This is a genomic window from Streptomyces sp. NPDC058632 (assembly GCF_042717095.1).
Lineage (GTDB): Bacteria > Actinomycetota > Actinomycetes > Streptomycetales > Streptomycetaceae > Streptomyces.
In genome coordinates, this window is the sequence record NZ_JBHXQZ010000025.1 from 14564 (window position 1) to 72234 (window position 57671).

General features: G+C 68.5%; 37 protein-coding genes (1 of these 37 cut by a window edge). 15 read left to right on the top strand and 22 right to left on the bottom strand.

Features of this window, described 5'->3' with window-relative positions:
- Positions 1-56 precede the first annotated feature (56 nt).
- Positions 57-992 carry a DUF5655 domain-containing protein gene (locus ACFWVE_RS12230; protein ID WP_384011590.1) on the bottom strand — a complete coding sequence of 312 codons (936 nt, stop codon included), beginning with the start codon at positions 990-992 and terminating at the stop codon, positions 57-59.
- Between the two features lie 407 nt (positions 993-1399).
- Here ACFWVE_RS12230 and dcm point away from each other — a divergent pair, with 407 nt between their 5' ends.
- Complete coding sequence (gene dcm / locus ACFWVE_RS12235) at positions 1400-3382, top strand: DNA (cytosine-5-)-methyltransferase (RefSeq protein ID WP_384011596.1); 1983 nt, start codon at positions 1400-1402, stop codon at positions 3380-3382.
- On the opposite strand, the gene ACFWVE_RS12240 is transcribed toward dcm, so the two are convergent.
- Complete coding sequence (locus ACFWVE_RS12240; RefSeq protein ID WP_384011603.1) at positions 3297-3791, bottom strand: very short patch repair endonuclease; 495 nt, start codon at positions 3789-3791, stop codon at positions 3297-3299. The two genes, dcm and ACFWVE_RS12240, sit on opposite strands and share 86 nt — an antisense overlap.
- A 56-nt stretch (positions 3792-3847) precedes the next feature.
- Here ACFWVE_RS12240 and ACFWVE_RS12245 point away from each other — a divergent pair, with 56 nt between their 5' ends.
- Positions 3848-4036: a hypothetical protein gene (locus ACFWVE_RS12245; protein WP_384011609.1), complete on the top strand. Its 189-nt coding sequence runs from the start codon at positions 3848-3850 to the stop codon at positions 4034-4036.
- Positions 4037-4055: 19 nt separating this feature from the next.
- Here the strand turns inward: ACFWVE_RS12245 and ACFWVE_RS12250 are convergent, their stop codons facing one another.
- From ACFWVE_RS12250 to ACFWVE_RS12280, 7 genes are all read right to left on the bottom strand, one after another.
- On the bottom strand, positions 4056-6065 hold the full coding sequence (locus ACFWVE_RS12250; RefSeq protein ID WP_384011614.1) for an AIPR family protein: 2010 nt from the start codon (positions 6063-6065) through the stop codon (positions 4056-4058).
- Positions 6058-7068: a PD-(D/E)XK motif protein gene (locus tag ACFWVE_RS12255; RefSeq protein WP_384011619.1), complete on the bottom strand. Its 1011-nt coding sequence runs from the start codon at positions 7066-7068 to the stop codon at positions 6058-6060. Before ACFWVE_RS12255 ends, ACFWVE_RS12250 begins: the two co-directional genes overlap by 8 nt.
- Positions 7065-9845 carry a Z1 domain-containing protein gene (locus ACFWVE_RS12260; protein WP_384011623.1) on the bottom strand — a complete coding sequence of 927 codons (2781 nt, stop codon included), beginning with the start codon at positions 9843-9845 and terminating at the stop codon, positions 7065-7067. The genes ACFWVE_RS12255 and ACFWVE_RS12260 overlap by 4 nt, the downstream gene beginning before the upstream one ends.
- Before the next feature lie 63 nt (positions 9846-9908).
- Positions 9909-11384, bottom strand: coding sequence for an ATP-binding protein (locus ACFWVE_RS12265; RefSeq protein WP_384011627.1), 1476 nt, complete (start codon positions 11382-11384; stop codon positions 9909-9911).
- A gap of 182 nt (positions 11385-11566) precedes the next feature.
- Entirely contained in the window at positions 11567-13111 is a 1545-nt protein-coding gene (locus ACFWVE_RS12270) for a hypothetical protein (RefSeq protein ID WP_384011633.1), read from the bottom strand.
- A gap of 76 nt (positions 13112-13187) precedes the next feature.
- Entirely contained in the window at positions 13188-15059 is a 1872-nt protein-coding gene (locus ACFWVE_RS12275; protein ID WP_384011637.1) for a hypothetical protein, read from the bottom strand.
- Positions 15060-15085: 26 nt separating this feature from the next.
- A complete protein-coding gene (locus ACFWVE_RS12280) occupies positions 15086-18538 on the bottom strand; it encodes a helicase-related protein (RefSeq protein WP_384011641.1) in 3453 nt (1150 codons plus the stop codon).
- Positions 18539-19274: 736 nt separating this feature from the next.
- Between ACFWVE_RS12280 and ACFWVE_RS12285 the strand changes: the two genes are divergently transcribed.
- Complete coding sequence (locus tag ACFWVE_RS12285; RefSeq protein WP_384011646.1) at positions 19275-20228, top strand: hypothetical protein; 954 nt, start codon at positions 19275-19277, stop codon at positions 20226-20228.
- A gap of 828 nt (positions 20229-21056) precedes the next feature.
- On the opposite strand, the gene ACFWVE_RS12290 is transcribed toward ACFWVE_RS12285, so the two are convergent.
- Positions 21057-22586 (bottom strand): UDP-N-acetylglucosamine 1-carboxyvinyltransferase, encoded by a 1530-nt coding sequence (locus ACFWVE_RS12290; RefSeq protein ID WP_384011650.1) that lies wholly within the window; start codon positions 22584-22586, stop codon positions 21057-21059.
- 76 nt (positions 22587-22662) lie between these two features.
- Positions 22663-22869: a DUF4236 domain-containing protein gene (locus tag ACFWVE_RS12295; RefSeq protein WP_384011657.1), complete on the bottom strand. Its 207-nt coding sequence runs from the start codon at positions 22867-22869 to the stop codon at positions 22663-22665.
- A 488-nt stretch (positions 22870-23357) separates the two neighbouring features.
- On the opposite strand from ACFWVE_RS12295, the gene ACFWVE_RS12300 reads away from it, so the two are divergent.
- On the top strand, positions 23358-24248 hold the full coding sequence (locus ACFWVE_RS12300; protein WP_384011762.1) for an aminoglycoside phosphotransferase family protein: 891 nt from the start codon (positions 23358-23360) through the stop codon (positions 24246-24248).
- Between the two features lie 317 nt (positions 24249-24565).
- Here the strand turns inward: ACFWVE_RS12300 and ACFWVE_RS12305 are convergent, their stop codons facing one another.
- The 6 genes from ACFWVE_RS12305 to ACFWVE_RS12330 all read right to left on the bottom strand — a co-directional run bounded on the left by ACFWVE_RS12305 (position 24566) and on the right by ACFWVE_RS12330 (position 30734).
- Positions 24566-25765 (bottom strand): ISAs1 family transposase, encoded by a 1200-nt coding sequence (locus ACFWVE_RS12305; RefSeq protein ID WP_384011661.1) that lies wholly within the window; start codon positions 25763-25765, stop codon positions 24566-24568.
- A gap of 145 nt (positions 25766-25910) precedes the next feature.
- Positions 25911-26294, bottom strand: coding sequence for a DUF3592 domain-containing protein (locus tag ACFWVE_RS12310; protein WP_384011666.1), 384 nt, complete (start codon positions 26292-26294; stop codon positions 25911-25913).
- A gap of 260 nt (positions 26295-26554) precedes the next feature.
- Complete coding sequence (locus tag ACFWVE_RS12315; RefSeq protein ID WP_384011670.1) at positions 26555-27073, bottom strand: hypothetical protein; 519 nt, start codon at positions 27071-27073, stop codon at positions 26555-26557.
- Positions 27070-28071, bottom strand: a complete 1002-nt coding sequence (locus ACFWVE_RS12320) for a TniB family NTP-binding protein (protein WP_384011765.1) — start codon at positions 28069-28071, stop codon at positions 27070-27072. The genes ACFWVE_RS12315 and ACFWVE_RS12320 overlap by 4 nt, the downstream gene beginning before the upstream one ends.
- Positions 28072-28134: 63 nt before the next feature.
- Positions 28135-29877: a Mu transposase C-terminal domain-containing protein gene (locus ACFWVE_RS12325; protein WP_384011673.1), complete on the bottom strand. Its 1743-nt coding sequence runs from the start codon at positions 29875-29877 to the stop codon at positions 28135-28137.
- A gap of 104 nt (positions 29878-29981) precedes the next feature.
- Positions 29982-30734, bottom strand: a complete 753-nt coding sequence (locus ACFWVE_RS12330) for a TnsA-like heteromeric transposase endonuclease subunit (RefSeq protein ID WP_384011680.1) — start codon at positions 30732-30734, stop codon at positions 29982-29984.
- A gap of 320 nt (positions 30735-31054) precedes the next feature.
- Here ACFWVE_RS12330 and acnA point away from each other — a divergent pair, with 320 nt between their 5' ends.
- Positions 31055-33787 (top strand): aconitate hydratase AcnA, encoded by a 2733-nt coding sequence (acnA, locus tag ACFWVE_RS12335; protein ID WP_384011684.1) that lies wholly within the window; start codon positions 31055-31057, stop codon positions 33785-33787.
- Positions 33788-34151: 364 nt separating this feature from the next.
- A complete protein-coding gene (locus ACFWVE_RS12340; RefSeq protein ID WP_384011688.1) occupies positions 34152-35243 on the top strand; it encodes a lytic polysaccharide monooxygenase in 1092 nt (363 codons plus the stop codon).
- 107 nt (positions 35244-35350) lie between these two features.
- On the opposite strand, the gene ACFWVE_RS12345 is transcribed toward ACFWVE_RS12340, so the two are convergent.
- The gene (locus tag ACFWVE_RS12345; RefSeq protein WP_384011692.1) at positions 35351-39148 is read right to left on the bottom strand and encodes a GH92 family glycosyl hydrolase; all 3798 of its coding nucleotides are present in this window, start codon (positions 39146-39148) and stop codon (positions 35351-35353) included.
- An 815-nt stretch (positions 39149-39963) separates the two neighbouring features.
- Here ACFWVE_RS12345 and ngcE point away from each other — a divergent pair.
- The 9 genes from ngcE to ACFWVE_RS12390 all read left to right on the top strand — a co-directional run bounded on the left by ngcE (position 39964) and on the right by ACFWVE_RS12390 (position 52272).
- Entirely contained in the window at positions 39964-41460 is a 1497-nt protein-coding gene (gene ngcE / locus ACFWVE_RS12350; protein ID WP_384011697.1) for an N-acetylglucosamine/diacetylchitobiose ABC transporter substrate-binding protein, read from the top strand.
- A gap of 112 nt (positions 41461-41572) precedes the next feature.
- Positions 41573-42499 (top strand): carbohydrate ABC transporter permease, encoded by a 927-nt coding sequence (locus ACFWVE_RS12355; RefSeq protein WP_384011700.1) that lies wholly within the window; start codon positions 41573-41575, stop codon positions 42497-42499.
- 3 nt (positions 42500-42502) lie between these two features.
- Positions 42503-43435, top strand: coding sequence for a carbohydrate ABC transporter permease (locus ACFWVE_RS12360; protein WP_384011703.1), 933 nt, complete (start codon positions 42503-42505; stop codon positions 43433-43435).
- Between the two features lie 264 nt (positions 43436-43699).
- Positions 43700-44911 (top strand): ROK family protein, encoded by a 1212-nt coding sequence (locus ACFWVE_RS12365; RefSeq protein ID WP_384011705.1) that lies wholly within the window; start codon positions 43700-43702, stop codon positions 44909-44911.
- Positions 44912-45044: 133 nt separating this feature from the next.
- The gene (locus ACFWVE_RS12370; protein WP_384011768.1) at positions 45045-46145 is read left to right on the top strand and encodes a substrate-binding domain-containing protein; all 1101 of its coding nucleotides are present in this window, start codon (positions 45045-45047) and stop codon (positions 46143-46145) included.
- A 191-nt stretch (positions 46146-46336) separates the two neighbouring features.
- A complete protein-coding gene (locus ACFWVE_RS12375) occupies positions 46337-47128 on the top strand; it encodes an ATP-binding cassette domain-containing protein (RefSeq protein WP_384011708.1) in 792 nt (263 codons plus the stop codon).
- Positions 47125-48414 (top strand): sugar ABC transporter permease, encoded by a 1290-nt coding sequence (locus ACFWVE_RS12380; RefSeq protein WP_384011711.1) that lies wholly within the window; start codon positions 47125-47127, stop codon positions 48412-48414. The genes ACFWVE_RS12375 and ACFWVE_RS12380 overlap by 4 nt, the downstream gene beginning before the upstream one ends.
- A gap of 246 nt (positions 48415-48660) precedes the next feature.
- Positions 48661-50583, top strand: coding sequence for a 1-deoxy-D-xylulose-5-phosphate synthase (gene dxs / locus ACFWVE_RS12385; protein ID WP_384011714.1), 1923 nt, complete (start codon positions 48661-48663; stop codon positions 50581-50583).
- Positions 50584-50748: 165 nt separating this feature from the next.
- Entirely contained in the window at positions 50749-52272 is a 1524-nt protein-coding gene (locus tag ACFWVE_RS12390) for an amino acid permease (protein ID WP_384011720.1), read from the top strand.
- 76 nt (positions 52273-52348) lie between these two features.
- On the opposite strand, the gene ACFWVE_RS12395 is transcribed toward ACFWVE_RS12390, so the two are convergent.
- The 4 genes from ACFWVE_RS12395 to ACFWVE_RS12410 form a co-directional block, all read right to left on the bottom strand.
- Entirely contained in the window at positions 52349-52729 is a 381-nt protein-coding gene (locus ACFWVE_RS12395; protein ID WP_384011724.1) for an NTP pyrophosphohydrolase, read from the bottom strand.
- An 84-nt stretch (positions 52730-52813) separates the two neighbouring features.
- Positions 52814-54943, bottom strand: coding sequence for a 3-hydroxyacyl-CoA dehydrogenase NAD-binding domain-containing protein (locus tag ACFWVE_RS12400; protein ID WP_384011728.1), 2130 nt, complete (start codon positions 54941-54943; stop codon positions 52814-52816).
- Complete coding sequence (locus ACFWVE_RS12405) at positions 54940-56157, bottom strand: thiolase family protein (RefSeq protein ID WP_384011731.1); 1218 nt, start codon at positions 56155-56157, stop codon at positions 54940-54942. Before ACFWVE_RS12405 ends, ACFWVE_RS12400 begins: the two co-directional genes overlap by 4 nt.
- A 580-nt stretch (positions 56158-56737) precedes the next feature.
- Positions 56738-57671 carry the 3' portion of a ribonuclease D gene (locus ACFWVE_RS12410; protein WP_384011734.1) on the bottom strand. 365 nt of this gene lie beyond the right edge of the window, so only the last 934 of its 1299 coding nucleotides appear in the window; its start codon lies off the right edge, out of view; it ends in the stop codon at positions 56738-56740.

Here is a 57671-nt window from a genome sequence, read left to right on the forward strand (position 1 = left end):
TGGGTTCTTTTCTATTAAATAACATTCCCACCACCCCCCCCGCCCCTCCTGTTACGTCAGGCCGCCTCGAACGCCCGCCGGATCAGCGGCGCCGCCTTCTCCAAGTCGGCTGCCGAGACGACGCGGACCTCCAGGTCACCGGTCCCGAGGTGTCCGATACCGCGCATGTCCCGGGTGAAGCCCTCCTCCAACTCGACCGTGTCCGGGTCGAGTCTGAGGTAGACCAGGATCGCCTCGTGCTTCGGACGGAAGATCACCGACGCCACGTTCACCAACCGCCGGTAGGCGATGTAGTGCCGTAGGGACGCCACCTCCACCTCGCCCCATGCCGTGAGCGCCTCGTCCAGTTCCGCGTACAGGTCCCGCAGGCACTCCGGCACGGCTCCTCCACCCGCAGGCGGAGAGACCGCCGAAGCCGTCGTCACGCTATCCGCCACGGGCGCCCGCTCCCGACCCCGGCGAGACGAGGCAACGCTCGGGAAGCCGGTCGCGGAGTCCACGAGCAGCAGCCCCAGCAAGCCACCGTCGAAGATCCGGTAGCGCACCAGGTCGATCCGCTCGGGCAACCTCTGCACCGCCACGCGGTCGTGGTGTGAGAAGCCCGCCGCGATGCAGATCATCCGCGGACGACGCCAGTCGACGGACTCGGCGGCCTCCGTCCCCAGCACCTTCCGCACGAGCGCCTCGAACTCGTGGTGCGCCGACTCCAGCCAGGACAGGTACGAGACCGCCTGGGACATCACCCCGCTGTCCGAGCCTTTCTTGAACTCGATCACCACCGGGCTGCCGTTCTCATCGAGCCCCAGGGTGTCGATCCGCCCCCGGTGCCAGGGGCCAGTCGGATACTCCGATGCCAGGAAACGGACGCCCAGCATCTGCTCCAGGCCGACCTCGACCCGCCGCTGCAGCTCCACCTCCAGCGCCACCGTCGAGCCGGCCAGCTCGACATCCCGTCCGTCCACGTCCTGCCGGAACATCATCAGTTCGGCCATCCCAGCGCACCCTCCCGCGATCGCTATAGAAGGCAATCAAGGGGACGCTGCGGGTATTCCGCGTCGGGTAGAGGGAAGGGCGGGCAGCTCGGCCATGGGATTGGCCGAGTACAGGACGCCGACATCGCGCCGGGGTGAGAGCCGAGCCCGCGAGGGAGGCGATGACATGGATCTCGACTGGCGAGAGTTCTGATGGTCTTGTCGGTTTTTGTCCGTATGGTTGACCCTCGCCAGTGTTACTGGGGGGTTGCTTTCCAATGCAGGGGTGGGTGCCGCGTAATATTCTCGGGACGCCTGTGGCGTCCCAATCGATCCAGTCATCCGAGGTGGGCGCCGGATTCTTGATCTTGCCAGAGGTTGTGTGATCTCCTGGTGCTCGTTCTTCTCGTCCGATGGAGGTTGGCGCAGTGCGCACGCAGCACTATGGGGTGCCTCTGGAGCGGAGCGACTGTCTGGAGCTCAGGCGTCACAGGAACAGTTGCAAGCCCGAGAACTTCGGTAAGTGGCTCGGTGGCTTCGGTGCTCACAAGCGTCTGGCTGTCGACCTCTTCTCTGGAGCGGGTGGACTGAGCCTCGGACTGGAGCGAGCCGGGTGGACGGTCGCAGCCGCGGTCGACTTCGACGAGCGCGCGCTCCGGACGCACGCTGCGAACTTCCCCGGCATGAGTCTCCACATGGATCTGGGTAATCCTGACGAGCGTGACAGGCTCGTCGAGATGCTGACGCCCGCCAAGATCGATCTGGTGGCCGGAGGCCCGCCATGCCAGCCGTTCAGCAGGGCTGGCCGGAGCAAGATCCGCAGCCTCGTGGAGCATCACGGCCGCGATCCCCATGATCGCCGCAAGGAGTTGTGGAGCGCCTACCTCGACGTCGTGAAGCGCCTCCGGCCGCGTGCGGTCCTCATGGAGAACGTGCCGGACATGGGTCTCGGCGACGACTTCTTCGTGGTACGCACCATCGAGGAGCAGTTGGAGGACCTCGGATACGCGACGCAGGTCCGTCTCGTCGATGCGTGGAAGTACGGCGTTCCGCAGCACAGGAAGCGACTGATCCTGCTCGCGAGGAACGACGTGGAGCGCTTCTCGTGGCGGCAGGAGCTGGAGCACGACCAGCGGACCACGCTGCGTGACGCCATCGGTGACCTGCCGGTGTTGCCTGTCGTGCCCACCGAGCGTGTCGGCCAGCGAGAACTCCCGTACGAGGAACCGTCCGAGCTTTCCAGGTTCGCCCAGGACATGCGTAAGTGGGCGCGCAAGGACCGGGTGTGGGACCACATGACCCGACGGGTCCGGAAGGACGACGCGGAGATCTTCTCCAGCATGGACTCCAAGACCCTGTACTCGCAGATCACCCCGGAACTGCAGCGCTACAAGGCCGACCACTTCACGGACAAGTACAAGAAGCTCGGCTGGGCGGACCTCAGCAGGTCGATCACCGCCCACATCGCCAAGGACGGCTACTGGTACATCCACCCGGACCAGGACCAGCCGCGCACCCTCACCGTGCGGGAGGCCGCGCGGGTGCAGACCTTCCCGGACAGGTTCCGCTTCGCCGGCACGCGCAGTGACGCCTTCCGCCAGATCGGTAACGCAGTGCCGCCCCTCCTTGGTGAGGCCGCGGCAGAGGCCCTGCTGCCCGTGGGTGACCAGCAGCCGAGCGAGGGTGGACTCCAGCCGCACTGGCGCACGGTGCGAAGGGATCTGACCGCCTGGGCCGAAGAGCGGCGTGAGTCGGAGGACTGGTACCAGCTTCCGGGCGATCAGATGTCCGGGTTGCAGGCCGCAGTCGTGGCCATACTGTCCGGGACCCGGATCCAGCCCGCGCAGCTTGCGGAGATGGTCGAGGTCGTGCGGGGGCAGGCGTCCCTGAGCAAAGCCGCGCTCGAGACACTTACTGCGGCGGCGCCCTCCGAGGCGGCGAAGGCCCGGGTCGCCCGGCTCGCCGCGGTGATCGACCAGTCGAGCGTCTGGGACGACGAGGAGAAGGTCCGTGAGCAGCTGAAGCTGAAGCCGGCCGAGGTGACGGTCTACCGGCTGCTGGTCGGCGAGGATCTCCTGTGGGTCGGGCAGGGGGCGCTGCGCGTCGCAGCCCGTCTGCACGGCAGCGATTCGGATCGTACGAACAGGCTCAGCGACGGTCGAGTGGACTTGGTGAAGCTCGTCGGAGCCGGCAAGGACGCGCCTCTGCGTATGGCGGCGCTCCGTCTAATCGGAAACAGCTTCTGTCGGGCCAAGGAGCCGCTCTGCGAGGTGTGCCCCCTGAGCAAGTACTGCGTCGCCAGGGAGGACGTCTCGGGCGACCTGTTCACGGACGCGTTGACCGGGACCCACGGAAGGGAGACGGCGCCGACCCAGGCTCGCGAGTCTGGTCGCACTGCCGGGCGACGCTGAGCGCAGCGCCCTCGACGTCCCTCCGGATCTCGCACTCCCAGACACGGACGACGGTCCATCCGGCGGCTTCGGCCGCAGCGGTGTTCCGACGGTCCCGTTCCCTGTTGGCCTTGATCTTCGCGGTCCACAGGGAGGCGTTCGGACCGCGGAACGTCTTCGGACCGTGGACGGGGCACCCGTGCCAGTAGCATCCGTCGACGAACACCGCGACGCCGTGCCTGGGCAGGACGAAGTCCGCCGTGCAGCGGGCGGCCACCTTGCGCTGCAGCCGGAACCTGAGGCCGAGCCGGTGCACGGCCCGCCGCAGAGCGACTTCGGGTTTGGTGTCCCGGGAGCGCCGACCGCGCAGGTGGCCGCTCCGCTCGGTGCGGACCCATCCCTCGGGGACAGCTTCCTCATCTGGTGCCATGGTTCGTCCCCAGGCCGTCGTCGCTTCTATGAGGGCGGGAGTGCCACACTCGTCCCATGCTTCGTGAACCAGCAGAAATCCGTGTCGACGACCGCGGCCGGGTCGAGCTTCCCCTCGGTCTGCTTGCAGAGGCCGGTATCGCCCCCGGATCGGGTCTTCTGGCCTTCAGCGACGGAGACGGACGGATCATGCTCCGCCGCGCCGAGGGCGCCATGAGGGATCTCCTCGAACGCGGGAAGCTCTGAGGCCGACGAGGTGCCGGATTCATGCTTCGGAGACGAACCCGAGGGACAGAGCCCTGTCGCGTGCGTGTAGCGCCTGAACCGCTTGCGGCTCCGGGATCTCCTGACCGAGTTCGAGTCGTCTGCCGACGTACTGTGCCAGCTGCCGCTGCGCGGGTACGAGATTGCGTGTCTCCTTCGCCCACCGCTCGACGGCGTACCACTCGTCCGCCGGGATCGACGCCACCTCGTCGCAGGCGTCCTGGCCACTTCCTGAGCCCCCTGCGAGGGTCCTCTCGTCCAACGGATGCTCGAGGAGCTCCGCCTTCAGGTCTGCGGGCACGGCCCATGGGACGCGGGAGACCGCGTCCCAGCACACGACCTTCTTCGCCCACTCGCCCACGTGGTTTCCCTCACGCGGCCTGGTCACCACGCGCATCACCCTGGGACAGAGGTCGTCGATCGCCGCCTTGACCGCGGGGGAGACCTTCTGCTCCCGCCAGATCCTGTCCAGGTCGATGCGCTGGTCCGTCGCGAGCGACAGACGGGCCATGGTGTACGCCGTGATCATGCTCTTGTAGCTGCCGGCCTCGTGGCTCGCCGCGATGCGGTCGACCGTCTTGAAGAGGATGGCCATGGCGATCACACGCTGGCAGTACTGGACGTCGACATGCGGGGGCACCTCGCCGATGCGGTCCATGAACGCGACGAAGTTCTTCTGCGCGCCACGGCTGACCTGGAACGGGAGGTGGTTCCAGGAGTTGCAGTACTTCGCGAGGTCAGACTTCGTGAACTTCCGGTTCGTCGGGTTGAGGTTCTTGAAGGCGCGCTGTTTCGCCGGAGTCCGGGCCTTGGCCACCTCGTCGGTGTACTGGCCGCGCGCCCGTTCGTAGAACCAGTGGACCTCCTGGCCGCTGCCGTCCGTGGCCGGCGCCCACAGGGAGCGGGTGATCCGCTGCACGGCCACGTGGTACTCGTGGTTCGAGCTGAAGTCGACCATCGTCACGCGGTTCTGGGTGTTGGAGTACTCGGAGATCATCGGGACGATCTCCGAAAGCCGCTCGGGGGAGACCTCCGTCAACTTCATCTGGACGGACACGTGCGACAGATCCGCCTTGTCGCGACTCCTCGCGTAGTGCAGGGAGGCTGTCGTCTGACCGCCGTTCACGACCTGCAGTCCGTGCACGCGGCGGATACCGGTCGGTCTGCCCTCGGCGTCGTGAACGAAGTCGACCTGTGAGGCGGTGGCCGTGATGCCGTTGTTGTACGCCAGGAACCTCCCGGGGGAGTTCAGCAGTGTCTCCCGGATACCGCGGTTGACGGACCCACGGGCCTGCAGGAAGGAGCGGACGTTCAGTTCGAGGAGCCTGGTCCCGTGTTCCCCGTACAGCTCGGCGAGCCTCTGGCCGGGAATCACGGTCATGGTCACGGAGTGGTCGGGTTCGCTGCTGGGTGCCGCGACGCATGGCAGCGGCGGGACGAACTCGACGACGATGGGTTCGCTGATGCTGCCGGAGGTCTCGTGACGGTGCAGGCGCGCGAGGTCCCACACCTCGTGGGTCACGGGGAGGCCGTCGAAGTCGGTGGGTGGCACCGCGGTGCCGGTGCTGACGCGATTGCTCAGCAGGAAGAGCCGAACCCGCTGTACCTCGGTGAGGGACTTCTCCACCGCCGCGCACATGTCGTAGACGTCGAAGGACTCGTCGATGTGCTGGCGCAGCCCGTCCCGGCAGCGACGGACGAACGTGAGGAGCCGTCTGAAGTAGGACTCGACCAAGCCCTTCGTGAGCTTGGAATCCAGCGGCTCCACGTCGAAGTCCGTGACGAAGAGGTCGAGGCACTCACCCGTGTCCCCGATGCCGTAGCCGTGGACCAGGTGACCGTGCGAACCGTGGTAGGCGCTGAACGTGTTGGAGGCGACGCCGCCCTTCTCCAGGTCCTCGAACACGCGTCGCGTGAAGACCTCGGGAGTGGTCGTCCCCTCGGCCTCGGCCGTGGCCTGGACGTCGACGACGACGTCGTGGGCGTACTGGTACAGGTCGAGTTCAGGCATGGGTCCCCCCGATGAGTGCGGTCACCTCGTCGGCCGTGGCACGGTACCGGTCCAACCCCGAGATGCTCAGGCTGTACGTGCAGTCGCCCACCCCCTCGGGCAGGTCGGCTTCGACGAGCCTCGGAAACTCGTCCCGTACGTGCCAGGAACGCAGGTCTCGGAGGGTGTACCGAGGCTCTTCGTACAGGTCCCGGTGGCTCGGGAGATAGCCGGCCCTCACGAGCCGGCCGTCGAAGTCGGCGCGTACGGCCGTGCTCGTCAGCTGCTCACGTACGCGGTCCACCAGGCGGTTCAGACTCTCGCCGGAACCGCCTCGACGTTCGTCGAGCATGACCAGGGACAACAGGAGTGAGGGCGTTCCCGTGTCGTCCAGCTGGCGTTCGCTCGCGATGCGGATGTTGCGGGGACGCTTGGCCGTGCTGGCCTTCGTCTCGATGGCCACGGCGGACAGGTGGAAGTCCTGGTTGGCCCCGCTCGGTCCGGCCCAGGAACCGACGGCTTCGGACGCCCCGACGACTGGCAGGACTCGGTCGCACAACAGGAGGAGCTCGCCGACGAGCCCGCGACGGGCCTCGGGACCGAGACCGTCCTTGCCCACGGAGCGAAGAAGGTCCTGCCATCGTTCGAACCGCTCCACGGCCGCAGTCAGGGCGGCCGCGGCTCCGGGTGCCCCCCTGACGGTGTCGGCGACGTCGGTGACGAGGGGGTTGAACACCTCGCGGTGCTCGTCTGCCGTGAGGACCACCTGGAGCTCGTACTCGAGCCGCGACACGGCACTCAGGTTCATCTCCAGGCCGGCCGCGCTGGGGAGGCGGGTCACGGAGCGCACGATGTGGTCCGCGGAGCGCGCGTCGGTCCTGAGTACGAGCATCCGTCGGTGCGCCGGGTGGGAGACGGACAGGAAGACGTCCAACGGGGCGTCAGGGTGCAGGCGGATGCTGGATCGCCCCTGGGCGGTCTGGGGCGCCTCGAGGTCGCGCCACTCGGCCTCCGTGATGGTCACTCCCCGTCTCCCTCGTCGTCCAGGGCGTCGAGGCCCTCCTGCTGCCAGATGCTGTTGACGACGTACTCGGTGTCGGACTGGTGCTCCGAGAGCGGGAAGCTCACCTTGAAGCCCACGAGCGGCGACTGAGGGGCGGCGTTCTCGGCCGTCGGCCGTTCGACGAGGTAGACGAGCAGCAACGCCTGGTCGGGTCGTCGCTGCCAGCGGAGATGATCACCTGAAGGGGCCTGGGGCACCTTCTCACGCTTCTTGAGGGCAGCGGCCTTCTGCGTCGCCTGGAGGGCGGCCAGGACCTGGTCCTTCCCGAGGTCGAGGTGTTCGTCGGGAGGGCTGAGCAGACGGCGGATCGTGTACCTGCCGTCCCTCTCGGTGTCGTTCAGCGCCGTGCGCTCCACGGGCCCCACCTCGTGACCGGAGACGTTCTGGTGGTCCGTGGACGCTCTCTTCCCGACGAGCACCACCGTCCACTCCGGGAGCTCTCCGACGGCCGTGCACTGTTCGATGTACTTCGCGATGAAGCGGGGACGGACTCTCTGCGCCATGCGGTCCGTCTCGTAACGACTGAGGAAGTCGACGACGGCGTCGGAGGTCACCTGTGACCACGCCACGTTGGCGCCCGGCTTCTCCTGCCGCCCTGTGGAGTGGACGTCGAGCCTCCGGACGAACTCCTCGAGGACCTTGAGGTTGTGCTCGGGGACCCCGTCGGAGAGCTTGAAGATCACCGTCTCCGGTCCCTCCCCGGAGTAGCTGAGCATGACCTTCGTGCCCTGGCGCATCTTGTTGGCGGCCGTGACGGCGAGACCGAGTGACGAGGCACGGACCTTCAGCCCGAAGTGCCTCGGGCTGAGGTCCAGCGCCGCCATCTCCTCGACCTCGCGACGCAGTTCGTCGGTCGCGGCGGTCACCTCGATGTACTTCGCCTGCAGGTCGGGCGTGGTGTACAGACGGCAGAGGTCCTCGTGTCCCGGTCGGTAACCGAACCAGCGTCCCATCTGGAGCAGGGTGTCGTACGTGGTGGAGGTGCGCAGGTAGTAGCTGACTGTCAGCCCCTCCAGAGTGAGGCCCCGGGAGAGCTTCTGGCCCCCGATCGCGATGACCGAGAGACCGGTCCGGCGGTGCTCGTAGTAGTCCAGAGCGTCGCGTGAGGCGCCGTTCACCGTCTTGACCACCGTCTTCCGCAGCGCGGGCATCAGCTGGTTCGACACGTCGTCCCAGGTGACGCGCCGGGCCTCGTCCGCAGGGAAGTGGTCCGTCGTGGGTGCGAAGTCGCTCTCCCACAGGGCCCGGAGCCCGGCCATGCGTTGTGCTGCCTGCCCGTACCGGTCACGGAGCGAGTCCACGAGGAGGCGCAGGTAGTCGTCCACCTGATCGCGGACGATCCCCTGGACCGCCGTGAAGCGGGTGACGTGCACCAACATGGAGTTGTGCACCTTCGTCTGTCCCCGCACCCTCCGGGCGGCGCTGGCGACGACGAACGAGTCGATCGCGTCGCGGAGGGACTGCGGAAGGTCGTCGGAGGGGACGAACGAGGACTTGTGCTTGCTCGGGATCCAGCTCTCGGAGTCGGCGACGGGCCGCACGAGCGGCAGAGGAGGAACGTCCTCCTCGTCGTCGTTGTCGATCCGGAGCCCGAACACGCGTTCAGGACCAAGGTAGTTGGTCGGTGAGGGCAACGTGCGGATGAAGCTGTCGGGGAAGAGGTCTGCTCCGAGGTCGACGTGGTTGACGTCGGGGTCGATGTAGATGTTGGCGAAGGGAGTGGCCGTGTACCCGACGTACGCCGACTTCTCGAAGCTCTTCATGAGCTCGCGGATCGCGCCGTTCGTCTTGGTCGGATCCGCGTCGGGGTCGCGCTCGGTGTTGATGGAGGCGTTGTCCGCCTCGTCGTCGATGACGAACAGGGGAATGTCGCGAACGATCTTGTTCCCCGTCTCGTCCTCGGTGCCCTGGACCTCGGTCACCCACGTTCGCAGGTACTCCAGAATCCTCCAGTGCTTCTTGACGACGAGGACCACCGGGAAGCGGCCGAGCGGGAAGTTGACGGCGCTGGCGGCCTGTCGGCCGAAGTCACCCTTCTCCGAGCTGTTGGTGGGGGACGCGATGTCGAGCTTCTTGACCCCCGGCATCCGTCCGGCACCCATGAGGCGGGACTTCCCGTTCTGGTTGGACCGCTGCTGGTGCTGGGTGTCGAACCCGAGAAGCCCCTCGTCGACACGGAGCTGGGTCTGGCTCCGGAGGTCGTTGTGGATGCCGGCGAGGATCACCACGAACTGGTATCCCGCGTCCACCGCCTTCGCGGCCAGACCGATGTACTGGCCGGTCTTCCCGGACTGCACCTGACCGATGACCAGACCCGTCCGACGCCAAGAGCCGACCCGGCGAGGGTCCTCGAGCTGGCTCAGGACCTCGTCCGTGCTCTGGTCCAGTCGACGGACCACCAGCGGGGGGAGGCTGCGCACGTCCTCCAGGTAGCGCCGGTAGCGCTCCCAGAAGTCCCATGCCCGGTCGTTCTTCGCCTCCGGCAACCACGGTTCGTGTCCGCTGTCGCTGTCCAGGCCGGAAGAGCCTTCCTGGAACACGGCTGTCAGGACCTCGATCTCCTTGGCCAGTTGGTCACGGTCGAGAACCTCGCCCTGGCCGGCGAGCATCCCGAAGATGACGGTCACCGCGTTCTGCACTTCCTCCGGCGACGGCTGACGGTCCTGCGACAGCAGCGCCAGCACCAGGCGACGGGCCTTTGCAAGGGACTCCGACGAGTTGTCGGGGGTGGAACTCACGGCAGACCTCCGGCTGAGCGGGAACGGCATGGGGCAGAGTACGCGCGGACACTGACAACGGGCTCACTTGTTCCAGAAGCCCTGCATCTGGTCGAAGGGGGGCATCGTCCGCAGGCGTTCGCGGGCGGCCGCGGGGGAACGGCCGTCCGAGACCAACGCCTCGTAGATCCGCTGTGCGACCTCCGTGGCTCCTGCGTCAGCGGGGCCGGGGCCTCCGAAGGGCTCGGGGTCGTCGCTGGTGTCCGTCTCGTGCATCACACGGAGGGCGGTGACCGGCACGGTCTCCTCGAGCAGGCGGACCAGGGCACGAACGTCGTCCGGGCTCGCACCGCCGACACGCAGCGCCGCCTTCACGAGGGGATGACCACGGTTGACCCGGCAGGTGACCCGGTCCTCGGACCGACGCACGTTCCACGCGTACAGCAGCGGGTCCCCGTGCGTCCGCGCCGCGATCTGCCCGCGGTACCGCAGCACGTCGGCGGCTCGTCTCCTTGCCTGCAGGGCGATGCGTCGTAGGTGAGAACGAAGGACGACGGGTGGCACGACGCTGGACTTCCGCACGTCGACCATCCACTCGACGTCGGTCTCGGCGGGGATGTCCACGGCGATCCGGGCCAGGTTGTACTTCTCCTCGCGGCGTAGCCCGCGTTGTCCGAGCCAGTCGCCCGCGAGGATCAGACGGTCCCGGCGGTAGACGTAGAACCCCTGCTGGTCCAGCCATCCACGCGGGCCTCCGGCCTTCTCGTACTCGTCCGGGGTGAGCCTCTGAGCGCTCGGTAGGACGAACGCCTCCACCCGTACGGAACCCGATCCCAGCGGCAGGCGCTCGACTGGAAGCGGTTGTACGGACGGGTGGCGGACAAGGAAGGGGTCCCAGGGCGCGACGGGGGTACCGGACACCCGGAGGTTGAGGCGGCGGCCTCCTGTAAGGAACCGTGCGAAGACCATTCCCAGATGGGACTCGGTGCGGGCGGACTCCGCGTAGAACTGCTTCTGGGTCCGTTCGTCCTCCACCGTCACCGCGCGAACGTGGTAACCGTTCAGGCGCCGCCACAACACGACCGTCCCGTGGTCCGCCGTCCCCCGAATCCGCTCCAGCAGCTCGGTCGTCGCCTCGTCCGCGCCGCGGAGCAGCCGCCACTGACCGGAGGTCTCGACGACGTCGAGGTCCCAGGTGCGCACGTGCCATTCGCCGGACCTCGCGGTGGCGACGCTGAGTTGCCGGGCCTGGGAGAAGGACGCGGACTTGAGGCCCACGCCGAAACGCCCGAGGTCGGTGGCACTGCGTGTTGCCGCGGGGCCGCGCGCGGCAACGGTCATGGCGGTCACGAGGTCCTCGGCCGTCATCCCGGCGCCGTCGTCGGCGACGGCGATCCACGAGTCCTTTCCGGCCCAGGTGAACTCGACGTCGACCGTCGACGCCCCGGCGGAGATGCTGTTGTCCACGAGGTCCGCGATGGCGGCAGGAAGGGAGTAGCCGAGAGAACTGAGGGAGGCGACCAGGCCCGCCGGCTCCGGAGCCGCGATGTCGTACGTCACGCCGAGTTTTCAGCCTGCTTCCGAGTTCCGATGATGGATGTGATTATCTACTGACATCGCCACCTGCATGGGATGTGTCGCTGTCCCGAGACGACACACAAGCACCATGCTCTCGGTGGTTCGGCTGATAGACCGGACGAGTTCTCACGACGCGTCAGAGAGCCGACATTCCGGCTGATTCGCTACCCGAAGCGGGGGCGCCAGGAGTTCGTGCGTATCCCGAGCGCGTCGATATGTACTCGGTGTCGGCCCACGGAGATCGACCGTTTCCGCACGTCGAAGTGCACCCCCCTGGCCGGGAGATCCGGGCTCCTCAGGGCGGTCACCAAGGAACCGAGATCGGGCGGCGTCCCCAGCGCCTGCACGTAACGGAGAGAGGTGGCGTGCATGTCCGGAACGGGAAGAGGGCGCGTGGTGAGCTGCTGCGGCGTGCCGACGCACCAGGTCCAGCTGATCGAGTCGAACGAGGGCCAGCTTCGCGGCAGACGAGCACTCGCGGCACCCGATTGGAGCTCGCCTCTGAGACGGTCCAACTGCCCTGCTGCTGAACTGATCCAGCTCTCGACCTTCATGCCCTCGTGCAGGGACAGGGCTTCGATCGGCCACTTGATCTCGAGACAGAGGCCGAGCCGACGAGCCGGGTCCACGACGACCACGTCCAGATCGCCGGCAGACCCGCCGTCGGTCCTGGCAGCCGGGACGCGCTCGGCTACCTGGGTGCCCGGGACGGCGCGCAGCCACTCCGCCCAGGCCCTCGCACGTGCACCCTGCTCCCTTCCGATGCGGCCGAATCCACCAGGCGCATGAGTGGCCGAGCGAAGCATGATCGCGTCCACGGTCCTCGGCGTCAGCAGGGGAGGACAGATGATCACGACGTCGTCGTGGCTGATCAGCGGGGAGGTCCTGCAGGACCGGCCGGGTCGGTAGGTGAGTCTCTCCACCACCAGCGCCTGGTGCGCCTCCGACACGTTCGGGCACATCTCCGCGATGACGGCGAGCAGCTGGGAGGTCGGCATGTGCGCGAGCGTCGCCTCCAGACGGGAGAGCCTGTGCGCGGTGTGCTCGCTCAGAGAGGCAATTCCCATGATCACGGCCAGGACGCTGGTCATGTCACCGGCGGTCATCCCTTCTCCGAGTTGGAAGGAGTCAGGAACCTGGCCCTCGGGTACCGACTGCCGGTACACCTCTATCGTTGCAGCGGCCCGCTGTACAGCCGCTTCGAGGACCTCCGGCGGTGGACCACTACGAAAGTCGACGACTCGGGACGAGATCCACTTCCGCTCCACGTCGGAGAGCCGGGGTACGCCTGCGGGACGCGCGTCCTGCTCGAGGATCATGTCGGCTACCTCGGCCGAGGCGTCCCAGCGGTGACGCACGCGGAAGTCGCCTCTCGTCATGCGTACGTCGTAGGCGCCGCTCCGGATGCTGGCCTCCAGGGGGTCGAACCGCTGAGCTGCCACCGCAGCGAGGACGATCTCGGCGGCGTCCTCTTCCGAGCACGCACCAGTGCCGACGGGTTGGTCGTGGTGCCACGCGACGAGTTGCGCGAGAACGCTTTCCCACGGCACGTCCGTCGTGACTCCCGCGTTGATCTCCATCGCGCGGACTCTGGTCGCGGTCCGGAGCAGGTCGTAGATCCGCTCCGGGCCGGCGTTCCATCCGCGCAGCGTTAGGGCCCGGTCCCGGGCGTCGGCAAGGACGCCCAGCAGGTCCTGTTCTGGTCTCACGCGGAGCTCCACTCGTGCAGTTCGGTGGTCAGAAGCCCTGTGTTGTCGACAGGGCGGGCGGGGACGGTCCTCGGGCTCAGAGAGTCGGGTCCCAGTACCCGATCCTCGAACCGTCCGGGGAACCGAAGAGATGCCAGCGGGAGAGGTTACGGTTCCAGGACTGGCAGGCCGTCTCGGGTAGCTGCAGGCAGCCGTGGTCGGCACCTTCGTTCGTGATCATGCAGTTGGGGTCGTACAGGCACGAGTCGTTGTCGACGGCGCGACTCACGACCGCGTCGAGGTTCTGCTCCAGGACGGTCCTCATCGCACCCAGGCTGAAGTCGCTGCCCCCGTTGGGATAGACGGCGAAGGCCAGGTCGTACGGGAACAGGTACTCGGACAGGCTCGTCTCGCTGTACCCGCTGTCGACCGCCAGCGCCCGCAGGATCTGGTGCGACAGGGAGTGCAGCAGACCAAACAGCTCGTGGACCGGGAGGTCGGGGTGTCCCGGAGCGGGTCGTACCTCGTGGGAGAGAGCCTGGCCGTTACTCGGACCGATCTGATGAACCAGCCACTGGGCGACACCGCCGGCGTCATCAAGAGTGCGTCGGCTGACGAGATCATTGCGGACCATCCACCGGCTCACCCGGTCCCGGTCCACCGGGAAGAGCAGTGCTTCCGCCTGGGTGGGGTGCGCGTAGAGCAGGGTCTTCTCGGGAGCACCCCGTGAAACGCGACCCCGGTAGGGCACCAAGTCCGCCTCCTCGGGGCTGAAGCCGGTTCGGCTGTAGCCGATCGCGAGGTAGGTGATCGGCAGGTCACTCACCAGGCAGGTGTCACGGCTGAGGCCGGCAGCTGCCAGGACCCCGGGGTAGCGTCCGTAGAGCGCGCGCCGCTCCGGGTTGCGCGCTTCCCGCTGTAGTCGTGGGACCCCGAGGCGTTCCAGGTTGAGAACGCGACGGTAGGTGTGCAGCTCGGCTGCGAGCCCGCGGGCGTCGTCACTCCCCGCGTCGAGCCCGAGGGCCTTGCCCACCCGGTCTCGCAGATGGTCCACTTCGACCGGCATGAAGCGTGCCCTCAGGGCACGCGCCTGGTCGTGCAGACCGGCCTCCTCCATCACCCGGATGCTCTCGACGACCTCGTCGGGGACGTCCACCGTGTGCCCGTCCGTGAGCCGACGGAACTCGTCCTCGGTGATCTCTCCGAGCCACCAGCCGAGCACGGCCGCGGTGTACAGGGGATTGCTCTGCCGGGTCGCCTCCTCCGTCGTCGTCACGTTCACGAGGGTGAGCCCATGGCCGACGTGCGCGGTTCCCGCGGAGTGAAGCAAGGGGTTCATGAACTTGTCCGGGTAACTGCACGAGGAGTTGCTGCAACTCCACTGCACACCCAGAGGGAAGCCACAGGTCATGCACTCCCACCGGAAGTCGCGGAACCGACTGGCGCGGTCGTCGAGCCTGAACCGGGTGTGGCCCCTGGGGCACTTGCTCGGGGGATACATCGGCGACGTCTCGCCGCACCTGTGCGCGAAGACGAACTGGAGCTGCCGGTTGCCGACGACGCCGCCGCAGGCCGGGCAGGCCGGCGGCCAGTCGTCGGTTCCGGGCCGTGGGTCGCCGGCCGTCCAGACGTGCCCGCACCCTGCCCTGGAGCAGCGCACCACCCGGGGCCAGACGCGGCAGAAGACCTTGCCCGGGACCACGACCTCGTAGTGGCGGTCGGCGAGTCGGTCCTGATCCCCGGGGAACTCGGGTGCCCGGTCGGATCCGGCGACGAACGCACGTCCGGCGGCCCGCCATCTGCGAACGAACCGCATCGCCTCCTGGACGAGGTGGTCACGATCCAGGGAGGGACCGTCAAACTCCTCGTCACGCCCGAGCTGGATCACCTGCGTGGTGTACCCGCCACGGTGGTCGAAGGTCTGGCCGGGCCGGAACCGGAAGAGGACCTGGCCACGGTCGCGTGACATCTCGTCGTTCCTAGGGTTGAACGCCATCACGACCTCCGGTTGTCGGACACGACGTGGAAAGGGATGCCCTCGGAGACGTCACGGAGACTCGTCATCGGTCGGCACTCGAGTCCCAGGTAGTCGCCCGTCGCGCGGTACCCCCGGTTGTTCCCGCCGGCGAGGGTGGCGGAGGCGCCTGCGGAACGGAGGCTGGCGATCGCGTGCTCCACCATGTCCTCCAGGTCGCTCCGGAGCTCCTGTCCCTCCGGTCGATGGGACTGGAAGACCGCATGGAGCGCCTCGAGCAGCTCGGTCAGCTGGACTCCCTCCAGGCCGCCAAGGGAGGGAGCACGGAGAGCGGCCTGCATCTTGGAGAGGTCGTGCAGGTGACCTGGGGCGTTGCCCGCCTGCCACCAGTCGCGGTTGGCGATCTGGAGCAGATGACCCATGAGTATTCCGGGAAGGGTCCTGCGCACCGCGAACCGGCTCCAGCGGTTGATCGCCACCGGCTGGACCATGCGGTCCAGGTACTCGTGGAACTTGCCGTGGTACCGGTAGTGCGAGCGGTCCCGCTCCCGTACCGGGTTGAAGAGCATGAACACGAGTCCGTGGTGTGCCCGGCCGACGCGTGAGGACGCCTGGATGTACTCCGCCATCGACCTGGGCATGCCGTTGAACAGCATGAAGTTCAGTCGGTCCACGTCGACCCCGTGGCTCACCATGCTCGTGGCCACGACCATGCCCGTCTCACCGTTGGGGCTGCTGAGGTCGTCCAGAACGCCACGCACCTCGTCCAGGCGTGTCTCGCCCTTCAGCTCGGCCACGCGGAGGTCCGGAAAGCCCTCCCTGCGCAGCGCCTCGTTGACCTGGGTGTCCAGCGAGCGGCGGATACGGCCGAAGTCGACGAGCGTGGTGGCGTACGTGAGGCTCGTGCGGTACAGGTCGACGACCGCACGAAGCTCGTCCTCCGGCCACGCTTCCAGATCCGGCGGAAGCTCACGGCGCTGCTCGAGCTTCCACAGGGCTCGGTGGGCGGACGTCAGGATCCTGACCAACGTCATCTCCGCCGTTCCACGGGTCGGCATGACCCCGACGAAGCGACGGAGGGGGAGACCTCGGTCCAGACGCCAGTAGAAGCTCTCGTCGAGGTTGGGCCCCGGGAGGGGCACCACGACGGACCTGAGGCCGAAGAGGTGCTCGCTCTGGCGGTCCTCGCCCCGGATGGTCGCGGTCGTCGCCACCACCTTCATGCGGACCCCTCGTCCGTCGGCCCGGTGCCTCGACGTCAGGGTGCGCTGCACCTCCGCCAGGAGCCCCTCGTAGTGCCCCGAGAAGACCCCGAGCTCCTCGTTGACCATGTGCAGTTCGTCGATGATCTCCAGGGAGGGGGAGGGGTCGTAGAGAGGTGTCTCCAGGGGCCCGGGAGCCGTCTTCGGATGACCGGGCGCGTGGCGCTCGTGGCACTTCCCGCCCCGACCGAACCCGTGCGGCGGGCACCAGCAGTCGACGTCCCCCAGGAGCGCGCCGAACTTGTCCGACAGCCCGACGTTGGCCAGCTTGTCCAAGGTGCCGACCACGACCGTGGGCAGGTAGCGGTAGATCTCCGTGTCCACCACGACGATGGGCAGGACCTTCCCGCACTGTTCGTTGCCGCAGACGTGCTCGAGCCTGAGCCGCTGAGGGTCCGGAGGCGGGATGTGCACCGACCGTTCACCGCAGTAGGGGCAGTCGTGCACGAGTCGGTACGCGTGCCGCTCCGCCTCGCTGGACCGAAGGCGCTCGATCGTGCGGTCGGACGTGAGGGAGTTGGGGGTGTTGCCTCCGCCGGCGTAGAAGCCGATGAAGAAGGGCCACCCGGGATCCCCGCCGGCCTCTTTGATGCGGTCAGCGTTCCGGCTTCGGACGGTGTCGGCGGCAGCGACCACGTCGAGTTGCCGCTGTGTCTGCTGCAGCGTCAGAAGCCGCAGTGGGAAGCGACACCAGGCCGAGACGCCGACCTTCTTTCCTCGGGTCCGGTCGTAGAACATGCTCACGAGGACCAGACCGAGATAGGCCTCCGTCTTGCCACCACCGGTCGGATACCAGACGACCGTCGCCGCTTCGGTGGGATCCACGTCCTGGTCGTCACCCCAGAGCCCCGGCGTGAAGAGGTCCTGGGGGTGTTCCCGCCAGGCCAGGGCGCCGAGCTGGCTCACGATGGCCACGAGCTGGAAGAGGCGCCACCCACGGTTCGGTCGCTTCCTCCGCGTGTCGAGCTCCGTCATGGACTCGTTCGCGAGCTGGAACGCGGTCAGCAGACGGTCATCCCGCCGCAGCCACGCAATGCCGTCGCGGAAGCGGGCGACCTCCAACGCGGCGGCCTGTCGGTCGGACTCCTTCCGGCGGGCCAGATCCGGCCTGTCCTGGAGGTCCTCCGTGCTCCAGGCGGGAGCGCCGAGATACGCCTCCATCTCGTCGGCGAGGTCCTCCAGAACGGGCAACGGGTCCGCAGCGAGCGCCGAGTAGCCCCAGCGTTCGTCCGCGCGGGCCACCGCGCGATGGGTGTCATGCTGCGGCACGGGCACGCTGCGGACGGAGACGAGCCGGCCGTCGTGCCACTGCGGCTCGACACCGCAGTTGTTCGCGTACGCCCCCAGGTCTCCCGAGTAGCGGTAGGCGTCGGCACCGAGGTCCATCACGATGGGCAGAAGACGGTCACCGTCGATCTCCAGCCCCGCGCGGAACAGGGCGTTGTCCCTCGCCTCGTCGCGGCGGCTGCGGCCCGCGTTCCTGCCCTTTCCCTGGACGGTCACGACCGGGTCCGTGGCGAGGTTCTGCAGGGTCGCGGTCACCCGGAGCCGTCCCGGGGCCACCGGCCTCGACGTGATGACGACGTGTGCGGCGGGGGCCGGCACCACCGGATCCCCGGCCACCTCTCGGGCCAGCCACTGCTCGAAGGACCTGTCGTCGGCCATCGCTGCAGGGGGCACCAGACGCTCTCGGCGGTCGTTGCCCACGCGACGGTCGATCCGCGGATCACGGAGCGCCAGCTCGACGGCCTCCGAGAAGGCGTGCCGGAACTCAGCCTCCAGAGTCTGACGGAGGCCGGCCTGACCAAGGACGATCTCCACCGGGCCGACCGCCACGTCAAGTCGCCTGAACAAGGGCGCCAGCCGGTACGGCTCCTCGCGGTCGCCGGCCCACTCCAGCTGTTCCGCTCGGGTCGGCAGGGCCGAGTAGTAGAACGACGCCTTCGCCCTGACCATGACGGAGCTGGCGTTCTCGGCCTCGAACTCGAACCCGAGGCTGTCCGGAGTCATCCGACCGTACCTGGGTGCGGCGCCGCCCGGCTCGACGGCGTGGGGGCCGAGGCTCTCCATGAAGTAGCGCGCGCTGGGAGGTTCGCCGAGGCAGACGTCGCCCTGTGCCTCGCCTGTCGCGTCGGTGACCACCGCGCTCACGAGGTGCTCGACGAGGGCCGTTTGCTGGGTAACGCTCGGCTTGAACGGGGGTGTGGTCACTGCGTCTCCCCTTCAGCCTCGGCGTACGTCGCCGACAGGGGGGAGGCGCTGAAGGAGGGCCTGAGCAACAGGGAGGGACCGTCGCTCACGAACGAGCGACGGGGGAGCCGAAGCGGCTCCGACGTACGTGCCGGCGGCGACGAGCATGCACAACCGGCCCGCAGGACAGGGGTGTCCACGGGGATCTCCAGGGTCCGCGAGTCAGAAGCCGCCATGGCACGACGCCATGGCCGGACATCTTCTGCTTCTCCGAACCCGATCAGGATGAGCTCAGGGTGAAGCAAGTTACAAGCCGATAAACCAAGTTGATCGAATCTGTCCGGAACGAGCCGATCATTTGACTATATTGATCGGCTACCGAAGGGGTGCGGGGTGGCGCCCCGTCTCCTCAGGGCCGACGGCTGAACATCATCACCGGGTGCTCCCAGGGCGGTGCAGTAAGCCCCTGGCTGGCCGACAGTCCGCGCGCTACCAGGCGGCGGTTGCGAACTCCTGACTGAGAGATCGCAGTCGAGAAGCGGACGGAGACGGCGGCCGAATTCTTCGGTGCACGTCGGAGGTGCGCGATGGCTGCCGTTGACGTGTCAACGGATGCAAGGACGAACTCCGTCCTTGCATCCGCGGGCGGAAGGCTTAGAACGATCGGGTCGACCTGCATGACTTCGGCGTAGCCGAACGCCGAGACGCGGCTCGGCGATCTCAATTAGGCTCCTACAAAACGCACATGGGGGGCAATGTGACCATCGACGTAGTCGACGCCGTAGGGCTCGTCCGCAAGAACCGGAAGACGCGCAAGCGTTTGCAAAAGGCCGCTCATGAGCTCGATCGGCAGGCCACTGAGGACTCCGTCGCCCTGAACAAGGCACGGCAGATGCTCTACGACGTGGCCGTTCTTCCCTCCCGTGATGTTTACGGGCGTATGAAGAACGTAGATCACTTCGAACTGGCGACGATCGAGAGGCCCACCGCGAGCGATGAGGGGGGTGTCGAGCCACGGCGAACGGGCGGTATCGCCGTGTTGCCGGCCGCCCGCATGGTGGGCGGCGTGCTTCTGGTCGTCGCGCTCCCACTCGTCGTCGGTCCCGCTGTCAAATCGGGGTCCTATCGCGCGGTGCAGAGCCTCGGATCCGCCTCCACGGGCAGGGCGATCAAGACGCTGCGTGGGGCCGCAGCCCACAACGCCGCAGAAGCGTGGTTTGGTCGCGGGGCTGTTGCGGTCGGCGGTGGCGGGCGAGCGGCCGGTAGGAAGATGCTGGACCAGATCGAGGCCACTTCGGGCAAGGTCACGTACGAACTGGCAGCGACATGGCGGATCCAAGCGCTCGAGGCCAGCAAGCAGGAGGAGGCGCAGGTACTGGAGCGGCACGAGGCCGCCGTGAAGCAGAGGCAGGACGAGGCGCTCGCGCTGCACGAGTGCTTCGAGGGTGTGCGGCGAGTCATTCAGGATCTCCGGTCCGAGCTGATGACGAGGTTGCCGTCACTTGTCGCTCTGGTCGACAAGTGTGACGATTTCGCCCGATACGACTCCCGCCAGCGCGCAGAGGTCGCGACGATGGTCGACCTCGACGGTTTCGCGGTGAAGGTCATGAGGTGCCCGCTTGCTGACCCAGCGGGACGCCCGACCGAGGAATCGAAACTCGTCGTCGCCGAAGTCGAGGCGCGACTCCAGGCGATGCAACCGCACGCGTGAGCTCCGCAACTGGAGTGCTGATCTTCATGGACTCGGCGTGAGCTGGTGTTCAGCCGGGTCTCGGAGCAAGGACATCCCAGGGACTTTTCAGGGACTTTCACGTCTGCCCCGGGGAGGTTTCAGGGACTTTCCGCCGCGTAAGCAGGGAAGGCCCTGACAGCGCTGAAAGATGCGAACGCGCTGGTCAGGGCCCATCCGCCTAGCACTCGATGATGTTCACCGCGAGTTCGCCCCGTGCCGTCTCCTTGTACTTGACGGACATGTCGGCGCTGCCCTTCGTGGCCTTGATGACCTTGCCGGCCTCGGTGTACGCGCCCGCCCTCCCATCCCGCTGGTACGCGCCGTGTGTCGACTCGACCGCGCTACGCGCAGCGCCCGCACCATACTCGTCCTGACCGTGTAAAACACCCTGGCCATGGCACTGATCAGCGAGCCGGGGACCGGGGCGTATTACCCCGGGTTCCTAGGCGGCTGGGCGAATGTTCGCCCAGTAGTTGTAGAGGTCCGGGCCGAAACTGGTTGTAGTCGCGTGGTGCGCTTGAAGCGTGTGCGCGGCGCGAACTGAACTCCGACTTTAAGGATCCCCAGAGGCAGCGTCGGTGCGGGCATTGCGAGGGCCCTCTGGTGGGCACTCTCCGTGAATGCTGACGGGTAATCAGGTATTCCTGATGCATCGTCACCTATTCAAGATCATCTTGCACGCGCATTGCACAAGGTGATGAAAGGCAGCGATGAGCAACGGAGGGTCGAGAAAGGGTATAACCGCAGGTCGTGAGGCATTTAGGGGTGTCGTGCCCCGTGCCACCTAAGGGCACGACGCCCCGTCGGTCAGATGTCGCGGAAGATCTCGATCTGCGCCCCGACCGAGTTGAGGCGCTCCGCCAGGTCCTCGTAGCCGCGGTTGATGACGTAGACGTTGCGGAGCACCGAGGTGCCCTCCGCCGCCATCATCGCCAGCAGGACGACCACGGCCGGGCGCAGGGCCGGCGGGCACATCATTTCGGCGGCGCGCCAGCGGGTGGGGCCCTCGACCAGGACCCGGTGCGGGTCCAGCAACTGCAGTCGGCCGCCGAGGCGGTTGAGGTCGGTCAGGTAGATGGCGCGGTTGTCGTAGACCCAGTCGTGGATCAGGGTCTGGCCCTGCGCCACCGCCGCGATCGCCGCGAAGAACGGGACGTTGTCGATGTTCAGGCCGGGGAACGGCATCGGGTGGATCTTGTCGATCGGCGCCTCCAGCTTGGAGGGCCGGACCGTGAGGTCGACCAGCCGGGTGCGGCCGTTGTCCGCGACGTACTCGGGGGTGCGGTCGTGGTCGAGGCCCATCTCCTCCAGGACCGCGAGCTCGATCTCCAGGAACTCGATCGGCACCCGGCGCACCGTCAGCTCGGACTCGGTGACGACGGCCGCGGCGAGCAGGCTCATCGCCTCGACCGGGTCCTCGGAGGGGGAGTAGTCCACATCCACGTCGATGGTCCGCATGCCGTGCACGGTGAGCGTGGTGGTGCCGATGCCCTCGACCCTGACGCCCAGGGCCTCCAGGAAGAAGCACAGGTCCTGGACCATGTAGTTGGACGAGGCGTTGCGGATGACGGTGACGCCGTCGTGCCGGGCGGCGGCCAGCAGCGCGTTCTCGGTGACCGTGTCCCCGCGTTCGGTCAGTACGATCGGCCGGTCGGGGCTGACCGAACGATCCACCACCGCGTGGTACTGGCCCTCCGTCGCGGTGATCTCCAGACCGAACCGGCGCAGCGCGATCATATGCGGCTCGACGGTGCGCGTACCGAGGTCGCAGCCGCCGGCGTACGGCAGCATGAAGCGGTCCATGCGGTGCAGCAGCGGGCCGAGGAACATGATGATGGAGCGGGTGCGGCGGGCCGCGTCCGCGTCGATGGAGGCGAGGTCCAGCGTGGCGGGCGGCACGATCTCCAGGTCGACGCCCTCGTTGATCCACCGCGTGCGGACGCCGATCGAACCCAGCACCTCCAGGAGGCGGTACACCTCCTCGATGCGGGCGACGCGGCGCAGCACCGTGCGGCCCTTGTTGAGCAGCGAGGCGCACAGCAGTGCCACGCACGCGTTCTTGCTCGTCTTCACATCGATGGCGCCCGACAGGCGGCGGCCGCCGACGACCCGCAGGTGCATCGGACCGGAGTAGCCCAGGGAGACGATCTCGCTGTCGAGCGCCTCACCGATACGGGCGATCATCTCAAGGCTGATGTTCTGGTTGCCGCGTTCGATGCGGTTGACGGCGCTCTGGCTGGTGGCGAGTGCCTCCGCCAGCTGCGCCTGTGTCCAGCCGCGGTGTTGCCGGGCGTCACGGATGAGCTTACCGATGCGTACGAGGTAGTCGTCTGACATGAGACTGAGGTTATCTCAGATATGAGATGGCGCCTCCCGGGGGGCTCCTTGGGTGAGCCGTTCGGGTGATGTGGGGTCAGTGTCCCCTGCCGCGCCGGGTGCTGCGCGTGCGCCGCCATCCGAAAGGTCCGGGCAGATCCATCGATGTCGTGCGACGGCCCGTGCTGCTCGTGGTGTGGCGCGGCCCGCGCCCGCCGCCGGTGGTGATGGACCAGGAGCGCTTGTTGATGTTGAGCCGTACCCCCGGAAAGATCCTGAAGCTCCTGCGGAACGTGAGCGGCATCCCTGTCTCCCTCCCTGGGTTCGTGACGTCGAGTGCGCGACGCCCTCCTGGTGCGCATACCCCGTCCGGGCCCGGTGATGACGGGCGGCGGGCATCGCGGGGCGAGGGCGGGCCGTTCCGGTCGGTGTGCCCGGGGCGTGCGGGGTGCCCGGAAGGGGCGGGGTGCGGGGAGTCCGGGTGTGCGGGCAGCCCGGGGCGGGTGTCCTTTGACAGCGAAGTTAGTCGGTTGCGATGCCCTGACCTTGAGCGACTAGGTTCGATGGCAAACGATCGCTCTCCGTCGGTGCCTCTCGTGTCCCGTCTCAGGTGATCTGGTCCGAAGCCGCAGCTGTGACCTGGGGCGACCGGAACGGTTGAGACACCTGGGTGGCCGAAAAAATCTCAGTTGATCTGGAACCTGGCGTCTGAATACTGGCTGTCGTCTCAGTTGATCTGGACTGCTTCCGTCGTTTCGAACTGGACTAGTGGAAGGGCCTGCGAGATTGACCATGCACGATGACCAAGTGGACGTGACCACAGACATCGTTGCGACCTTGATCCAAGAACAGTTCCCTCAGTGGAGCGGCAAGGCGATCCGACTCCTGTCGTCGACCGGGACGGTCCACGCCATCTTCCGCATCGGGGACGACCTCTCCGCGCGTTTCCCGCTGCGTCTGACCGATGCCGCGGAGGCGCTGGCGGTTCTGGAACGGGAAGCCCAGGCGAGCGCGGAGCTGGCACAGGTGTCTCGGTTTCCCGTTCCGGAATCCGTCGCCCTGGGAAAGCCTGGAGCGGGTTATCCCATGCCGTGGTCGGTCCAGACGTGGCTGCCGGGAACGGTCGCCTTCGATGCCGACCCGAGTGGGTCGGACGCTTTCGCCGAGGACCTTGCGGCCTTCATCGCGGCCCTGCGGGAAGCCGAGACGCGGGGTCGGCTTTTCAGCGGCGACAATCGCGGCGGCGTTCTCGCTCACCACGACGCCTGGATGGAGAAGTGCTTCGAGGCGAGCCAGGGGCTGCTCGACGTGCCCCGGCTGCGCCGACTGTGGAGCCACTACCGGGAGTTGCCGCGCACGAGTGCCGACGTGATGAGCCACGGCGACCTGATTCCCGGCAATGTACTCGTTGCGGGAGACCGGCTCGGCGGCGTCCTCGACACCGGCGGATTCGGCCCGGCCGACCCCGCGCTGGATCTGGTCAGCGCCTGGCACCTGTTGCAGCCGGGCCCACGGGAAGTGCTCCGGCGGACACTGGCCTGCGACGATCTGGAGTGGGAGCGCGGCAAGGCATGGGCCTTCGAACAGGCGGTGGGGCTCGTCTGGTACTACGTCGAGAGCAATCCGACGGTGAGCAGAATGGGGCGCCGGACACTCGACCGCATTTTGGAGTCGACGAAGTGATGTCGCCCCGGTCGTAGGCCGTGGCAGAGACGATCGCTTGTTGCCCCCACCGACACAGCACCAACGTGAACAGATCGGCTGAGGCGGGATATCTCGGCTCGATTCAGGAAATTACTGAAAGCGACCCTTTGGAGAGCGGGGGGCTTCCTTTTGCGGCATTGTGCCGTGGAGGGCAGTACTGGCGAACGTAGTGGCGGAGCATCCTGTAGGACACGGAGGCTTCGTGGTCGTCCATGAGCCTCAGCCATATCTCTTTCGGCCCGAGGCCTTCATCTGCCATGCAGGGTCTTTGAGAAGTGACCTTGTGTCCGGGTTCGTCAGATCAGCCCGAGGGCGGTGAGGGGCCGCTGGTGGTCCCGCCCGGTGCGGCGGAGTGCGGCGGCGATGTTGGTGTGGCCGTCCTGGCGGTGGACGCTGATGGCGAGGTTGCGTAGGCCGGCCATGACGCGGGGCAGGTGCCGGGTCCGGATCTTCGAGGCGTCTTCGTGGAAGGTGCGGTCCCGGACGTGGTGGAGCTGGTTCTCGATGTGCCAGTGTTCACGGATCCAGGCGGCGAGCTCGGCTCCGGTGGCCACGCCGGGCGGCAGGCTGATGACCAGGTAGATCCGCTCGATTGTCAGCTTGCCGGTGGCCAGGTCCCGTCGCCTGCGGACGACTTGGAGGGCTTGGCAGGCGTGGGGGTAGTCGAGGTGCGCGAACGCGGCGGTCTTCAGCCGGCGGATTTCGTCGCGGTGGTGGGCCCGGCTGCGCTCGTAGTGGTCCAGGCGGATGTCCCGCCAGGGCAGGCGGCGGACCTTGTCGTGCAGGCCGGGGTGGTTCTTCTTGGCGACGGCCAGGTAGTGGGCTCCGCGTTGGTGCAGGTAGGAAGCGTGAGCGTGCTGGGTGTGCAGGGCGTCCGCGGTGATCACCGTGCCGGTCAGGTCGATGCTGTCCAGAAGTGGGGCGAAGGCCGGGATCTCGTTACTCTTGCCATCGATCTGCCTCTGAGCGAGGACTTGACCGCCGTGGGTCATCGCGGCGATCAGCGTGGTGGCCGGCCGGTCCTTGGTGCGGGAGCCGCGGAGTGTCTTGCCGTCGACGGCGATGGCCCGCCAGCCGGACACTGGGGCCTGACGTTCCTGGAGGAAGCGTCCGATGGCCTGGTCCAGGGCGTCGCCGTCCGCGGCGGCCAGGACGAGACGGATGGTCGTGGAGTGCGGCGGGCGGATCAGGCCGGTTAGCGGGTCGGGGTGGAACCCGAGCAGGGCCAGGACCCTCTGCGGTGCATCGGCGACCCACTCGCCGATCGCCGTGATCGAGGCGGCACCGGACAGAACGGCGGACGCCGCTGCGGCCAGTAGGGCCGTCCACGGGTGGCGGACGCCGCGACGGGCCCGTGGATCAGGCACCTCGACCAGGTATGTCCGCAGGTCAGCGATCGTTTCCGGCGCGACGGGAGCAGAAACGTCGACCAGCTGTTCCAGTCGGGACGGCATATGGGAGGAGGGACGGCAGGCATGGACTCGCTCGGTACTCATACGGATTCGACCCCCACATGATCACCAGCGGTCATACCTGCACTGCCCCCCCGGTCCTGCCCGGCCACGAGCCGACAAGTCGTCACATCCATTGCCGAGCAATAGGTGAACCGCCCGCCTCGAGACCTTTAAAGACCCTGCTCCCTTACCTCGGGGCGACCACCAGGAGAGCGACCTCGAACAACACCAGCCCGATCAGGTCGCCTCGCTTCCACAGCGGCCTCCGGGAGGCGATGACGGTCTCCACACGGCCAGGCTCCGTCGGGTCATAGCGAACCACGACCGTATCGCCGGCCCGAGTGCCCGGAGGAACCTCGCCCTCAGTGGCTGAGCATGTCATCTTGCGTCCGTCCTCCGTCCGGAAGCTGAGGAGGAACGTGGGGCCGCCCTGTCCTCGCCATTCACGGTCGTAGCAGCGCGCGTCCACCTCCACGCCGCGCGCCCGCACCAGTTGGCGTTTCCGAAATACCCAAATGAAGGCGATAAGACCGAGTAAGGCCAATATGAGGTGCACGAGGTCCGAATCCACTGCCGACCTTTCTGGAGTTCAGCGCAGCCACGAACGGTACCCAAGCACCAGGGTCTTTGAGGAGTCTCGAAGCGGGCGGTTCACCTGCTGCTCAGTAATGAAAGTGATGGCTTGTCAGCTCATTGCCGGGCAGGGCTCGGAGGCAGTGCAGGCATGACCGCTGGTGATCATGCCTGCACTGCCTCCAGGTCGCTGTCGACAGAAGCCGACAAATCGACACATTCAGCGCTCAGCAGGCGAACCGCCCACCTCGAGACTTCTCAAAGACCCTGATCTGCCATGGCCCGGATGTCCTTGATGAGGTCGTTGTCGAAGCCTCCATAGCTCCGGTCGACTCCTCGGGGAGGAGGTTGCATGGTGTCCAGGACGAGGCGGACGAGACGTCGAGGGACTTGGTGCCGTAGGGCCAGGTCCTGAATGGTGTGACCTCTGCGGGCGTCGATGTAGATGAGCAGGGGGAGATGGGGCTGGCCGGGGAACAGCTCTGTTCGAGATGTGCGTGGGTTGGGTTTCATGCGGCCGCGTGGGGAGCTGGCGTCAGCGAGTGCCCGGTCCAGGGACTCCTCGGAGCGTCCGGAGACAGCGGCCAGACGGGCGAGTTGGGGCTTGCCGAACCAGAAGGGCGGTCCGTTGAGGAAACAGTGCAGGTAGCTCGGCTTGAGATGGTTCGCGCGGGCGAGGCGGCGGACGTAGGAGTCGGTGATCTCGTCGGCGCAGGGGCGTAGTCGAACCGGCAGTGGAGCCAGCCGGTGGGGCAGCTCAGGCGCTGGGCGAGTCACTTCAGCTGGTTCTTCTTCGGGTTTTCCGCAGCGTGGTCCAGGGGGACTGCGTAAAGGCCGTCCTTCGTCACGCGTTCTGTGGCGTTGAGGATCGCGTCGATCGCGGCGCCTCGGATCGCGTGGGACAGCGCGCCGATCATGCCGTCAGTTCGTTTGTGGAGGTAGCGGTCCAGCTTGACCAGGCTGCCCGGTGGATGGTCGTGCAGGAGAAGAGTCTGCTCCAGGGTCGCGACCAGGCCCTTCCACTCGTCACCGTAGGGGAACGGGCGGGTGGGGACGAGGGTGAAGCGGCTCGCGATCTGGGCGCCCCGGGTGCCTGCCAGCAGTTCGCTGGTTTCGAGGTTGATGCCCGCGTGGACGAACGTCGCGGGGAGGCGTTCGGAGAAGTACTTCAGGGTGTCGGAGACCTCGGCACCGGCCCGTGTGACCTGCGACACGTTGTGGATTTCGTCGACCAGAACCAGGCCGGTGCGGGTGTCCGTGCAGACGCCCACCACCGCTTCGATGATGTCGGTCATGTTTGATCTGGCCCGGACTGGCAGACCCAGAAAGCGTGCGAACTCGGCCGCGATCATGCGTGCGGTCGCCGCGGGCGGGACGGTGATGTAGAGCACTGGGATGCGGTCGGCGACGTTCGGGTGGCGGGCCCGGTCGAGGAGTTCGTGGGCGAGCCCGAGCTGGGTGAGGGCGCTGGTCTTGCCCGTGCCGGGCAGCCCCGAGACCATCAGGCCGCGACGAGCGCTGATCGCGTGCCGGTTGAGCAGGACCAGCCGTCGGCCGCAGACCACCGTCTCCTCGACGAACGAGGTGGCGACCACGAGCATCCGGGCGTGATGATCGAGCCGGTCCTCGTCATAGAGCGCCCGCTCGACCGGAGACAGTTTGCCCAGCTCAGCGAGGGTCAGCAGGACCGGGGGCTGGGGCGGGCCCGCAGTGAACTTCCGCCATCCCTCCAGGGTCGTCAGTTGCCGGTTGGTCTCGGCATCGGCCTCCCGCAGAGAAGTCGGCCGGGCTGCGGGTTCGGAGATGGTCACGGACGCCTCCAGGGGTTGGCGAGCGGATCAAACAGGCCCAGCGGGATGACCTTCGCCGACTCGGTGTCCGCCTGATCGTCCTGAACTGCTTCGGCGGTGGGCGGATCGGGGACCGGCCGGTCGGAGGCAGTGGCCCGGGTCTGCGCGGCGACGCGCCGGGACCGCTTCGTCGCATGGTCCTTCCGGTGCTGGTCCGTCGTGTGCCCGCCGCAGCAGGGCAGCGGCGGCATCGGCGATCTGTTCCTCGGTCCCGCCCGGGACCTGTTCGCGGGCGTGGTCCCAGGCCATCTCGCCGAACGGGACGCCGACGCGGTGCAGATGCTTCCAGAACACCGTGATCCACCGGGCAGGCTCGCTGCGGCGGTCGCGTACCCAGACACGGGAGACGTCGCAGGGATCGTAATGGATCTCCCACAGCCCCTTCTTCTCCGCCACCCCGGAGTGCTGGCGGCGCAACGGGGTCAGCTCGGCGTCGTCGTAGGTGCGGTGGTTGATCCGGATGCCGTAGGAGTTGATCGCCTGCCAGCGTTCGGGCAGCAACTCGACGTAGTCCGCGCCGCTGAACGGGGCCGGAACGTAGCCGCACGACTCCAGCAGCATCGCGTACTTCTCGTTCGGCGTGAAAGCGCGCTTCGGTGAGTCCGGGTCCCTCAGTGCGTCGTGTGGGCGGTTCTGCCAGATGATGATCCACTCGTCGAGCAGGCCCTGGAGTTCGGGCAGGGACCACAGCGGTCCGTTCTCCAGGCCCCGGCCCCGGCGGTCCACCGACCGTCCGGTGTAACCCGCGACGAACTGCGCGAACAGCGTTGCCACCGAACCCAGCGTTTTCTCGATCGCGCCTTTTTCGAAGGGCGACGCCTTGTGCGTCGGCTGGAGGCTGGTGCCCAAGTAGCGGCAGGACGCGCGGAAGTTGTTCGAGATGAAGACCTTGCCGTGGTCACAGACGATCGTGTCCGGCACGATCACGGGTCTTCCAGCCGCGTGCTCCAGCCGCTCGTCCAAGGCCGTCAGCCGCCGGTGCGGCAGCACCGATCTCGACATCCGAAGAGCTTCCGGCCAGCCAGGACGCATCATCTCGGGGGTGATGCTCCGGGCCAGGAGGGCGGAGGCGTCGGCGGCCTTCGTCGTCGGCCGCAGCACCGCGGCGGCCAGTGATCTGGTCGCCAAGTCGATCATGGCGGTCAGCTCGACCTTGCCGGCAATGCCGTCGTCCAGCCGGACCAGGACGTCCAGCGGTGTGGAGTCGATCTGCATCCACTCGCCCGGCGCGCAGGCCGGCACCTCCCCGAACGGTCTGGCCGGACGCGCGTTCACCGAACGGCGCGTGGTCGCCGAGCCCGTCGCGTGAGTGCCGGCCGCCAGCTTGTCGAACAGCCGGTAGAGCGTGCGCTGTGAGGGAACCTCGATGTCCTGCGCGTCCTCACGGGAGGCCAGGATCTGCGTCGCCCGCCAGACCACGAAGCCGATCGTCTTCGACGACGCCTCGGCTGTCTCGCCGATCGCCTGCTGCATCGCCTCGACCACCGCCGGAGCCACCCGGCCGAAGGACGGCATCTGCTTGGCCGCCCGGCCGTCGGCCAGTCCGACCAGCCCGTCCCGCTGATAGCGCTGGCGCCGCTGCTTGACGCCGCTGGCCGTCATCGGGTGCCCGGCTGCCGTCAGCTCGGAAGCCTTGGCCCGCTCCCGCTGAGCCAGCGAGTTCCGTTCCGGGTCGAACTCCGGGCGCGGCACCGTCCCCGCAGGAGCATCCGGCGGCAAGCCGTCCAGCACCTCCAGAATGTGCCTCTCCCACCAGCGAGCCTGTTCCGCAGCGGTGTGCGGGAACTCCGCGATCCTGGCCGACGGAGGCACCCGCCGTTCTTCCCCGGCACCCATCACCGAACACTTCCGTCCGCCAGGCGCACGACGGTGGACGGCCCCAGCAGCCCGCCCGCCAGGCCCTCAGCGGTCAGCTCGCGCAACCAGAGGAGATGGAACAGGACGGGGAGCGTCTCAAGCCGGTCACCGGCCGCATCCGCGCCGGCCATCAACGGGACCGGTATCGCGAAGACCTCCCGGAGCCGGTCCACGACCGGCCCACGCCGGCACCGGGGATGCCGGTAGCGCGACAGCCACCGCACGTTCGCCAGCAGCACTTCCTCCGGAACCCCGACCCGCTCGAAGTCCCACCCGGCCTGACGGCAGGCCAGGCGCGTCACCTCGAACGCTTCCGCGTCTCTTGGCTCGATCCGCTCATCGGCACGGACGTCGACGACCACCGCCGAGCCATCCGTGCGGCGCACGAAGTAGTCCGGCGCGTGCCGGCGCTCACGCTCGCCGTCATGCCAATGCAACCAGAACGGCTGCGAGGCGATCCCCACCACTCCGGGATCGAAGTCCATCAGCACAAGCCGGTCCCGTTCCATCCACGACTCGAAACCGACGTGCCGCCCGGTCGTCGCCGCCCAGTACCAGCCCGGGAAGTGACGCTCACCGCGCGACCAGCGAAACGGCCGTACCGCGGGCATGTCCTCGAACCGAGCCGTTACGCAGTCCAGCAGAGGCCGCCGCCGACACGCGCGCACAGCATCCACGTACGACAGCTCGACGTACGGCTCCGCAAGTTCCACCCCGACCGGTACGGCCACCCAGCACCCCCCAGTACGTCCCCTCGTACGACTAGGTTCGCTGGCAAGGAAGCCGAAACGGCTGGGTTCGCTGTCAAACGCCTCGATTGGATGACAGCGGACAGCGGGCCCGCGCATGACCATTCGGCCGTCGTGTATTAGGGTTATCTCGACATCGAGATATCTGCCGAGGTGCACCGCAGTCGCCGCAGTCCGGTAAGGGATGCCTAACTTAGCCTTACCTTAGCGGATCCGTCGAGGGGCAGTGGCGGCACCACGCGGCGGTAGCCGCAAAGGGTTTGCGGTGTGGTGGTACGCGCACATCAATGAAGGAGACTGTCGTGTCGGCGAACAGCTTCGACGCCCGCAGCACGCTGCAGGTGGGCGACGAGTCGTACGAGATCTTCCGGCTGGACAAGGTCGAGGGCGCCGCACGCCTTCCCTACAGCCTGAAGGTGCTGCTGGAGAACCTGCTCCGCACCGAGGACGGCGCGAACATCACCGCCGACCACATCCGTGCGCTCGGCTCCTGGGACTCCCAGGCCCAGCCGTCGGAGGAGATCCAGTTCACCCCGGCCCGTGTGATCATGCAGGACTTCACCGGTGTCCCCTGCGTCGTGGACCTCGCCACCATGCGCGAGGCCGTCAAGGAGCTGGGCGGCGACCCGGCGAAGATCAACCCGCTGGCGCCGGCCGAGCTGGTCATCGACCACTCCGTCATCGCCGACAAGTTCGGCACCAACGACGCGTTCAAGCAGAACGTCGACCTCGAGTACGGCCGCAACAAGGAGCGCTACCAGTTCCTGCGCTGGGGCCAGACCGCCTTCGACGAGTTCAAGGTCGTCCCGCCCGGCACCGGCATCGTCCACCAGGTGAACATCGAGCACCTGGCCCGTGTCGTCATGACCCGTGACGGCAAGGCCTACCCCGACACCCTGGTCGGCACCGACTCGCACACCACCATGGTCAACGGCCTCGGCGTCCTCGGCTGGGGTGTCGGCGGCATCGAGGCCGAGGCCGCCATGCTCGGCCAGCCGGTCTCCATGCTGATCCCGCGCGTCGTCGGCTTCAAGCTGACCGGCGAGCTGACGCCCGGCACCACCGCCACCGACCTGGTGCTGACCATCACCGAGATGCTGCGCAAGCACGGCGTCGTCGGCAAGTTCGTCGAGTTCTACGGCGAGGGCGTCGCCGCGACGAGCCTGGCCAACCGCGCCACCATCGGCAACATGTCGCCGGAGTTCGGCTCCACCGCCGCGATCTTCCCGATCGACGACGAGACGCTGAACTACCTGCGCCTGACCGGCCGCAGCGACCAGCAGGTCGCCCTCGTCGAGGCGTACGCCAAGGAGCAGGGCCTCTGGCTTGACCCGCAGGCCGAGCCGGACTTCTCCGAGAAGCTCGAGCTGGACCTGTCCACCGTCGTGCCCTCCATCGCCGGCCCGAAGCGCCCGCAGGACCGCATCGTCCTCGCCGACGCCAAGGCCCAGTTCGCCCAGGACGTACGCAACTACGTCAAGGACGGCGGCGACGTCGACGAGGCCAGCAAGGAGTCCTTCCCCGCCTCCGACGCCCCGGCCATCAGCAACGGTGCCCCCAGCAACAAGGTGAAGGTCACCGCCCCCGACGGCACCGAGTACGACCTGGACCACGGCGCCGTCACCGTCGCCGCCATCACCTCCTGCACCAACACGTCGAACCCGTACGTCATGGTCGCCGCCGCCCTGGTGGCGAAGAAGGCGGTCGAGAAGGGCCTGACCCGCAAGCCGTGGGTCAAGACCACCCTCGCCCCGGGCTCCAAGGTCGTCACCGACTACTTCGACAAGGCGGGCCTGACCCCGTACCTCGACAAGGTCGGCTTCAACCTGGTCGGCTACGGCTGCACCACCTGCATCGGCAACTCCGGCCCGCTGCCGGACGAGGTCTCCCGGGCCGTCAACGAGCACGACCTCGCCGTCACCTCGGTCCTCTCCGGAAACCGCAACTTCGAGGGCCGGATCAACCCCGACGTCAAGATGAACTACCTGGCGTCCCCGCCGCTGGTCGTCGCGTACGCCCTCGCCGGCTCGATGACGGTGGACATCACCCGCGAGTCCCTCGGCCTGGACCAGGACGGCAACCCCGTCTTCCTGAAGGACATCTGGCCGACCGAGGCCGAGGTCAACGACGTCGTCGCCAACACCATCGGCGAGGACATGTTCTCCAAGTCCTACGCCGACGTCTTCGCCGGCGACGCCCAGTGGCAGGCGCTGCCGATCCCGACCGGCAACACCTTCGAGTGGGACACCGAGTCCACCTACGTCCGCAAGCCCCCGTACTTCGAGGGCATGGGCATGGACCCGGACCCGGTCGAGGACATCTCCGGCGCCCGCGTCCTCGCCAAGCTCGGCGACTCGGTCACCACCGACCACATCTCCCCGGCCGGTGCCATCAAGGCCGACACCCCGGCCGGCCAGTACCTCACGGAGCACGGCGTCGAGCGCCGCGACTTCAACAGCTACGGCTCCCGCCGCGGCAACCACGAGGTCATGATCCGCGGTACGTTCGCCAACATCCGCCTGCGCAACCAGATCGCGCCGGGCACCGAGGGCGGCTACACGCGCGACTTCACGCGGTCCGCCGAAGGTGAGGCCCCGGTGTCGTTCATCTACGACGCCTCGCGCAACTACATCGACCAGGGCATCCCGCTGGTCGTCCTGGCCGGTAAGGAGTACGGCTCCGGCTCGTCCCGCGACTGGGCCGCCAAGGGCACCGCGCTGCTCGGCGTCAAGGCCGTCATCGCCGAGTCCTACGAGCGCATCCACCGCTCGAACCTCATCGGCATGGGCGTCCTGCCGCTCCAGTTCCCGCAGGGCCACACCGCCGAGACGCTCGGCCTCACCGGCGAGGAGACCTTCTCCTTCACCGGCGTCACCGAGCTGAACAACGGCACCATCCCGGGCACGGTGAAGGTCACCACCGACACCGGCGTCGAGTTCGACGCGGTCGTGCGCATCGACACCCCCGGCGAGGCGGACTACTACCGCAACGGCGGCATCCTGCAGTACGTGCTGCGCAGCCTGATCAGCAAGTAAGCCGTAGCGCGGGACAGTCGAGGGCCGCACCCCGTCCGACGGGGTGCGGCCCCTGTCGTCGGGCCCGGTCCCGTCCCCGCGGGGGAACGGCTCGTAACCGCCCTTCGCGCCGGTCCTCGTTGCGCCACCCGTTTACAACCGGAGCCCGCGGCGCTACCTTCCCCGTACGAGTGAGGTGGGAGCGCTCCCATCCTTCGTCGGACCGGAACCCGCCGCAGGATGCTCCCATCTCGCTCGGCCCCACGCGTACCCGTGCGACCGCGTGCGCGGTGCAACCGCACGCGCACCGCGCACCGCGCACCGCGCACGCGCACATGTGCACGACCCGTGACCCGTAGCACCCGCAGCGACGGACAGGTGTGTCATGATCTCGACAAGAACGAGGGGCGGAACCGCGTCCCGGCCCACGCTCCCCACCCGCGCCAGAGCCCTCTTCCTGGTCCTCGTCTCCCTCCTCGCCACCATCCCCGCCGTCGGCCTGGTCATGACCGCGGGCGGCGAGGCGGAGGCGCACGGGACGCCGATGAAGCCCGCCAGCCGCACCTTCCTGTGCTGGCAGGACGGGCTGACCGCCACCGGTGAGATCAAGCCGGTCAACCCGGCGTGCAAGGCCGCCGCACAGGTCAGCGGCACCACGCCGTTCTACAACTGGTTCTCCGTACTGCGTTCCGACGGCGCCGGCCGTACCGACGGCTTCGTGCCGGACGGGCAGCTGTGCAGCGGCGGCAACTCCAGCTTCACCGGCTTCAACCAGCCACGCGACGACTGGCCGCTCACCCACCTCACCTCGGGCGCCACCGTCGACTTCTCCTACAACGCCTGGGCCGCGCACCCGGGCTGGTTCTACGTGTACATCACCAAGGACGGCTTCGACCCGACGCAGACCCTCACCTGGGACGACATGGAGGAGCAGCCGTTCCTCTCCGTCGACCACCCGCCGCTCAACGGGTCCCCGGGCACCGTCGACGCCAACTACTCCTGGACCGGGCAGCTTCCGGAGGGCAAGTCGGGCCGCCACATCGTCTACATGGTCTGGCAGCGTTCGGACAGCGCGGAGACCTTCTACTCCTGCTCCGACGTCGTCTTCGACGGCGGCAACGGCGAGGTGACCGGAATCAAGGAGCCCGGCAACCCGCCGACCGAGCCCGTTCCCGGCCAGTGCACCGCCACCCGCAGCACGACGGGCAGCTGGAACGGCGGCTACCAGTCCCAGGTGACCGTCACCAACAGCAGTGACGTCCCCATGCTCGGCTGGATGGTCGACTGGACCCTCCCGGACGGCCAGCGGGTCGACAGTCTGTGGAGCGGCAACGCCACCTATCAGGGCCAGGACGTCATGGTCCACAACGTCGACTACAACGGTGCGCTGGATCCGGGGGAGAGCGCCACCTTCGGCTACGTCACCTCCGGCTCCGGAGGCGACAGCAGAACGAGCCTGCCCTGCCGGGTCGGCTGAACCCGCGACACCCGCGACACCCGCGACACGACGACGGGGGGTCCGGGCCATTACGGCCCGGACCCGCCTCCCGCCGCGAGGCCGGCGCGGCTCAGCTCCGGCGCGGCTCAGCTCAGCAGTTCCACCTCCGTCAGCGCCGCCTCACCGCTGAGGACCAGCCGGTAGTGGCCGTACGTCCCCGGCTTGTCCACCGAGAAGGCCCGTGTCTGCCGGTCCCAGCGGAAGGCGTCCGTGTCGTCCGCCCGCTCGTCGAGGGTCTTCCACGTCGTGCCGTCCGACGATCCCTGCAGAACCCAGCCCGTGGGCGCCCCGGCGTGCTCCGAGGACGTCAGTGTGTACTGGACCGCCTTCGTCTCCCCGCTCACGGGCAGGTCGACCGTGGACACCGTGGCGCCGGTCGCCGAGGAGTTGTCGAACAGGGCGCCCTCGCCCTTCAGCACGTCCTCGCGGGGCGTGGGCACCTCGTCGTCCTGGGTGATCGACACGGGCGCCGCCTTCTTGCCGGTGCCCCACGACGACGGCCGCGAGCCCATGTCGAACTCCAGGACCCCGCCCTTCGCGAGCACCGAGTGCGGCAGCGAGGTCTTGTCCCAGCTCTTGCCGTTGACCTTCAGACCCTGGACGTACACGTTCTTCGCGCTGTTCTTCGGCGCCTTGACGACCAGCTCGCGGCCGTTCTCCAGGTGCACGGTCGTCTTCTTGAACAGCGGGGAGCCGATGGCGTACTCGCCGCTGCCCATCACCAGCGGGTAGAAGCCGAGGGAGGAGAACAGGAACCAGGCCGACTGCTCGCCGTTGTCCTCGTCCCCGTGGTAGCCCTGCCCGATCTCGCTGCCGGTGTAGAGCCGCGACAGCACCTCACGGACGTTCTTCTGCGTCTTCCAGGGCTGCCCGGCCGCGTCGTACATGTACAGGGCGTGGTGGGCCACCTGGTTGGAGTGCCCGTACATGCCCATCCGGACGTCCCGCGCCTCGGTCATCTCGTGGATGACCCCGCCGTAGGAGCCGACGAACTCGGCGGAGGCCGTCTCCGGGGTGGCGAGGTACTCGTCGAGCTTGTCCGCGAGGCCGTCGCGCCCGCCGTACAGATTGGCCAGGCCCCGGCTGTCCTGCGGGGCGGTGAAGGCGTAGCCCCAGCCGTTCGTCTCGGTGTAGTCGTGGCCCCACACGCGAGGGTCGTACCTCGAGGACTCGACGCGCCAGTCGCCCTTCGTGCTCTTCCCCTGGAAGAACCCGGCCTCGGAGTCGAACAGGTTGACGTACTCCTGGGCCCGGTCGAGGAAGTAGGCGGACTCCTCCTCGTAGCGCTTGTCACCGGTCTTCCTGTGGAGGGCCTTGCCCATCTGCGCGATGCCGTAGTCGTTGAGGTAGCCCTCCAGCGCCCACGACAGGCCCTCGTGCGTCTCGGTGCCGGTGTAGCCGAGGAAGGGCGAGGTCCCCATGCCCTTGCGGCCGACGCCCGACGACGGGGGCACGACGGTGGCGTTCTTCACGGCCGCGTCGTACGCCGCCTCCGCGTCGAAGTCCACGCCCTTGACGTACGCGTCGGCGAACGCGACGTCCGAGGAGGTGCCGGTCATCAGGTCGGCGTAACCGGGGGAGGACCAGCGGGAGGTCCAGCCGCCGTCCTTGTAGTGCTGCACGAACCCGTCGACCAGCTCACCCGCCTTGGAGGGGGTCAGGAAGGAGTACGCCGGCCAGGTGGTCCGGTAGGTGTCCCAGAAGCCGTTGTTGACGTACACCTTCCCGTCCACGATCTTCGCGCCGGTGTGCGTCGGGGTGTCCGGCCGGGTCATCTTCGAGAAGGGAGAGGCGTACTTGTACGCGCCGTCGACCTTCTCGAAGCCCGAGTTCGGGTACAGGTACAGCCGGTAGAGGCTCGAGTAGAGCGTGGTCAGCTGGTCCGGGGTGGCACCCTCGACCTCGACCTTGCCGAGCAGCTCGTCCCACTGCCGCTGGGCGCTCCGCTTGACCGAGTCGAAGGACCGTCCCTCGGGGATCTCCTGGCGCAGGTTGTCCTTCGCCTGGTCGACGCTGATCAGCGAGGTGGCCAGGCGCAGGGTGACCGTCCGGTCCTTGCCCGCGTCGAACCGCAGATGGCCCTTGACGCCCTCGGCGGAACCGTCCGTCACCGGCTTGTCGAACTCACCGTGCACGAACAGCCGGGTGGCGCCCGTGGACAGTCCGGACTTCACGTCCGAGTAGCCGCTGAAGGTGCCGCTGTCCTGGTCGAGGGTCAGGCCGGCCTGACCGGTGACGTTGTCGAACAGGACACTCGCGTCGTCGCCGGGGTAGGTGAAGCGCATGACCGCGGCGTGGTCCGTCGGCGCGATCTCCGCCTTCTGGCCGTTCTCGAACCGCACCCCGTAGTAGTACGGCCGCGCGGTCTCGTTCTCGTGCCGGAAGGCCAGCTCCCGTTCCTCACGGCCCAGTTCCGGAGTGCCGGAGGCGGCGGACGGCAGCACCTGGAAGGTCTGCCGGTCACCCATCCAGGGGCTCGGCTCATGGCTCGCGCCGAACGCCTGGATCGTCGGCAGGTTGTCCGCGTTGTTGCCGCGCGCGTAGTCGTACAGCCAGCTCAGGGAACCGGCGTTGGTCACCGGCGTCCAGAAGTTGAAGCCGTGCGGCACGGCGGTCGCCGGGAAGTTGTTGCCGCGCGAGAAACCGCCGCTGGAGTTGGTGCCCCGGGTCGTCACCGCGTAGTCGGACAGGTGGGCCTTCGGCCGCTCGGGTTTCACCGGCTTCAGGGACACGTCGTCCAGCCAGCCCCGGAACTTCGCCGGGCCCTTGGGGGAGTCGTACGCGACCAGGATCCGGTCGACGGTCCTGCCGGCCGCGACCGAACCGATCCCCGACGCGACGCTGTTCCACTGGTTGACGTACAGCACCTTCGCGTCGCCCTGGCCCCGCGGCGTCAGCGGGAAGCCGTGCCGGTCGGTGGCGCGCAGGTCGCTCAGGTAGGTGCCGTCGGTGAAGGCCAGGTCGACGGAGACGTTCGTGGCGTCGTAGTCGAGGTCGCCGTCCGCCATCGACGGGAAGATCTTGTACGACAGCTCCGTACGGCGGTCGACCTTCACATGGACGTCGAAGACCTTGTTGTACGAGTAGGCGCGCCCGTCGGCCGTGTGCCGGCCGGCGTAACGCAGTGCGCGCTTTCCGGTGAATCCGGCGCCCGACTTCGCGGTCGGGGAGCCACTCGGGCCGCGGTCGACCAGCGAGAGCATGTCCTGCGGGACGGGCTCCTCGGCGTCGCCGGTGGAGAACTGGACGTCGGCGAGCTGGAGCGCGTCCGCCCCGCCGTTCTTGGTCATCTCCAGCCGGAAGTGCCGGTACTCTGCGACGGCCGACGCGTCCAGGTCGTAGATCCTGGTCTGGAAGCGCTCCGCGAACGTCTCGCCCGAACGGGTGTCGAGGGTCGTCCAGTTCTCGCCGTCGGCCGAACCCTTCAGGGTCCAGTCCCGCGGGTCGCGCGGGGCGAAGTCGTTGGCCGAGGTGAGCGCGTACCGGACCACCTCGACCGGGGCGTCCAGGTCGAACTCGGCCCAGCCGGTGGACGCGAAGGCGAGCCACTTGCTGCCGGGCTCACCGTCGACGAGGTTCTCCTTCACCTCCCCGGCGCCCGCGTTCTCCGAGCTGGCGCGCACGTCGGTGACGTGGTCGGTGACGTTCCCCGGTATGCCGCTGCTGTAACCGCCGTCCACACCCGAGGCGCGCTTTGTGCCGCCCCGTGTGGTGTCGACGGTGTTCAGCCAGTCGGGGGCGGGTTCACCGGCCTCGAACGACGAAGCGAACTCCCGGTCCGCCTTCGCGGGCGCCCCGGGCAGGGCGACCGCGACGCCCGGGGAGGCCGCCGCCACGGCAAAGGCGGTCGTCGCGACGACCGCCGGTCCCCATCTGAGCCGCATTCTGTGCCGAACTCCGTGTTGCATGCGCGAGCACCCTCCCTGCGCTGGACAACGTTGTCAGAATCACTGCGCAAGCACCAGTAGTGGGCTAAGTGACGGATGGTGTCAAGGGTGTTGAGTGACAATGCGCACGACGAGGAGCGGAACCCCGTCCTCGTGGACCGGCCCGACACCCGGCTCGTTCCGTGCCCACTCGCCGGCCCGGCTTCCTCGCCTGCCGGGGCATCACGGAGGGGCCGGTGCGGCACGTCCCCGAGACAGGCAGGGCGGCCACTCCGGGGACCGGGGGAGACGGCCACGAGTCGCTGCCCGCATCTCCGGGGACGGGCAGTCGACGACCGGGCGAAGTAGCGGTTCGCGCGGCCGACCTGGTGAGCGAGGGGCCGACCTGCCGGTTCCCGCGCACGGTGTCCGCGCGGGACGCGTGAACCCGGGCGCCATCGGCCGGCGCACTCCACCTCTTCCTCGGACGCGGACGCCCTGGCCTCCTGCCCCGGGTGGTGTCAAGGGCGTTGGATGCGGCATTCGGGTTCGAGAGCAGGGATTCTTCCGTTTCGGAACGCGACGGGCGCTCATATTTCCGCCAGGTCTCAACTCGGAAAAGACCACCGGCGAACCTTGTGTTCGATCTTGCTCCGCCGGAGGAAAGTGGACTATACCTGTCGGCACTCCGGGGTTTCTTCACAGCTCCCGAACAGCACACGTCATCCCGTCCTGTACTGCCGCACTTCCTGCACGACCCAGCATGACCCGAACGCGGTGCCGGGGAGGATCCGGTTCACCGCCTGAGTCCTGGAGAAGGCGAGGACTTGAGCATGGGATCCAACTCCGCCGAGTACGACGGCGCCCGCGAGCGAGGCGTTTTCGGCCATCGCACCCCCGTCCGCCCGGCCGCGGGAGTGGGCCGCCGCGATCTGATCAAACGGTCCGCGGCGCTCGGCCTGATCTCCGTCCCCACGATGAGCTTCCTGTCCGCGTGCGCCAGCGGCGGCGGGGACGACCAGGAGAAGGCCGAGGCGGGCAAGAAGACCGCGAAGAACCCGCTCGGCGTCAATGACACCGCGCAGATGGAATTCGTCCTGTTCGACGGCGGTTTCGGCAAGGAGTACGCCGAGGACGCCGTGCAGGTGTACGAAAAGGCCTTCCCCGGGGCGACGGTGAAGTTCTCCGCCACGCAGAAGATCCAGTCCACCCTGCAGCCGCGTTTCAACCAGGGCACCCCGCCCGACCTCATCGACAACTCCGGCGCGGAGCAGATGGACATGGGCACCCTGGTCGGCAAGAAGCAGCTCACCGACCTCACCCCGCTGCTGGACGCACCCTCCTACGACGACCCTGGCACCAAGGTCCGTGACACGCTGCGCCCCGGCATCGTCGAGATGGGCCGGTTCGACGGCGAGCAGGTCTGGATCCTCTACTACGCCTACACGGTCTACGGCGTCTGGTACTCGCAGAAGGCGCTGGACTCGCTCGACGAGCAGTACCCCGAGACCTGGGACCAGATGCTCGCGGTCTGCGCGAAGGCCAAGAAGAAGGGCATGGCCGGCTGGACCTACGCCGGCAAGTACCCGTACTACATCCCCTTCTCGCTGTACCCGATGATCGGCAAGGTCGGCGGGCGCGAGGTGCTCGACGCCATCGACAACCTGGAGCCGAACGCCTGGAAGCACCCCGCCGTCAAGGCGTGCTTCGAGGCCTACTACGAGCTCCAGCAGAAGGGCTACGTCCTCAGGGGCACTCCGGGCCTGGACCACATCCAGTCCCAGACCGCCTGGGCCAAGGGCGACGCGCTGTTCATCCCGAACGGCTCCTGGGTGGAGAACGAGGCGGCGAACGTCATGCCCGGCGACTTCGGCCTCGCGGTCTCCGCGCCCACCGGCCTGGACTCCTCCGACAAGCTGCCCTTCGGCACCATCTGGGCCTCCGGCGGCGAACCCTTCGTCGTCCCCGCCAAGGCGGCGAACGGCGCCGGCGGTATGGAGCAGCTGCGCATCATGCTGAGCGAGGCGTCCTCGAAGAACTTCACCGGCAAGGTGAAGTCACTGACCGCCTACAACGGCGGCACCGACGGCATCGAGCTGACCCCGGGCCTGAAGTCCGGTGTCGCCGCGCTGGAGGTGGCCGGGGAGAACGTGGTGAACCCGCGCCTGCAGGACTGGTACGTGCAGCTCCAGAAGGAGAAGATCGGCGTCTCCGGGCTCGGCGAGATGATGGCCGGCCGCGCGACCCCGGCCGAGACCGTCAAGAAGATCCAGTCCTTCGCCGACGAGACGGCCAAGGACTCGTCGATCAAGCACTACAAGCACCAGTGAACAACCGGGTCAGCCGGAGCAGGCAGTGAGCACCCGTCACCGGGGCCCGTCCGGAACACCGTTGCCGGGCGGGCCCCGGTGGCAGCCCGCGCGCAGATCGGGGTCGTAGCACATGCAGCACGGCAAGTACCGGTTCATCGTGGGGTTCCTGGCGGTTCCCCTGGGGCTGTACGCGCTCTTCGTCGTCTGGCCGTTCATCCAGTCGATCTACTACTCGTTCACGGACTGGACCGGCCTGAGTCCCGACTTCGAGATGGTCGGGTTCGCCAACTACACACGCATGCTGGACGACGACATCTTCTGGAAGTCGTTGCAGCACAGCCTGCTGTTCGCCCTGCTGGTACCGGTGGTGACGATCGGTCTGGCGCTGTTCCTCTCCTTCATGATCAATGTGGGCGGCCGGCGGCGCCGCGGCGGGCCGGTGATCTCGGGGGTCCGGGGATCCGCCTTCTACAAGATCGTCTACTTCTTCCCGCAGGTGCTCTCGATCGCGATCGTCGCCCTGCTGTTCGCGTTCGCGTACAACCCGGACAGCGGTGCGATCAACTCACTGCTGCGCGGCATCGGGCTCGACGGCATCCAGCCCATCTGGCTGGGCGACCCGAACCTCGCCCTGTGGTGCGTGATGGCGGTCCTCGTCTGGTCCACGGTCGGCTTCTTCGTGGTCCTCTTCTCCGCCGGTATGGCGTCCATCCCGCTGGACCTCTACGAGGCGGCGCTGCTGGACGGCGCCGGCCGCTTCACGACCTTCTTCCGCATCACCCTGCCGCTGCTGTGGGACACCGTGCAGTCCGGCTGGGTCTACATGGGCATCCTCGCGCTGGGCGCCGAGTCGTTCGCGGTCGTACAGATCATGACGACCGGCCCCGGCGGCCCCGACTACTCGACCACCGTCATGGTCCTGTACGTGTACCAGAAGGCGTTCCGCGACGGACAGGCCGCCTACGCCACCACCATCGGTGTCGCCCTCCTCCTCGTCACGCTGGCGTTCGCCGCCCTCGTGATGAAGCTGGGGCGGCGCGAGCGGCTGGAGTACTGATCGATGAAGACGACCGAGCCCCCCGCTCCCGTACCGGCCGAGTCCGGTGTCACCCTCACCAAGGACGGCCCGCCGCCCGGTACGCCCGCCAAGGAGCCGAAGGAGAAGCGGGAGGGCGGCGTCCTCAACGTCTTCTCGCACGGCGTCCTGGTGATCTGGGCGATCATGGTGGTGCTGCCCCTGCTGTGGGCCGTGATGACGTCCTTCAAGGACGACGCCTCCATCTTCAACTCGCCCTGGTCGCTGCCGGACCCGCTGCACTTCGACAACTGGTCGCGGGCCTGGACCCAGGCCGACATGAGCGACTACTTCCTCAACACCGTCCTCGTGGTCGGCGGCTCCCTGATCGGCACCCTGGTGCTGGGCTCGATGGCCGCCTACGTGCTGGCCCGCTTCGAGTTCCCGGGCAACCGGTTCATCTACTACCTGTTCATCGGCGGCATGAGCTTCCCGATCATGCTCGCCCTGGTCCCGCTGTTCTACGTCGTCAACAACATGGGCCTGCTGAACACGATCCACGGACTGATCCTGGTCTACATCGCGTACTCGCTGCCGTTCACGGTGTTCTTCCTGACCGCGTTCTTCCGGACACTGCCCAGCAGTGTGGCGGAAGCCGCGTTCGTGGACGGCGCCTCGCACAGCAGGACGTTCTTCCAGATCATGCTCCCGATGGCCAAGCCGGGCCTGATCAGCGTGGGGATCTTCAACTTCCTGGGCCAGTGGAACCAGTACATGCTGCCCACCGTGCTCAACACCGACGAGGACAAGCACGTGCTCACCCAGGGCCTGGTGCAGCTGGCCGTCAGCCAGGGCTACAAGGGTGACTGGTCCGGTCTCTTCGCCGGCCTGGTGATGGCGATGCTCCCCGTGCTCGCCGCGTACGTCGTCTTCCAGCGCCAGGTCGTGCAGGGCCTCACCGCGGGCGCCCTGAAGTAGCCTCCGGCCCTTTTCCGGGCGGTCGGCCGGCGCTGCTCGGGAGGCGCCCCCGGGAGCCGTCCCCGGACCCTCTGAAGTCACCCTCCGGATTGCCCCGCGCACCCGCGGCTCCCGCTCCAGGGAGCGGCGGGTGCGAGGGCGTCCAAGGACCTGGAAACGGTTCAACCTCTTGACGGGAGGCGACCCGAACGGCTCATCTTAGAGTTCACTAGTTGGACACGGAACGGGGCCTCATCGAAGCGGCCCCGCGCGCAGGAGGTCGTCGTGGAGACTCCGGGGTCGCAGTCGTCGCTGCACCGAGCCAATCTTGAACGGGTCGTTCGAGCAGTACGTCTGGCGGGCTCCCTCACCCAGGCCGAGATCGCGAGGGCCACGGGCCTGTCCGCGGCGACGGTGTCCAACATCGTCCGGGAGCTGAAGGAGAGCGGGACCGTCGAGGTCACGCCCACCTCGTCGGGCGGCCGCCGGGCCCGCAGCGTGTCGCTCAGCGGGGACGCCGGGATCGTCGTGGGAGTGGACTTCGGGCACACCCACCTGCGGGTGGCGGTCGGGAACCTGGCGCACCAGGTACTGGCAGAGGAGTCCGAGCCGCTGGACGTGGACGCCTCCGCGGCCCAGGGATTCGACCGGGCCGAACAACTGGTCGACCGGCTGATCGAGGCGACCGGCGTGGACCGTGCCAAGATCGCCGGGGTCGGCCTCGGCGTGCCCGGGCCGATCGACGTGGAGTCCGGCACCCTGGGCTCGACCGCGATCCTGCCCGGCTGGACCGGCACCAGGCCCGCCGAGGAACTGCGGGGGCGGCTCGGCGTGCCCGTGCACGTGGACAACGACGCGAACCTGGGCGCCCTCGGCGAGATGGTCTGGGGCAGCGGCCGGGGTGTGCGCGACCTGGCGTACATCAAGGTCGCCAGCGGTGTCGGCGCCGGTCTGGTGATCGACGGGAAGATCTACCGGGGGCCGGGCGGCACCGCGGGGGAGATCGGGCACATCACACTCGACGAGTCCGGGCCCGTCTGCCGCTGCGGCAACCGCGGTTGCCTGGAGACCTTCACGGCGGCCCGTTACGTGCTGCCCCTGCTCCAGCCCAGCCATGGCACGGATCTGACCATGGAGGGTGTCGTACGGTTGGCGCGGGACGGCGATCCGGGCTGCCGCAGGGTGATCGCCGACGTGGGCCGCCACATCGGCAGTGGAGTCGCCAATCTCTGCAATCTGTTGAACCCGAGCCGGGTGGTCCTCGGCGGTGACCTCGCCGAGGCCGGCGAGCTGGTCCTCGGGCCCATAAGGGAGTCCGTCGGACGCTACGCGATCCCCAGCGCCGCACGCCAACTGTCCGTGCTTCCCGGGGCACTTGGGGGCCGTGCGGAGGTGCTCGGCGCGCTCGCCCTCGCCCTGAGCGAAATGGGCGATTCGACCCTGTTGGACGGTACGGCGAACGGCACCCTCACCGCGGCCTCCCCTGCCTTCACTTAGAGAACGATTGGCACCGTTGCCATCTCGTTAAGGATTTACTTCTTGACGTCGCACGTGTGGCCGAGTTGACTTCCAGCCACCTCGGTCGCAATGTCGCGGCCTCGTCAGGGAGGTTTCTGAAGTGAACACGCGTATGCGTCGTACCGCCATTGCCGTTGCCGCCGGTGCGCTGGCCGTCTCTCTCGCCGCCTGCGGCAGTGCCGCCGAGTCCGGTGACAACAGCAGCGACTCGGGCGACTCCGCCGCCAAGGGCGACGACATCAAGGTCGGTCTGCTCCTGCCGGAGAACCAGACCGCGCGGTACGAGAAGTTCGACAAGCCCCTGATCGAGAAGAAGATCAAGGAGCTCACGAACAACAAGGCCGAGGTCATCTACGCCAACGCCAAGCAGGACGCCAGCCAGCAGAACCAGCAGGTCGACACGATGGTGACCAACAAGGTCGACGTGCTGATCCTGGACGCGGTGGACGCCAAGGCCATCGCCGGCTCGGTCAAGAAGGCCAAGGACGCCGGCATCCCGGTCGTGGCCTACGACCGCCTGGCCGAGGGCCCGATCGACGCCTACACCTCGTTCGACAACGTGACCGTCGGCAAGACGCAGGGCGAGGCCCTGCTCGAGGCGCTGGGCGACAAGGCCAAGGACGGCCAGATCGTCATGATGAACGGCTCCTCCACCGACCCGAACGCCGCCCTGTTCAAGGAGGGCGCGCACGCCGTCCTCGACGGCAAGGTCAAGGTCGGCCGCGAGTACGACACCAAGGAGTGGAAGCCGGAGAACGCCAACGCCAACATGGAAGGCGCCATCTCCGCCATCGGCAAGGACAAGATCGTCGGCGTCTACTCCGCCAACGACGGCATGGCGGGCGGCATCATCACCGCCCTGAAGGCCGCCGGCATCGACGTCCCGGTCACCGGCCAGGACGCCGAACTGGCGGGTGTGCAGCGCATCGTCACCGGTGAGCAGTACATGAGCGTCTACAAGCCGTACGCCCCGGAGGCCGACGCCGCCGCCGAGATGGCCGTCGCGCTCGCCCAGGGCAAGTCGCTGGACTCCATCGCCAAGGACTCGGTCGACAGCCCCACCACCAAGGGCGTGCCCTCGGTGCTCGTCCCGGTCGTGTCGCTGACCCAGGAGAACATCAACGACACCGTGATCAAGGACGGCGTCTACACCGTCGAGGAGATCTGCACGGCCAAGTACAAGGCCGCCTGCGACAAGATCGGTCTCAAGTAGACCGTTTGATCCCCGCAGTCCCCAAGTCCCCCGAGTCGTACGGGAGTCCGGACCGGACTCCCGTAGGGGGCCGACTGCCATGAGCTCCGCCGGCGCCCCGCACACACCAGCCCCGCAAGCTACGCGGGGCGCCGGTCGGAACACCCCCCAAACTTCTGCACAACCTCCCGCCGGGTCAGGCGGCGAAGGAGATGGTTCACGTGTCCGCTACGCCCGTGCTGGCGTTGCGCGGGGTCTCCAAGCGTTTCGGTGCCGTCCAGGCGCTCACCGACGTAGAGCTTGAGGTCCGTGCCGGCGAGGTGGTCGCCCTGGTGGGCGACAACGGCGCCGGAAAGTCCACGCTGGTCAAGACGATCGCCGGCGTGCACCCCATCGATGAGGGCGTCATCGAGTGGGACGGCAAGGCCGTCCAGATCAACAGGCCGCACGACGCCCAGGGCCTGGGCATCGCGACGGTCTACCAGGACCTCGCGCTGTGCGACAACATCGACGTCGTCGGCAACCTCTACCTGGGCCGGGAGATCCGCAAGCGCGGTGTCCTGGACGAGGTGGAGATGGAGCGCCGCTCCCGGGAACTGCTCGACACACTGTCGATCCGCATCCCCAGCGTCCGCATCCCGATCGCCTCGCTCTCCGGCGGTCAGCGCCAGGTCGTGGCGATCGCCCGGTCCATGCTCGGCGAGCCCAAGCTGGTGATCCTCGACGAGCCCACCGCCGCCCTCGGCGTCGAGCAGACCGCGCAGGTCCTCGACCTGGTCGAGCGGCTGCGCGAGCGCGGCCACGCGGTCATCCTCATCAGCCACAACATGGCCGACGTCAAGGCCGTGGCGGACAAGGTCGCCGTCCTGCGCCTCGGGCGCAACAACGGCATCTTCGAGGTCAAGTCGACCTCGCAGGAAGAGATCATCTCCGCCATCACGGGCGCCACGGAGAACGCCGTGACCCGTCGTGCGGCGCGTACCAATGGGGAGGTCAGCAAGTGAGCACCGAAAAGACCTCGACGCCCGCGGACCACACGGTCGAGAACACCGAGGCGGCCACCGCGGCGGTCACCGCCGTCGACCCCCGGCTGCTGGTCCGCGAGCAGGGCTTCGCCGGCTATCTGGGCGAGTTCAAGCGCAAGATGAAGGCCGGCGACCTCGGGTCCGTCCCCGTCATCATCGGCCTGGTGGTCATCTGGGCCATCTTCACCGGCCTGAACTCCAACTTCCTCACCGCCGGCAACTTCTCCGACATGTCCGTCGCCATGGTCGGCACCGGCATGATCGCCGTCGGCGTCGTCTTCGTGCTGCTGCTCGGCGAGATCGACCTGTCGGTCGGCTCGGTCAGCGGTGTCGCGGGCGCCGCCTTCGCGGTGCTGAACGTCACGCACGGGATGAACGAGGTGCTGGCCCTGGTGCTGGCCATCCTCACCGGCACGGTCGCCGGCATCATCCACGGCTTCGTCTTCGCCCGCATCGGCGTCCCCGCCTTCGCCGTGACCCTGGCCGGCCTGCTGTTCTGGCAGGGCTTCATGCTGCAGATACTGGGCAGCAACGGCACGATCAACCTGGACAGCGACGGCATCGTCGGGAAGTTCACGAGCTACTACTTCACCGATGTCGCGGCCGCCTACGGCCTCGCCGTCGTGGCCGTCGTCGCGTACTTCGCCACCGCGTTCCTGGGCAACCGCCGCCGCGAGGCCGCCGGGATCCCCTCGCGCCCGCTGAACGACATCATCGTGCGCACCGTGCTGCTGGCCGTCGTCGCCTTCGTGGTGGCGATCGTCTACAACCAGCACAAGGGCCTCCCGCTCGCCGTGGTGATCTTCCTCGCGGTGCTCGTGCTCACCGACTTCGTGCTCCGCCGCACCGCCTACGGCCGCAAGGTCTTCGCGCTCGGCGGCAGCGTCGAGGCGTCCCGCCGTGCCGGTATCAACGTGGAGATGGTCCGGATCTCGGTCTTCGCGATCGCCGGCACCTTCGCCGCGATCGGCGGCCTCTTCGTCGCCTCGAAGATCGCCTCCGCCAACCAGGGCGCGGGCACCGGTGAGTTCCTGATGAACGTCATCGCCGCGGCCGTGATCGGCGGTACGTCCCTCTTCGGCGGCCGGGGCCGCACCTGGAACGCGCTCCTCGGTGTCCTGGTGATCGTCTCGATCCAGTACGGCCTCGCCCTCGAGGGCATCGCCTCGCCGGTCCAGTACATGATCACCGGTGGCGTGCTGCTGGCGACCGTCGTCATCGACGCCATCACCCGCAAGACCCAGAAGACGGCGGGCCGCGCCTAGCCGCTCCCGCGGCGGCACGTCCGCGAAGCACGTCCTGTGCCCGGTACCCGTGCGGTGCCGGGCACAGGCATGCCGTGTCACGTGCCGTGTCACGTGCCGTGTCACGTGCCGTAGCGCGGTCCGATCACGGGTGGGGCCGGGAGGCGTGACGTACGACGCACCGCCCGGACGCAGGGCGCCGGAGCGGAACATTAGACTCGACGAGCCCGGCAACAGCTCGATCAGCTCTACTGCAAGGAGGCACGGGTGCCGCTGCTGACCCGTATCAGGGGACCGCGCGATCTGGACCGGCTCACCCTGGAGGAGCTGGACCGGCTGGCCGAGGAGATCCGGACCTTCCTCGTCGACGCGGTCTCCAAGACCGGTGGCCACCTCGGCCCCAACCTGGGCGTGGTGGAGCTCACCCTCGCCCTGCACCGTGTCTTCGAATCCCCCAGGGACAAGGTGCTCTGGGACACCGGACACCAGTCCTACGTGCACAAACTGCTGACCGGCCGGCAGGACTTCTCCAGGCTGAAGATGAAGGGCGGCCTCTCCGGCTACCCCTCGCAGGCCGAGTCCGAGCACGACGTCATCGAGAACAGCCACGCCTCCACCGTCCTCGGCTGGGCCGACGGCCTCGCCAAGGCCAACCAGCTGAGGAAGACCGGCGACCACGTCGTCGCCGTCATCGGTGACGGCGCGCTCACCGGCGGCATGGCCTGGGAGGCGCTGAACAACATCGCCGACGCGGGGGACCGCCCGCTGGTCATCGTCGTCAACGACAACGAGCGCTCCTACGCGCCCACCATCGGCGGCCTCGCCAGCCATCTCGCGACCCTGCGCACCACCGACGGCTACGAGCGCTTCCTGGCCCGCACCAAGGAGCTCCTGGAGCGCACCCCGGTCGTCGGCAGGCCCCTCTACGACACCCTGCACGGCGCCAAGAAGGGCCTGAAGGACTTCATCGCCCCGCAGGGCATGTTCGAGGACCTGGGCCTGAAGTACGTCGGCCCCATCGACGGCCACGACATCGAGGCACTGGAGTCCGCCCTCACCCGAGCCAAGGGCTTCGGCGGCCCGGTGATCGTGCACTGCCTCACCGAGAAGGGCCGCGGCTACCAGCCCGCCCTCGCGGACGAGGCGGACCGCTTCCACGCCGTCGGCAAGATCCACCCCGACACGGGCCTGCCGATCGCCTCCTCCGGCGCCGACTGGACGTCCGTCTTCGGCGAGGAGATGGTCAGGCTCGGCGAGGAGCGCGAGGACGTCGTCGCCATCACCGCGGCCATGCTCCAGCCCGTCGGCCTCGACCGGTTCGCCAAACGGTTCCCGGACCGGGTCTACGACGTCGGCATCGCCGAGCAGCACGGCGCCGTCTCCGCCGCGGGCCTGGCCCACGGCGGGGTCCACCCCGTGTTCGCCGTGTACGCCACCTTCCTCAACCGCGCCTTCGACCAGGTGCTGATGGACGTGGCCCTGCACAAGTGCGGCGTCACCTTCGTCCTGGACCGGGCCGGCATCACCGGCACCGACGGCGCCTCCCACAACGGCATGTGGGACATGTCGATCCTCCAGGTCGTCCCCGGGCTGCGGCTGGCCGCCCCGCGCGACGCCGACCAGGTCCGCGCCCAGCTCCGCGAGGCCGTGCAGGTCACCGACGCGCCGACCGTGGTCCGCTTCTCCAAGGGCGCCGTCGGACCCGCCGTACCGGCCGTGGGCCGCGTCGGCGGCATGGACGTCCTGCGCGAGCCCGGCACCGACGCCCCGGACGTGCTGCTGGTCTCCGTGGGCGCCCTCGCGCCGATGTGCCTGGAGATCGCCGGCCTGCTCGACCGGCAGGGCATCTCCACCACCGTCGTCGACCCGCGCTGGGTCAAGCCGGTCGACGAGGCCATGGCCCCGCTCGCCGAGAAGCACCGCGTCGTCGTCACCGTCGAGGACAACTCCCGCGTCGGCGGGGTCGGCTCGACGATCGCGCAGGCCCTGCGCGACGCCGGCGTCGACGTACCGCTGCGCGACTTCGGCATCCCGCCGCGCTTCCTCGACCACGCCTCGCGCGCCGAGGTCATGGCGGAGATCGGCCTGACCGCCCCGGACATCGCCCGCCAGGTCACCGGCCTGGTCTCGAAGCTGGACGGCGGATACGCGCGCTCCGCCGCCGACTCGGTGGAACCGGCCCGCGACTGAGGCGCGACGGAACCGACACCTCCCGCCGATACGCCCGAACGGGTCGCCCGTGCCACTGTGAAGAGTGGTACGGGCGACCCGTTCGCGTGAACACGTTTGTGCCGGGGCACACGTTTCAGGTCCCCTCTCGACCATGCCGGGGACGACGCAGCGTGGGAGGTATCCGTGAGCAACACCCTCTTCCGGACGAAGAAGGTCGAGCAGTCCATCCGTGACACCGAGGAACCGGAGCACGCGCTCAAGAAGTCCTTGTCCGCGCTGGATCTGACCGTCTTCGGTGTCGGTGTCATCATCGGTACCGGCATCTTCGTCCTCACCGGTACGGTCGCCAAGAACAACGCAGGGCCGTCGGTGGCCCTGGCCTTCGCGGTGGCCGGAGTCGTCTGCGCGCTCGCCGCGCTCTGCTACGCCGAGTTCGCCTCCACCGTCCCGGTGGCGGGCTCCGCCTACACCTTCTCGTACGCGTCCCTGGGCGAACTGCCCGCGTGGATCATCGGCTGGGACCTGGTCCTGGAGTTCGCGCTCGGCACGGCGGTGGTGGCCGTCGGCTGGTCCGGGTACATCCACTCGCTGCTGGACAACGCGGGCTGGCAGCTGCCCGCCTCGCTCGGTGTCCGGGACGGCGCCGAGGGCTTCGGCTTCGACATCCTCGCCGCCGCCCTGGTGCTGGTCCTCACCGGCATCCTCGTCCTCGGCATGAAGCTGTCCGCCCGGGTCACCTCGATCGTCGTCGCCATCAAGGTGATCGTCGTCCTCGTCGTCATCATCGCCGGCTCCTTCTTCGTCACCGCCGACAACTACGACCCGTTCGTCCCGAAGGCGCAGCCCGTCGAGGCCGGCGCCGGTCTCGACTCACCGCTCATCCAGCTGATCTTCGGCTGGGCGCCGTCCAACTTCGGCGTGCTGGGCATCTTCACCGCCGCCTCGGTGGTCTTCTTCGCCTTCATCGGCTTCGACATCGTCGCCACGGCCGCCGAGGAGACCAGGAACCCGCAGCGGGACATGCCCCGCGGCATCCTCGGCTCGCTGTTCATCTGCACCGTGCTGTACGTGGCCGTGTCGATCGTCGTCACCGGTATGCAGCACTACAGCGAGCTGTCCGTGGACGCCCCGCTCGCGGACGCGTTCAAGGCCACCGGGCATCCCTGGTACGCGGGCTTCATCAGCTTCGGCGCCGCCGTCGGCCTGACCACGGTCTGCATGATCCTGCTGCTCGGCCAGACCCGGGTGTTCTTCGCGATGAGCCGGGACGGACTGCTGCCCCGCTTCTTCTCCCGCGTCCACCCCCGGTTCAGGACCCCGCACCGGCCGACCATCCTGCTCGGCGTCGTCATCGCGATCCTCGCGGGCTTCACCCCGCTGACGGAACTCGCCGAACTCGTCAACATCGGCACGCTCTTCGCCTTCGTCATCGTCGCGCTCAGCGTGATCATCCTGCGCCGTACCCGTCCCGACCTGCCGCGGGCCTTCCGCACCCCGTGGGTGCCGTTCCTGCCGATCCTGTCGGTCGCCGCCTCGTTGTGGCTGATGCTGAACCTGCCCGCCGAGACCTGGGTGCGGTTCGGCGTCTGGATGGCGATCGGCGTCGTCGTCTACTTCCTCTACAGCCGCGGCCACAGCCGCCTGGGCCGCGGCGAGGGGGTCGGCCCCGTCGAGCCCGCGGAACCGCCGGGCCCGGCACCCCGGTAGGGCTCATGGCTCCCGGCCCGTGCGAACCGCCCCCCGGCGCGGAGCACGGGGCCGGGGGCTTTCGCCGGACAGGTCGTCAGGGGCGGACCGTCCGCGGGCCGGCCACCGTCGCGCCGAGGGCGGTCACCCGGCGCCGCAGCTCGCGGTCGGCGGTGACGACCAGGACCGGCCGTCCACCCGCCCCGGCCACCAGGCCGACCATGTGGTCGTCGCCGCTGCCCGGCGCCGACTCCACCCGCACCCCCGGCACCGACTCCACGCCCCGCGCGGCCCCCTCCACCACCAGGACGATCTCCGCCGGGTCCGCCGGGTCCGTACGGCCCGGGAGCCCATGCTCGGCCAGCCGGTCCCGCAGCCGCTCCGCGGCGCCCCGGCGGTCCCGCCACCACCCGTCGGGCACCGACCCGACGACGTTCGCGGAGTCGACGATCACGAGCAGAGCGGCGCTGTTCTCCATGCGGCCAGGCTCCCACGGAACGACACAGGGGGCGGGCCGCACGGAAACCATCCGTGCGGCCCGCCCCCTGTCGGGGCCTGCCGGTCAGACGGGGACGCTCGCCACGCCCGGGGCCAGGAACCGCTTGCCGTTGACGCGCTCGGAGACGCCCTCGCGGTCCAGGTACGGCGTGATGCCGCCCAGGTGGAAGGGCCAGCCGGCGCCGGTGATCAGGCACAGGTCGATGTCCTGGGCCTCGGCGACGACACCCTCGTCGAGCATCAGCCCGATCTCCTGCGCCACCGCGTCGAGCACCCGGGCCCGCACCTGCTCCTCGGTGAGGACGGTGTCGCCCTGCTTGAGCAGCGCGGCGACCTCGGGGTCCAGCTCCGGCCTGCCGCTGTCGTAGACGTAGAAGCCGCGCTTGCCGGCCTCGACGACCGCCTTCAGGTTCGGCGAGACGGTGAAGCGGTCGGGGAAGGACCGGTTCAGCGTCTCGGAGACGTGCAGCCCGATCGCCGGGCCGACCAGCTCGAGGAGGACCAGCGGGGACATCGGCAGACCGAGCGGCTCGACGGCCTTCTCCGCGGTCTCGACCGGGGTGCCCTCGTCGATGACGTTCTGGACCTCGCCCATGAAGCGGGTCAGGATGCGGTTCACGACGAACGCCGGGGCGTCCTTGACCAGCACCGCGGTCTTCTTCAGCTTCCGGGCCACGCCGAACGCCGTCGCCAGCGAGGCGTCGTCGGTCTGCTCGCCGCGGACGATCTCGAGGAGCGGCAGGACCGCGACCGGGTTGAAGAAGTGGAAACCGACGACCCGCTCGGGGTTCTTCAGCTTCGACGCCATCCGGGACACCGACAGCGAGGAGGTGTTGGTGGCGAGGATCGCGTGCGCCGGGGCGACCGCCTCGACCTCGGCGAACACCTGCTGCTTGACGCTCATCTCCTCGAAGACCGCCTCGATGACGAAGTCGGCGTCCGCGAAGCCCTCGGCCTTGTCCAGCACACCGGTGACCAGCGCCTTGAGGCGGTTGGCCTTGTCCTGGTTGACGCGGCCCTTGCCGAGCAGCTTGTCGATCTCGGCGTGGACGTAGCTCACACCCCTGTCGATGCGCTCCTGGTCGATGTCGGTCAGCACGACCGGCACCTCGAGGCGGCGCAGGAACAGCAGCGCGAGCTGCGAGGCCATCAGGCCGGCGCCGACGACACCGACCTTGGTGACCGGACGGGCCAGGTTCTTGTCCGGGGCACCGGCCGGGCGCTTGGCGCGCTTCTGCACCAGGTTGAACGCGTAGAGACCGGAGCGCAGTTCACCGCCCATGATCAGGTCGGCGAGCGCCTTGTCCTCGGCGTCGTAGCCCTGCTGGAGGTCACCGTTCTTGGCGGCGGCGATGATGTCCAGGGCGCGGTAGGCGGCCGGGGCGGCGCCGTGCACCTTGGAGTCGGCGACGAACCGGCCCTTGGCGACGGCCTGGTCCCAGGCCTCGCCGCGGTCGATCACCGGGCGGTCGACGACGATCTCGCCCTTGAGGACGGCCGCCGTCCAGATCAGCGACTGCTCCAGGAAGTCCGCACCCTCGAAGATCGCGTCCGCGATGCCGAGTTCGTAGACCTGCTCGCCCTTGAGCTGCTTGTTCTGGTTGAGGCTGTTCTCGATGATCACCGAGACGGCCTTCTCGGCGCCGATCAGGTTCGGCAGCAGGGCGCAGCCGCCCCAGCCGGGGACCAGACCGAGGAAGACCTCGGGCAGGGAGAACGCCGGAATGGCCGCGGACACCGTGCGGTAGGCGCAGTGCAGGCCGACCTCGACGCCGCCGCCCATGGCCGCGCCGTTGTAGTACGCGAAGGTGGGCACGGCGAGCGTCGAGAGCCGCTTGAAGACGTCGTGGCCGCCCTTGCCGATGGCGTGGGCGTGGTCCCACTCCTTCAGCTGCTCGACGCCCTTGAGGTCGGCGCCGACGGCGAAGATGAACGGCTTGCCGGTGATGCCGACACCGACGATCCCGCCGTCCGCGGCCTCCTTCTCGACCTGGTCGATGGCGGCGTCCAGGTTCGCCAGCGACTGCGGGCCGAAGGTGGTCGGCTTGGTGTGGTCCAGGCCGTTGTCGAGCGTGATCAGCGCGAAGCGCCCGGCGCCCAGGGGCAGTTCGAAGTGGCGTACGTGGGCCGTCGTGACGACCTCGTCCGGGAAGAGCGCGGCCGCGCCCTTCAACAGTTCGGCGGTGGTGCTCACTTGTCCCCCTCGAAGTGCGGGTTTTCCCAGATGACCGTCGCGCCCATGCCGAAGCCGACGCACATGGTGGTCAGGCCGTAGCGGACGTGCGGCTGCTCCTCGAACTGGCGGGCCAGCTGCGTCATCAGACGGACACCGGAGGAGGCCAGCGGGTGGCCGAAGGCGATGGCGCCGCCGTACTGGTTGACGCGCGCGTCGTCGTCGGCGATGCCGTAGTGCTCCAGGAAGGCCAGCACCTGGACGGCGAAGGCCTCGTTGATCTCGAACAGACCGATGTCGGAGATGGACAGCCCCGCCTGGGCGAGGGCCTTCTCCGTCGCCGGGATCGGGCCGTAGCCCATGACCTCGGGCTCCACACCCGCGAAGGAGTAGGCGACCAGGCGCATCTTGACCGGCAGCCCGTTCTCGCGGGCGAATTCCTCGGAGGCGATGACCGAGGCGGTGGCGCCGTCGTTCAGACCGGCCGCGTTGCCCGCGGTGACCCGGCCGTGGACGCGGAACGGCGTCTTGAGACCGGCCAGGTTCTCCAGGGTGGTGCCCGGACGCATCGGCTCGTCGGCGGTGACCAGGCCCCAGCCCGTCTCGCCCGCCTCCGCGTTGGTGCGGCGCACCGACACCGGTACCAGGTCGGCCTGGATCTTGCCGTCGGCGTAGGCCTTGGCGGCCTTCTCCTGCGAGCGGACCGCGTACTCGTCGGCGCGCCGCTTGGTGATCGTCGGGTAGCGGTCGTGCAGGTTCTCCGCGGTCATGCCCATGAACAGGGCCGACTCGTCGACCAGCTTCTCGGAGACGAACCGCGGGTTCGGGTCGACGCCCTCACCCATCGGGTGGCGGCCCATGTGCTCGACACCGCCCGCGATGGCGACGTCGTACGCGCCGAAGGCGACGGAGCCGGCCACCGTGGTCACGGCGGTCAGGGCACCCGCGCACATGCGGTCGATGGAGTAGCCCGGGACCGAGGTCGGCAGGCCCGCCAGGATGCCGGCGGTGCGGCCGATGGTCAGGCCCTGGTCGCCGATCTGCGTGGTCGCGGCGACCGCGACCTCGTCGATCTTCTTCGGGTCGAGTCCGGGGTTGCGGCGCAGCAGCTCCCGGATCGCCTTCACGACGAGGTCGTCGGCACGGGTCTCGTGGTAGATGCCCTTCGGGCCCGCCTTGCCGAACGGGGTGCGGACGCCGTCGACGAAGACGACGTCCCTGACGGTACGAGGCACGATGGCTCTCCTCCAGGTGCGGGATGGCACTGCTGCGTTGCGCTGAGCGCGCGCTCAGAGCCTATGCTACTTGTGGGTAATGTAGCTGCCCAGTCCCGTGGACCCGAGCGGTGAAGGTCACACCGTCGGCGGAGTCCGTCGAACCATGCGGAACGAGGGACGGGGCCTGCGCGCACGCCTCCCGAGGATCTTGGCCTGATCTCGACGTCCCTGTTCCGCTTCGGGGCCCCTTCGGAGCCCGCCATCGCGGGCGGCCGGGCCGACGGAGCCGATCAGGGGGCGCGGGGCCGTGCCGAACCGCGGCTCCGCCGCGTGGGCGTGACCAGCCACGACGAACCGTCCCCGGCGGACGCCCGCCCCGGTGGGGAACTGGACGTCGCCCGTCGCGCCGGCCCTGCGCCCCGCGCCGGCCCTGCGCCCCGCGCAGGCTTCCCGCACACCGGCGGCTTCCCGCACACCGGCGGCACGACGGGCGTTGCGCGTCACCCCCGAGGCCCCGTGCGCCCCACGGCTGAGTCGTCGTCGTGCGGAGTGCCCTTTGCTCCCCGCGCCCGCCCGCGAACCACCCCGCCCACGGCGCTCAGGCGATCCCGGAACCGTCGGACGCCAGCGCGGCGACCAGTACCGGCGTCACCTGCTCCACCTGCCACTGCCGCGCCCCGTACCCCGCCAGCGCGGCCGCGACGGACTCCGGGCCGGCTGGCTGCGGCGGCTCCCAGCACACTCTCCGTACCGTGTCCGGCGTGATCAGGTTCTCCTGCGGCATGTTCAGCTGCTCGGCGAGCGCGCTCACCCCCGCGCGGGCCGCGGACAGCCGGGCCGCGGCCACCGGGTCCTTGTCCGCCCAGGCGCGCGGCGGCGGGGGACCGGTCACCGGCTGGCCGGGCTGCGGCAGCTGCGCCTCGCTCAGCGCCCGCGCCCGGTCCACGGCCGCCTGCCACTGCTCCAGCTGACGCCGCCCCACGCGCGACCCGAACCCGTTCAGCGCGGCGAGGGCGTGCGCGGTGGCCGGCACGGCGAGCGCGGCCTCGACGATGGCCGCGTCCGAGAGCACCTTGCCCGGCGAGACGTCCCTGCGCTGGGCGATCCGGTCCCGGGTCTGCCACAACTCCCGTACGACGGCCATCTGCCGGCGCCTGCGCACCTTGTGCATGCCGGAGGTGCGCCGCCAGGGGTCCTTGCGGGGCTCCGGCGGCGGCGCGGACGCGATCGCGTCGAACTCCTGCCACGCCCACTCCAGCTTGCCCTGCCGGTCCAGCTCCTTCTCCAGCGCGTCCCGCAGGTCGACCAGGAGTTCGACGTCGAGGGCGGCGTAGCGCAGCCAGGGCTCGGGCAGCGGGCGGGTGGACCAGTCGACGGCGGAGTGGCCCTTCTCCAGGACGAAGCCGAGCACGTTCTCGACCATGGCGCCGAGCCCGACGCGGGGGAAACCGGCGAGGCGGCCGGCCAGTTCGGTGTCGAAGAGACGGGTGGGCAGCATCCCTATCTCGCGCAGGCAGGGCAGGTCCTGCGTG

Excerpts from the sequence above, each read along its gene's own strand:
- ACFWVE_RS12375 (WP_384011708.1), top strand. The coding sequence starts at position 46,337 with ATGGTTCACGTGTCCGCTACGCCCGTGCTGGCGTTGCGCGGGGTCTCC.
- ACFWVE_RS12345 (WP_384011692.1), bottom strand. The coding sequence starts at position 39,148 with ATGCGGCTCAGATGGGGACCGGCGGTCGTCGCGACGACCGCCTTTGCC.
- ACFWVE_RS12290 (WP_384011650.1), bottom strand. The coding sequence starts at position 22,586 with ATGTCAGACGACTACCTCGTACGCATCGGTAAGCTCATCCGTGACGCC.
- ngcE (WP_384011697.1), top strand. The coding sequence starts at position 39,964 with ATGGGATCCAACTCCGCCGAGTACGACGGCGCCCGCGAGCGAGGCGTT.
- ACFWVE_RS12305 (WP_384011661.1), bottom strand. The coding sequence starts at position 25,765 with ATGAGTACCGAGCGAGTCCATGCCTGCCGTCCCTCCTCCCATATGCCG.
- ACFWVE_RS12355 (WP_384011700.1), top strand. The coding sequence starts at position 41,573 with ATGCAGCACGGCAAGTACCGGTTCATCGTGGGGTTCCTGGCGGTTCCC.
- ACFWVE_RS12295 (WP_384011657.1), bottom strand. The coding sequence starts at position 22,869 with ATGCCGCTCACGTTCCGCAGGAGCTTCAGGATCTTTCCGGGGGTACGG.
- ACFWVE_RS12370 (WP_384011768.1), top strand. The coding sequence starts at position 45,045 with ATGCGTCGTACCGCCATTGCCGTTGCCGCCGGTGCGCTGGCCGTCTCT.
- ACFWVE_RS12360 (WP_384011703.1), top strand. The coding sequence starts at position 42,503 with ATGAAGACGACCGAGCCCCCCGCTCCCGTACCGGCCGAGTCCGGTGTC.
- ACFWVE_RS12395 (WP_384011724.1), bottom strand. The coding sequence starts at position 52,729 with ATGGAGAACAGCGCCGCTCTGCTCGTGATCGTCGACTCCGCGAACGTC.
- ACFWVE_RS12240 (WP_384011603.1), bottom strand. The coding sequence starts at position 3,791 with ATGGCACCAGATGAGGAAGCTGTCCCCGAGGGATGGGTCCGCACCGAG.
- ACFWVE_RS12275 (WP_384011637.1), bottom strand. The coding sequence starts at position 15,059 with ATGTCACGCGACCGTGGCCAGGTCCTCTTCCGGTTCCGGCCCGGCCAG.
- ACFWVE_RS12245 (WP_384011609.1), top strand. The coding sequence starts at position 3,848 with ATGCTTCGTGAACCAGCAGAAATCCGTGTCGACGACCGCGGCCGGGTC.
- ACFWVE_RS12300 (WP_384011762.1), top strand. The coding sequence starts at position 23,358 with ATGCACGATGACCAAGTGGACGTGACCACAGACATCGTTGCGACCTTG.
- ACFWVE_RS12230 (WP_384011590.1), bottom strand. The coding sequence starts at position 992 with ATGGCCGAACTGATGATGTTCCGGCAGGACGTGGACGGACGGGATGTC.
- ACFWVE_RS12250 (WP_384011614.1), bottom strand. The coding sequence starts at position 6,065 with ATGCCTGAACTCGACCTGTACCAGTACGCCCACGACGTCGTCGTCGAC.
- ACFWVE_RS12340 (WP_384011688.1), top strand. The coding sequence starts at position 34,152 with ATGATCTCGACAAGAACGAGGGGCGGAACCGCGTCCCGGCCCACGCTC.